Here is a 40546-nt window from a genome sequence, read left to right on the forward strand (position 1 = left end):
CGAGTTTCTTTCAGAAACATCGCAGGGTCAAGCCCGATAATGACAATAGAAATTAAATCTAAACAATTACGGAGGAAAAATGATTAGAAAAATTTTTACATTTGCAATGATTTTTATTTTAGGAGTTTCTGCTATGCCTGCGGAAAATAAAATGCAAACAAAACAAGGAACTATACTCCACTGCTGGTGCTGGTCGTTCAAGACAATTGAAGATAACATTGAAAAAATTGCAGAAGCAGGATTCACTGCAATCCAAACTTCCCCTGCGAATGAATGCTTTGAAGGGGACAACGGCGGACTTGAAATTATGAGTCAAAAAAACGGAAAGTGGTACTATCACTATCAGCCTACAGACTGGAAAATTGGAAACTATCAGCTTGGAACAAGAGACGACTTTATTCGTATGTGCGCAAAGGCAAAAAAATACGGAATCGCGGTAATTGTTGACGTTGTTCCAAACCACACGACGACACACAAAGATGAAATTTCCTTGGACTTCATAGAAGCTGTAGGCGGAATGCAAAAAATGTACCACAAGAATTCCGACCACACAATCAGAAGCATGGCAAACCGCAGAGAAGTTACAAGCGCAATGCTCGGAGGACTTCCAGATGTAAATACAGAAAATCCGCTTTTTCAAGAATACTTTATGAACTACATAAACGACCTCATTGAATGCGGTGCCGACGGATTCAGATTTGACACAGCAAAACATATTGCCCTTCCCGACGACCCTGTAGATCCTGCTTCAAAGGAAAACGACTTCTGGCCAGTCTTTACAGGAAAAAAATCAGTAAACGGAAAATCTGTAAAAAATGCAAATGAGCTTTTTATTTACGGAGAAGTTCTTCAGGAAGGAGCTTCAAGAGAAGATGCATACGGAAAACTTTTTCCAGTAACAGCGAGCAACTACGGAAAGCTTTTAAGAAGCGCGTTAAAAAATGAAAAGCTAAACGCAAAAGGAATTGTAAACTTTCAAAATGCAGCTTCTCCGGAACTTGTAACTTGGGTTGAAAGCCATGACACTTATGCAAACGAAGGAGAGTCCGCCTACCTTACAAATTTTATGATCCGAGCAGGCTGGGCAGTCATAGCTTCAAGAAAAGACGGAACTCCATTGTTCTTTAACCGCCCAAAAGGAAAAGAAGCTACACAGTTTCCAGGAGAATCCAAAATCGGCGAAACAGGAAACGATGAGTATTTCAGTCCGGAAGTTTCTGCTGTAAACAAATTCAGAACTGCAATGCAAGGTGAAAATGAAAAATTCATCAACGGAGAAAATGCGGGCGTTCTAATTATAAAGCGAGGAGAAAAAGGCTGCGTAATAATAAACTTAAACTCCAAGCCGTCTGCCGTTCAAGTTGAAATAAAACTTCCAAAAGGAACTTACATTGACAAGGCAAACAAAACAAAATTTGTCTTAAAGAATTCAGTTCTAAAAGGAAAAATAAAGCAAAAATCAATTTGCGTAGTCTATTAATTAGCTATTGGAGGCATAAAATGATTAAGAGATTTGTATTCGGAAAACCATTTGACACAGAAACTGTAAAACAAAAGCCTGAAGCCTGCAAAGAAAAAATTCCATATTTTAAAAACGCAGGAGATTCTAGCTTTTCACTTGAAATGGACTTAAGCGACATTGTTTACGGTCTTGGTGAAAATGTGCGCGGAATAAACAAGCGCGGATTCATTTACGAAAGTTTCTGCACAGACCAGCCGGAACACAACGAAAACAAAAGCTCACTTTATGCCGCCCATAATTTTTTCATTGTATCTGGAAACGAAAAAAACTTCGGAGCATTCTTTGACGCTCCAGGAAAAATTACATTCGACATTGGAGCTTCAAGCTATTCAACTCTTAAAGTCGCTGTAGAAAATCCAGAATTTGAACTCTACATAATAGAAAACCCAACGCTAGAATTAATTATAAAAGAATTCAGAACTTTAATCGGACAAAGCTACATTCCTCCAAGATGGGCATTTGGAATAGGACAGTCTCGTTGGGGCTACACTTGCGAAGAAGATGTAAGAAATGTCGTTGAAAACTACAGAAAGAACAATATTCCGCTAGACATGGTTTACCTAGACATAGACTACATGGAAAACTTTAAGGACTTTACTGTTAACAAAAAATCATTTCCAGACTTTAAAAATTTTGTTTCCGGCATGAAAAAAAATTCAGTTCGCATTGTTCCAATCATTGATGCCGGAATAAAAATGGAAGACGGATATAAACTTTACGAAGAAGGAAAGAAAAACAATTATTTTTGCAAGGGCAAAGACGGAAACGACTTTATAGTTGGCGTGTGGCCAGGAAAATGCTGTCTTCCAGATTTCTTAAATCCAGAAGCAAGAAAATGGTTTGGAATGAAATATAAATTTCTTACAGACCAAGGCATTGAAGGATTCTGGAACGACATGAACGAGCCTGCCCTCTTTTACTCTGAAAAAAATCTGGAAAAAGTTTTTGACCAGGTAAACGAAATGAAAAAGCTCAACATTGGCTTAAAAGAAAACTTCGCGCTAAAAGACACTGTCTTGAATCTTGCAAATAATATCGATGACTACAAAAGTTTTTACCATTGCAAGGACGGAAAAAAAATCCGCCATTATGACGTTCATAACCTTTACGGCTACAACATGACAAGAGCTGCATCCGAAGCATTCAAAAAGATTTCTCCAGAAAAAAGAATTCTTATGTTTTCAAGATCTTCCTGCATAGGCTCTCACAGATACGGCGGAATATGGATGGGAGACAATATGTCAAGGTGGCAGCACATTCTCTTGAACTTAAAAATGCTTCCGTCTCTTAATATGTGCGGCTTCTTATACACAGGCGCGGACTTAGGCGGATTCGGAGAAAACACAACAGAAGACCTTTTATTGCGCTGGTATGCCCTTGGAATTTTTATGCCTCTTTTAAGAAACCACTCCGCATTAGGAACACGGGAACAAGAGCCTTTTAGATTTAAAAACAGCATAGAAAAATTCAGGAACATTCTTAAACTGCGATACAGACTTCTTCCTTATATCTACAGCGAGTTTATGAAAGCCGCCTTGCAAGGAACAATGTATGCAAGCCCGCTTGGATTTATCTGGCCAAAGGATGAAGATGCAAGAAGGACAGAAGACCAGCTTATGATTGGAGAAAGCATTATGATTGCTCCGGTCTATGAACAAAACGCAATAGGACGCCACGTTTATCTTCCGGAAGAAATGAAGCTTGTAAAGTTCAAGGACAGCGAAAACTACGAGGAAAAAATAATTCCAGCCGGACATAACTTTATACACATTGCGCTAGATGAAGTTGCATTCTTTATCCGCAAAGAACACATTTTGCCGCTTGCAGACAACGCTGATTCAGTTGAAAAAATTGACTTTGAAAAACTCACAACTATAAGCTTTGCAGAAAAAGGCACAAGCTACGAACTCTACACTGACGACGGAGAATGCAGAAATCCTAGCTTGAGCGGAAATTTAAAAACTATAAGTGTATAAAATAACCTAAATTTCGAGTTTTATAGTTTAGTGTCATTACCGTGCATGACCGGATAATCTTTTAAAAATTAAAAAGATTCCCATGTCATAGCATGGGAGTGCCTTCTTAGTAACCATGTGCTTCTACATATCGGCATAAGTCTGAACAGAATCCTCAAGGTGTTCAATCTTTATGCCAGCTTCGGCAAACATTTTCATTGAGTCTTCTTCATCATGGTAATGCTTTTCGCAGACAACTCTTTTTATTCCGCAGTTTATAATAAGCATGGCGCACGTTCTGCAAGGAGTCATTTTGCAGTACACGGTCGCTCCGTCAATTGAAATTCCTCTTTTTGCAGCCTGGCAAATCGCATTCTGCTCGGCATGAACGGTTCTTACGCAGTGCTGGGTAATAGAACCGTCAGCGTGAATCATTTTTCGCATAAGGTGGCCAACTTCATCGCAATGAGCAAGCCCGGCAGGACTTCCGACATAGCCTGTAACAAGAATCTGATTATCCTTTGCAATTACACAGCCGCTTCTTCCGCGGTCGCAAGTCGCACGTTTTGCAATAGTACGCGCAACTTCCATAAAGTATTCATCCCAGGTCGGACGCACATATTTTTCTTTTTCTTCGCTCATGCAAAAAATTTACCATAATTTCCTGAAAAAAAAAAGACTTAATCCCATTATGTTTTTTTTATTCACTGGCTTTTAGGTCAAAACTTACTGACTTTTAGGTCAAAACTCACTGACTTTTGGGTCAAAACTCACTGGCTTTTGGGTCAAAACTCACTGGCTTTTGAGTGAAAACTCACTGGCTTTTGAGTCAAAACTCACTGGCTTTTGAGTGAAAACTCATTGGCTTTTGAGTCAAAACTCACTGACTTTTGAGCTCTTCGGTTAAGAAGTATAAAAATTCTGCAAAAAAAAGTGCGCCTCAAAAATTGTTTCCAACTCTTGGGGCGCACTTGGGATTGCCGTATCAAGTACGGCAATGACACAGGAATTTTTTAACTATATTGCTTTTATTGCAAGCGCAAAGATAAATACAACAGCAAGAATCCAAGTAACAACAGGAATTTCTTTTGTTTTCTTTCCGGCAACTTTTGCAATTACATAGGCAATCATTCCGAATGCGATTCCCTTTGAAATTGAATAGCCAAACGGCATTACCATAATTGTAATGAAAGCCGGGATTCCGTCTGTAATGTCAGCGAAGTTGATTTTAGAAACAGACTGCATCATGAGGAAGCCTACAAAAATCAAAGCAGGTGCTGTAGCGCAAGAAGGAACAAGAGCGAACAAAGGAGTAAAGAACAAAGCAAGAAGGAAGAAGAAAGCTGTAACAACAGAAGCAAGACCAGTGCGAGCTCCTGCTGCAACTCCAGAAGAAGACTCAACGAATGAAGTTACTGTTGAAGTTCCAAGACAAGCACCTGCTACAGTTCCAACAGCGTCGGCAAGAAGAGCGCCTTTTGCATTCTGAATGTTGCCTTTTTCATCAATAAGATTTCCCTGCTCTGCAACGCCCATCAAAGTTCCGATTGTATCAAAAATATCTGTAAACAAGAAAGTAAAGAAAACACCGAAGAATTTAAGAGAAAGAACTCCAGCCCATTCAAACTTAAAGAGGAACGGTGCGCTAGGAACAGAAACCGGCTTGAAGTTCTCTGGAACAGCTGTAACACCAAAAGGAATTCCAATAACAGTTGTAGCGGCAATGCCAATAAGAATTGCGCCAGGAACTTTAAGAATGTAAAGAACAACTGTAATGATAAGACCGATAATTGCAACAAGAGCAGTAGCATGGCTCAAGTCAATTGCGTTAAAGCCGATTATTGTTCCGTTTGCAGAAGTTACGATTCCTGCATTGTTAAGTCCAATAAGGGCAATGAAAAGTCCAATACCAACAGCAACAGCTTTTTTCATTGTGCCAGGAATTGAATTGATAATCGCCTCGCGAACTCCAAAGAATGAAAGCAAAATAAAAAGAACGCCTTCAATCAAAACAGCAGTAAGAGCGAACCAAGGAGAGCATCCCATTTGGCCGCAGACTGTGTAAGTAAAGAACGCGTTAAGCCCCATTCCAGAAGCAAGAGCAACCGGCATATTCGCAAAGAATGCCATTATAAGAGTTGCAACAGCAGCTGAAACAGCAGTCGCAGTAAACACACCGCCGAAATTCATTCCGGCAATTGAGCCAAGCATTCCCGGGTTAACGGCAAGAATGTAAGACATTGCAAGGAAAGTTGTAATACCGCCGACAACTTCACGGCTTACAGTAGACCCCTTCTCCTTGATTTTGAAAAATTTCTCCATAAGAAATTTCCTCCAAAAAATAGAATACAGATATTGTATCACGAAATAAAAAAAGATTATATAGTATGGATGTTAGTTTTTAAGTTAATATTACCATCTGTCATTATCGGGCTTGACCTGCGACGTTTGCGAAGCAAACTCGGTTGATAACCTATTGAAAATTTCCAGCAGATTCCTGACCGAGTTTACTGCGTAAACATCGCAGTGTCGCAGCACGGCAATGACAATGAATGAGTTTTGAAGAAAGCCGAAGCAGCAGAACGCTCTTTTTTGCGCACAGAAGACTGGTTTTCTGCTGAATAATTTCAAAACTGAAGGAATACTTCCTAAGAGCCGTAGCGATACTTCCTAAAAGGCTAAGGAATACTTCCTAAGCCCCTTAGGAATACTTACTCAGCCTCTTAGGAATACTCACTTCAGGTCTTAGGGATACTCACTCAGCCTCTTAGGAAGTATCCCTTCAGCTAAATGCCGAATTTGCTACGCAAACATCGCAGATCTGGTCAGAGAATGACATTAAAAACAACTTAACATTACATGATTTGCTCTAGCAATTCATGTTCTATTTTGCACGAGGGAAGCCGCTGCGGGCAAGACGGAAGCCGTTGTTTTCATAAGTACTAGTTCCAGTGTCAGAATTTCTTTGAATAACTTTCGCATGATCTGCATCATCAGAATAAGAGCCGCTTGGACGAGAACGAAAATTAGTTATAGATTCTCCCATTGGATCTGTAACAGTTTCTTTAGAAGGTCCATTATATGTAATATCCCAACACCATTCCCATACATTGCCACTCATATCATAAAGATCAAGTTTGTTAGCATTTCTCAAGCCAACTTCATGGGTTTTATTAATTGAATTATCTTTATACCAAGCAACACTATCTAAATCATCATCACTGCCAGCATAAGTATAATCCCAGTCAGCAGCACTTTGATCTCCACCACGAGCAGCAAACTCCCATTCGGCAGCAGTAGGCAGACGATAGCCGTTTTTAGTTAAATCACAAGAAACAACCCAACCTGAACAAGCTGTTTTAACTTCACTAAGGGTAAGACTGTCAGTGCCAACTAAAGTGCCACCCGCTGTGATTGTATAGCATTTATCAAATCCAATTAATGCGGAAAGCTTGTTGCAAAACACAACTGCATAATACCAGCTTATCTTCTCAACAGGACGATATTCTTGAATTTCACCATCTGCCGGGGAATCCTTAAAACTGCTTGGATTTTCTCCCATTACGGCTTCAAAAAGTTCCTGCGTTACTTCGTACTTGCCTATGCTGTATGGGCTTAAAGTTACTGTGCGTCCGTCAATAAAAACGCCTGCGCTTCCGCTTCCTGTAATTGTTGTGGCGGCATCAATTACTGTTGCAAGGGCTGTCTTTTCAAGCTTGGTCTTGTTTATAACTATGCTTCCGTCCTCGGCAACAAAGCAGTTGGAAATTATAAGGGTAAAAGGGCATTCTGTAGTTTTATCTGCTTCAACTTTTATATCTTTGCTTCCAGACGCGATAAGCTCATCATTGCTTGCGGAATCCCGAGCCTCAGCCACAACTGTATATTCTCCAGCTTCAAGTTCCGTGAACTCTATTACCCCCCCCCAACGCCGCGTCTTTTTCTATAGTCTCACTTTCGCCAATTACACGCACAACGAACTTGTCGGCATTGTTTTTATCGTAAACGTAGCGTCCTCCCGGCAAGGTAACACGGATTGAGCCGCCTTTTTCTGAGCCGCCGCTCATGTTCATGCAGGATGCCGCCACAAATAAAAACGCAAATAAAGCCGGAACAATAAATTTCTTCATAAAAGACCTCTAGTTTTTTGGATTGTCGGATCAAGTCTGACAATGACAACTTTCATTTCTCTGTCATTCCCGCACTTGTTTCATCTCTCTGTAATTGTCGTACTTGAATTTCCATGTCATTCCCACACTTGATGTGGGAATCTCTTTTATAATCAACTTTTCAAGAACCTGTCTTACATTATAATGAATAAATCGCAAAAAACAACTTTTTGGCAAAAATTTATTGATTTTTTTTGCTTCTATATACCTTTTGTGAAGTTAAGTTAAAATGCGGGAATTTTCCTTGAGTAAATACGTTATTTTCCATTGGTAAATAGCTTATTTACCTTAGGCAAACAGTCTATTTACCCAGGGTAAATAGACTGTTTGCTTGTAAAAAAATAATTGCAGAATTTAACATTTTCCTGTTGACATTTTTTTTCATAAAATATAATATACTGAACATAAGCAATGCGGCAGTCGTATAACGGCTTATTACCCCAGCCTTCCAAGCTGGAGACGAGGGTTCGACTCCCTTCTGCCGCTCTCGGACCTTAGGTTTTTCTAAGGTCTTTTTTTTTGCCTATAAAACCTTGCTTATATTTGGAGAAAAGAATGAAAATAGCAGTAGCAGGAACAGGATATGTAGGACTTTCAAATGCAATTTTACTTTCGCAGCATAATGAAGTTTTTGCAACAGATATAATTCAGGCTAAAGTTGACTTAATAAACAGCAAAAAATCTCCAATAATAGACAAGGAAATTGAAGACTATCTTGCAAACAAAAAGCTCAACCTTACAGCCACAACAGATGCAAGAGTTGCCTACAAAGACGCTGATTTTATAATTATTTCAACTCCTACAAACTACGACCCAGAAAAAAACTACTTTGACACTTCTTCTGTTGAAGCAGTTCTAAAACTTGTAAAAGAAATAAATCCAGAAGCAACAGTTGTAATAAAATCCACAATTCCAGTCGGCTACACTGAAAAAATCCGCATGAAAATGGGAATTAAAAATCTTCTGTTTTCCCCGGAATTTCTTCGTGAAGGGCACGCGCTTTATGACAATCTTTATCCATCAAGAATCGTTGTAAGTTTTCCAAAAGAGCAACCTGAATTAAAGAAAAAAGCCGAGCAATTCGCTTCATTACTTAAAGAAGGCGCAATCAAAGAAGACATCAAGACTCTTTACCCGAACTGCACAGAAGCAGAGGCAATCAAGCTTTTCGCAAACACATATCTTGCCTTGAGAGTTGCATATTTCAACGAACTGGACACCTATGCGGAAGTGCGCGGCTTAAACACAAAGTCTATTATAGAAGGAATCTGTTTAGATCCTAGAATCGGAGACTTCTACAACAATCCTTCGTTTGGCTACGGCGGCTACTGTCTTCCAAAGGACACAAAGCAGCTTCTTGCAAACTACAAGGACGTTCCGCAGAATTTGATTCATGCAATTGTAGATTCAAATTCAACACGCAAAGACTTTATCGCAGAACAGATTATCGCAAAAAAGCCAAAAGTTGTGGGAGTTTACCGCCTTACAATGAAAGCGAACAGCGATAATTTCCGCCAAAGCTCAATTCAGGGAATTATGAAACGCATAAAGGCAAAAGGAATTCCTGTGGTTGTTTACGAGCCTTCATATAAAGAAGATGAATTCTTCGGTTCAAAAGTAGCCAAAGACCTTTTGGAATTTAAGAAAACCTGCGATGTAATTATTTCAAACAGAATGTCTCCTGAACTTGCAGACGTAAAAGAAAAAGTCTACACAAGGGATTTATATTCACGCGACTAAGGCTTAAAGATGATTTTAATAAATGGAAACTTTCTTTGCAGAAACCTCACAGGAATTGAAAGATTCGCCTGGGAAACTTGCAGGCAGCTGGACTTAATAGTTTCAAAAGAAGACAATATTGCGCTTTATGCTCCTGCAAACGCAAAGTCAGTTCCAGAATACAAAAACATTAAAATCATCGTGTCAAAAAAAAGTATTAAGAGTTTTCCACTGTGGGACATGGGAACTTTTTCTTTAGCCTGTAAAAAATTAAAGGCAACCGGGCTTAACTTTTCAAACACTGCCCCGCTTGGAAAAAACTGCGGAATTTCTTTTATACACGATATTTACGCAAAGGATTTTCCTCAGGACTTTAAAACATTCAAGGACAAGCTAATAAGGCTTTACTGCCGCCTAAGCTACTGGAACATTGCAAAAAACGCAAAAAAAATCATAACGGTTTCTCAGTTCAGCAAGGAACGGATTCTAAAAGCATACAAAGTTTCGCCACAAAAAATAGAAATTGTTCCAAACGGCTGGGATCATTTTAAGTCAATAGAAGCGGACAATTCAATATTTGAAAAGTTTCCCAAGCTTGAAAAAGGCGGATTTTATTTTACACTCGGAAGCCTTTCGAAGCGAAAGAATTTAAAATGGATTGCATCTTACGCAAAAAAAAATCCGCAGGAAAAATTTGCAGTTTCCGGAAAGGCAATATCCGGACTTGTTCCAAAAGAACTTGAAGACTTGCAGAGCCTTCCAAATGTAACGCTTTTAGGCTATGTAACAGACGGACAAGTAAAATCGCTTATGGAAAACTGCAAGGCGTTTGTTTTTCCCTCTTATTACGAAGGATTTGGAATTCCGCCGCTTGAAGCTCTTTCATGCAAAGCAAAAATAATAGTTTCAAAGTCAGCAAGCCTTCCTGAAATATACGGAAATTCCGCCCATTATATTGAATGGAACAACACAGACTGCAACTTAAACGAGCTTCTAAAGAAAAAGACTGAATCCCCAAAACCAATCCTTGAAAAGTACACCTACAAAAATTCCGCGGAAATTCTAAAAAAAATCATAAAAAATTAAAAAAAAACGCTAAAGTTAAGCCTCCATTGTGCCGATGATTATATTGAAAAACCATGGCTGTTCAACTTCGTAGAAGACATCAGCCAGGCTATTCAATGTAAAAGATTGCAGATGTAGCCTTGTAATACAGATGTAGTCTTTTACAGTTTTAGACCGAAAGGATTTGGTCTTTATAATTCCATGGAGGAAAAATATGGTCATCAACCACAACATGTCCGCAATGTTTTCAAATCGTTCTTTAGGAGTAACTCAGGGTTCACTCACAAAGGACATGGAAAAACTTTCTTCTGGCCAGAAAATCAACCGCGCTGGAGACGACGCTTCAGGACTCGCAGTTTCTGAAAAAATGAGATCTCAGATCCGCGGATTGAACCAGGCTTCAAGAAACGCAGCAAACGGAATCAGCTTCATTCAGACAACTGAAGGATATTTGCAGGAAACTACAGACATCATTCAGCGCATCCGCGAACTTGCAGTTCAGGCTTCAAACGGAATTTATTCAGATGAAGACAGAATGCAGATTCAGGTTGAAGTAAGCCAGCTCGTAGCAGAAGTAGACCGCATCGCTTCTCAGGCTCAGTTCAACGGTATGAACATGCTCACAGGAAGATTTGCACAGGCTACTGGAGAAAACACTCCTACAGCTTCTATGTGGCTTCACATCGGCGCAAACATGGACCAGCGTATGTCTGTTTTCATTGGAACTATGACAGCTGCAGCTCTTGGAATGAGAGAAATTGGAACTGAAGAAGTTATGACAATTGCGGCTCCAAGTGATGCCAACCGCGCAATCGGAACTCTTGATGAAGCTCTTAAAATCATCAACAAGCAGCGCGCTGATCTGGGTGCTTACCAGAACCGCCTTGACTATGCTGTAAAGGGACTTGATATTGCCGCTGAAAACACACAGGCATCTGAATCAAGAATCCGCGATACAGATATGGCTTCTGCAATGGTAGAATTCACCAAGAACCAGGTATTGTCACAGTCTGGAATTGCAATGCTCGCTCAGGCAAACAGCCAGTCACAAAGCGTCTTGTCTTTGCTCCAATAGTGTGATATACTGAATACAAAGAGCATGGAATTTTCTATGCTCTTTGCCGTTTGCAGGTTTGATTTACACTTTAACTTTGCTTTCCATCTAAATCTTTCCCGCAAAACAGCTGTGCTTTTAGACACGGCTTTGCTTCGTTTTAGAAGCTGATCTTTGAAAGTTCTGTTTTCCATGATTGTCTGTAACAGCATAGACAGTTGCTTAAATTTTTTACAAGGGAAATAAAAGCAACGGTTCCTGCTGTACAAGGTCTAAAACTTCTGCCGGGGGCGCAAAAACCAGCAGAAAGCCTTTACAGACGGGCATTTTGCATGATGCATTATGTACGATTCATGGAGGACATTATTATGGTCATTAATCACAACATGAGCTCAATGTTTGCAAACCGCACATTGGGAGTTTCTAATTCCCAGTTGATGGGCAACATTGAAAAACTTAGCTCAGGCGAAAAAATCAACCGCGCTGGAGACGACGCTTCAGGACTTGCAGTATCTGAAAAGATGCGCAGCCAGATCCGCGGACTCAACCAGGCTAACAGAAACATTCAGAACGGAGTTTCTTTCATTCAGGCAACAGAAGGATACTTGCAGGAAACTACAGATATTCTTCAGAGAATCCGTGAGCTTTCAGTTCAGTCTGCAAACGGAATCTACAGCGATGAAGACCGCATGCAGATTCAGGTTGAAGTTTCTCAGCTTGTAGCAGAAGTAGATCGCATTGCTTCACAGGCTCAGTTCAACGGAATGAACCTTCTTACAGGACGTTTTGCAGAGAATTCTGTAACAAACAATGTAATGACATTCCAGGTTGGTGCTAACATGGATCAGAGAGTAACAGCTTTCATTGGAACAATGACAGCACAGGCTCTTGGTCTTAAGGGAACTCAGGGTACTGACGAACAGATAAGCATTTCTACTCCAGATACAGCTAACATGGCTATTGGAGCAATTGATGCAGCTCTTAAATCAGTTTCACGCCAGAGAGCAGACCTTGGCGCATACCAGAACCGCTTTGAAATGGCTTCTAACGGTATCGCTGTTGCAGCAGAAAATATGCAGGGCGCAGAATCAGGAATCCGCGACACTGACATGGCTGCTGAAATGGTTGAATACACAAAGAATTCCATTCTTGCTCAGTCAGGAACAGCAATGCTTGCTCAGGCAAACAGCCAGTCTCAGAACGTATTGGCTTTGCTTCAGTAGTATTAAAATAACGGCGCAAGCTGTAACCGTGTTTTCTGAATAAGAGAAATCTGGATGTCTTCTTTTAGACAGCAAACACGTAAGAGCGAGGAGGGGTGCGCCCCCTTCCCCTCTCTTCTTTTTTATTTTTCAGGAGGAAATGTCCATGAATACAATCAGTATGAGTGGTCAGACAATGGCAATGGATGGCCAGCAAGTCTACAACGCTTTCTCTCCGCAAAAAGGAGAAGCAAAGGTTTCTGTAAAAGGAACTTTGCCAAACTCAGCTTCGGAAGTGCTTCAAAATTTTGAGGCGAACCAGGCGGATTTGGAAGCATCTGTACAGGAACTTCAGCGGCTTTCAGACATTGTTACAGGCCACAAACTGCATTTCAATGTAAATGACGAGCTTAACAGAGTTGTTGTAACAGTTGTAGACGCATCAACAAACGAAATTATCCGGGAAATACCGTCAAAAGATATACAGAGAATTCAGGCAAGAATGAAACATGCCATCGGTGTACTTTTTGATGAAATGATTTAATGGCAGACGGACTGAACATACCAGGCGTAAGCGACAAATACAAAACAAACGATCTCGTTGAATCCTTAATGGAAGTCGAACGGATTCCTTTAAAGCGTGAGGAGTCCAATCTTGAGACGTATAAAAAACAGCAAGATGCCTGGCGTGGAGTCAACCAGAAAATGTCTTCACTGCGCGACAGTGTAAAAAGCCTCTACTCTTTTGAAAATCCATTCAGCAATAAGCTTTCATTTTCCTCGGAAGAATATGCGGTAACAGCAGATGCAGGGCGCGAAGCAGAGTTCGGATCATTTAAAATAGAAGTTCTACAGCCAGCCGCATCAGACAGATTTTTAAGCGAAGAAATAGACAGCGATATGCAAGTGGCTCCAGGAAAATACACTTATTCCGTTGGAGAAAAAAAAATCGACTTTAACTGGAAAGGCGGAAAACTCAACGACTTTGTTAATGCCTTGAACCGCCGCGGAAACGACACAATAAAAGCAAGCTTGATTGGTGTAAGCGCAAATAAAAAATCACTTCTAATTGAAAGCCTAAAGACAGGGAAAGAAAACCGCCTTGTATTTGAAAATCAGGCTCTTGACTTTGCAAAAAAAACTGGCATGGTTTCTTCTGCAAAATCGGAAACTATAACTTTAAAATATTCTTCGCTTTCTGCAAAAACACCGGAAACCAAAGATGAGATTCAGCAGGAAAAAATTCCTGAAATTTCAAAAAGCAAAGTAAAAGCAAACGGAAATGACATTACAATAGAGCCAAGAGGTGGATTTGAGCTTGAACTTCCGTCTTCAATAAGAAAAAGCAGTTCTGGAAAAATAGAATTCTCTTTCACTGAAAAAGAAGTTCAGGAAATAACAGAAGAAACAGTCCAGACTCCAAAAGAAAACCTTGAGCTTCCGCCTCCCTTGAGCGTTACTTATGAAGGAATCAGCGTATTTAACAACCCAAGCGACTCTACTCTTCCGCCTGCGCAAGAACAGCAGGAACAAAAATCCAAGCCAGTTGAAATTTCAAGCAGCCAAGTATTTTTTATAAAGGATTCGGACGGAAACGAGCAGCCTGTGGATTCAAAATATTTTTCAAAAGATTCAAGCGGAAAAACAAAAGTTTCTGTGAGCATTTCGGACTTTCCAAATGCACAGTCGCTTGTTGTAAGAAATTCAAACACAGGCAAAGAAATTTCAATGACTGCTCCGCTCTGCTTTGACGAAAAAAAATCTCTTGGATTTGAGCCCAAAAATGCAATCTCAACTGCGCAGGACGCAAAGCTAAAATACGAAGGAATCACCATAAGCCGCCCCACAAACGACATTGACGATATAGTTCCAAATGTTACCCTTCACGTCCATGAAAAAACGGAAAAGCCTGCGAACATAAAAATTGAGCCGGACACAGAATCCGCAAAGGACGCAATTATAACTTTTGTGGGCAAATACAATCAGGCGATTGCGGAAATGAATATTCTTTCTATTAACAAGCCTGAAATTGTTTCCGAACTTGACTACCTTTCTTCTGATGAGCAAGACAAAGCCTACGAGCGGCTTGGAATGTTTCAGGGGGATTTTTCTCTTACAAACGGAAAATCATCTTTGCAGCAGATTGTTTCTTCAAATTATAGATTTTCCGATGACGCATCCGTTACAATGCTTTCGCAGATTGGAGTTTCTACAAATGCGAGCGGCGGCGCAAGAGGATACAGTCCTTCCCAGATGCGCGGCTACCTTGAAGTTGATGAAAAAAAACTTGACGAGTGCTTAAAGTCAAATTTAAATCAAATAAAAAATATATTTGGCTACGATTCTGACGGAGACTTGATTATTGATGACGGAATCGGATACAAGATTGACAGGCAACTTACTTCTTGGGTTCAGTCAGGCGGAATAATTTCTTCAAAAACAAATTCACTTGAAACGCAGATAAAAAATTCAAATTCGAAAATCACGCGGCTTCAGACCCAGCTAGACAGAAAAGAGGCAGATTTAAAACGAAAATACGCAAACATGGAAGGCACGCTGAACAGCCTTGAAAGCCAGCAGTCAACAATGCAGAATTTTTCAAATCAAAATAACGGCAGAAACAGATAGGAGAAAATCATGGAACTTTTTGTAAACGGTGAAAAAATAGACATTACACTTGAAGATGAAAAAACAGTTGGCGAAGTTTTAAAGTCATTTGAAAAAGAAGCAGAAAAAAGCGATGCCACGACAATCGGCATTTTTCTAAACGGAAAAAAAGTTCTCGCAGATGATTTTGACGAGGCTTCAAAAACTCCGCTTGAAGAAAATACAAAAATCGAGCTTACCGTTTTAAGCAAGCAGGACGTAATAGATTCCCTTGAAAAATCAAAAGACAAATTTTCTTCGCTCGCGCAAAAGCTTCTAGAAGTTCCGGTCGCGCTTCAGGGCGGAAAAGATAAAGAGGCAAACACTGTAATAGCAGAACTTGCAGAAGCAATTGACGACTTTTGCCATACAGCGGCTTTGAGCGCATTGTTCCCAGAAGTATATTCAAGCATTGTAATAGACGGAAAAAGCGTTACAGAATTTTTTGAAGAGTTTGCGCCGATTGCAGCAGACTTTGAGCAGTCGCTTGAAACAAAAGACAGTGTAACTTCAGGAGACTTGTGCGAATATGAAATTGCGCCGCGTCTTGAGCTTATTGCAAAGGCTATAGAGGACGGCCTTAAAAAGTAAAAATCATGGATACAGGCTCACCTATAGAAGCGCGTCTTGCTTCAAGCGGATTTGTATATTCATTTGTCGCATGTTTTCTTGCTATAGCTATAGTTCTTGTAATTTTATATTTTATATATTTGAAATACAAATCATTAACTAAATCAAAAAAATGGATTGAAGCAAATAAGAACAGACAAACAAAGTTTTCAGATGTAAGAAGAATTGCGCATGAAGCAAATCTTGATAGCGCAGAAAAAAAACTTCTGTGGAGCATCTGCAAAACACATCATGCGCGCAATATTCAGTTTTCTTACCGCTCAGAAAATGAAATGCAAAATCTTTTTAAATCTGAATTCCAAAGAATGAAAGCGCAGTCTCCAAGGAACGAAGAAAAAATTTCAGTTTTGTTTTCATTAAGATACAAGCTCGAAAAACTTTATGACAGAAAGCATTCCATAACTTCCACAAAATACTTAAGGCCCGGGCAGCAAATAAGAGTTCTGGATGAAAACCGCAATCCGCATGATGCAACAGTTCAAAAGAATACGCCGGAAGGTTTTTACATAGAAATTTCCGCGGAACTAAAAAACTTTAAGCCAAAGCCTCTTTCAAAGTTTATGATAAATTTTTCTTCTGCCACAGGAATGCTTTACCAATGCGTTGTAATGGCAGCTCGCTACGAAGATATTCCAAACGGAAAGGAGCTTCTTCTTATAACGCATTCTTCAACTCTCAAAGTTATTCAAAAGCGAATGACAAAGAGGCAGGGAACAACCATTGAATGTCTTTTTTCCGCAGTTAAGGAAATAAAAGCCGGGCGAAAAACAAAATTTGAAGTTCAGCAAAAAAAGCACACTGGAACATTCATTGATATTTCCGCAGGCGGATGCAAAATTTCATGCAGTCTTCCGATTTCGAGCAACCAGTACATTCAGCTTTACTTTAAGCTTCCGGGAATTATTGAGCATCAGGCGCAAGGTCTTATTATAAAAACAAAAAAATCTGCGGACGAAAAAACATTTGTGCTGTACATTAAATTTACCGATATTAATATAGCTGCAAAAAATGATATTTATGCTGCGATTTATGATTATTTTTGAGCTTGGAATTTAATTACATTATGAAAGTTTTAGAAATAAATTCGATACAAAAAGAAGACGGGTACATTTACTACATTCACCACTACAAGGCAGTTGCAAAAGTAGAAGTATTGTCTTCAATTATTTCAATACCAATAAGTTTCACTGTAGAAACAAATCCGCTTGGAATAAGAACGGTTGACCTTGATCCGCTTCCGGCCAAGCTTGACTATCCAGTTATTCCTATAACAAAAGCAATCAAGGCTCTTATTGATAAAATGGCGCAGGAAGGTACACTTCCGCAAGTCTAATGGCAGCAGGTAAAAAAATGATTTTCCACACAAAGTCTTCAACTGAAACAATTTCACTAGGAGAAAAAATCGGCTCTCTTTTAAAGCCAGGCGACATTCTTGCAATGACAGGAACTCTCGCAGCAGGAAAAACAACAATAACAAAAGGAATCGCAAAATCTCTTGGAATAAAAGACAACATAACAAGCCCCACATTCTGCCTTGTAAGCGAATACGAAGGTGAAAAAATGCCTTTATATCACATGGATGTTTACAGGCTTGAAGGCGAAGAAGACTTTGCAAACCTGGGCGTTGAAGACATGCTCTACGGAAACGGAGTCTGCATAATTGAATGGAGCGAAAAAGTAAAAAAAGAACTTCCAAAAAAATCTATCCTAGTTGAAATCACACCGCAAGAAGACGGAAGCCGCCAAATAAAAATTGAAAACTGGAACAACGGAAATATTGACTGGAACGAGGAATAAAATGAAAGCTCTTGCAATAGACTGCGCAGTTACAAAACTTTCTGTAGCCGCAAAAAATGAAAGTAACACAATAAAACTTACACTTGATGTTGGAATGAAGCAATCAGAAAAACTTCTTCCTGCAATTGATTATGTAATGAAAGAAGCCGGACTTTCTGTAAAAGACCTTGACTACACAACCGTTACGCTTGGTCCTGGAAGCTTTACAGGGCTCAGGCTGGGACTTAGCGCGCTCAAGGCAATCACACTTTCAGACAATATTCCGCTCTACGGAATTCCTTCTTTGGAAGCGTACTCTTGGCCGTATAAAAAAGCAATTGAAACAGTTCTTCCTGTAATAGAAGCAAAAGAAGATGAATTTTTTTATTCATTTTATATCCGCGGAGAAAAAATAAGAAACGAAGAAGATTCAGAAATTGAAGAAATCTTAAAGCAAATTGACGCAGAAAGCTCTGTTCTTGTCTGCGGACCTGGAGCAAAAACATTTGTCGAGCGGACAAACGAAATAACACCGCTTTATTCTCTTCACTGCTTTTGCCCGGAAAATGACTGCTGCGAAAGCCTTTTTGAAATTGCAGAAAGAATGATTGCAGAAAAGAAAGAGCCATTAAAAGACTATGACGGTCCGCTGTATGTAAGAAAAAGTGAAGCTGAAATAGTTCTTGAATCAAAAAATAAAAACTAATATTTTTTCAGCAAAACAATCAGCCAAAAAGTTTTCCGAGACGTTCCATTGAAATTTGCGAAGCAGCGGCCTTGTTTTCTGACTGGATTGCTTCAAAAACTTCTTGACGGTAAACTTTTACATTGCTAGGAGCTTCCACGCCGATTTTCACTTGGTCGCCTTTTACGTCTATCAGCGTAATAACAATGTCGTCTCCGATGCGGATTTTTTGATCTATTTTTCTTGAAAGGATAAGCATTACTTTGCCTCCTTTCGTTTTAATGCTTCAAGAATATTGTGCTTTGTTGTGTACTTTGAGCCGTCGAGAATAGCCTGCATGCACTGATGATTTTTCTTGTTGATTATAAGAGGTCCTTGAAAATTTGCAGTTACCGCGCTGCCATCATCAGGAACAGTTACAATTGTAAGAACCATTACATCAGCAGGATCTTTTATGCCGATTTTTAAAAGCTCACTGTCATCAATTTCAGCTTCATAGTCATCTGTAATTAAAAACGGATCAATTAAAAGAAACGCAAGATTTTTTTCCTGCAGCGACTGAAGCCATATAAGCGGCTCATACTCACTGTCCACAAGAGCAAAATCTGTATACTCTTCAAAGCCAAAAAGACCTGAAGGTATAGAAATTAACCTATCGTTGGAAATTTCAACACAGCCTTTAGTTTTTGTTTCTACCAGCATAAAAAATCCTATGAATATTTTTAAATATTAAAATCCTAGCGCATATAATTGAGCAGTGTACTTGAATACATTTTTCCAGCATTGCTCATTGTTGCCTGGTTGACATATTCCAGCATCTTTAAATCTGTTATGGCTTCTGTCAAATCAATGTCGCCTTCTCTGCTTACAAGCTGAGTAACATTTACATTGTTTGTCTTTGAACGCTCAACGTTATTCATTGCACGCTCATAGTCGCTTCCTGACTTTGCAAGGCGAGTTGTAAGATTATTGATTCCGTAGTCAAGAGTTCCAATCACGCGGCTTCCAATTGACTCTTGATCCCCCTTGAGCATTGAATCGCGCAGGGCAATGACAGCATCAAACAAAGAGCCGCCAGAAACTTTCACAGCGGAAGTGTTTACATTGTAAGGCGGAAACTGGCTTGAGTCTTCAATCATTCCCATGTCTGCCAACGCACTGCCTGTTTTATCTTCCATCCAAACTTGATGAGAATCTGTAGTGGAAAGCGAAAGTCCTTGTGAAACAGGATCAATTGAAGCCTTTACTGCAATTCCAGAATTATTTATTTTTGCAGCAACTGCATAAATGTTGTCGCCAGATTTTATTGCAATATCCTCACCGTCAATGCTTATAACAGAATCTTCCAGCGCCTGCCAAGAAGTCAAATCTCGTTGCCCAATAAGGTGTTGAGGCTCTGCCCAAAATGTCTTTGTTCCGCTATTGTCAATTTGAAGATAAGCGTTTTCATCAACTTCAATTTTATTAGTTCCGTTGTTTCCCTTATAATTTACTTTTTCAATAAGAGCTTCATCGGAACCAGGAATGTTTCCCATTACAACATCAAAAGCCGCACCCTTTGTTCTTGTTCCAGCAAAAAGAGTATTTCCGTCTGGACCTACAGCATTTGCATTTTGAATCAGCTCCTTTAAAAGCTCGTTGACTTCAACAGCCATATTTTTTAAGTCTTCTTCTGTGTAAGTTCCATTTGCGCCAGTAATAGCAAGTTCTCTAACGCGGTGCATAATCTGCAAATTCTGATTTATATACCCTTCTCTAACATTCATCTGATCTGCAAGAGTCTGCGCATTTTTTTCAAACTGATTTACACGTCCCAGATAAGACTGATAGCGCACAAGATGTCCGGCTGCAATCGGATCATCACGAAGGCTTCCGATTCTGCTTTGAGTTCCAATCTGGCGGTTTTTTATTGCCTGATTTACTTCCTGTTTTCTAAGCTGATACTGGGTATCTGTATTATTAAACTGTGAGCTGATTCTATGCATATTCTACCTCGCTTCTAAAATAACTCAAACTCCAAGACGGTTGATCAACGTATCAAGAAGTTCATCCTGCACTGAAATAAATTTTGCAGCAACGTTATACCCATGCTGAAACTTTATTATATCAGCAAGCTCTTCATCAATGTTTACACCAGAAATGCTGTCGCGCAAATCTCTTAAGTCGCCCATTATTTTATTTTGAGTCGCAAGCTGATTTTGCGCCTGCTCTCCCTTTAACCCAACGTTGGTTACTGTATCAGCAAAATAATCATCAAATGTACGCTGACTTCCAATCATTATTTTTGTATTTCTGATTGCAGCCATTTCAACTGCTGCTCTTCCATCGCTAGGCTCTGCAAAGCCTTGGGAATTTTTAAATGCTGCGGCAACACTTGAAACATCATTTTGAATAAGTCCATTTACTTCAATATATGCAGACGGATTCAAAACAGGAGAAACCGCAAACTGAGCACCTGCAAGAACATCAACCGCATTTGCACGGTTAAAGTCATAGGCATTATCTTCTCCGCTTCCCTGCAAAATTCCTGAATACCCCGTAAGGAACATTCCAGAATCCTCAACATGGCGGATAACAAAATCAGGATTTTCCATTCCGCTAGAAGATGTTGCTTTTAAAACAAGACAACTATTTCTGTCAAGATAAGCCTTTACCTCTCCGTTGGAATCGTTGATTCTGTTGATAACATCTTCAACTGTGTCTGTTGAAAAATAAGCGACATCAATATTTCCACTTGCGCCGTTAATTGTCATTGTTCCAGAAAGACCAATCTGCTCCTGCATCTTAAGAGCATTTGTTCCTGTCATGCGGAAAATATAGGAAGTGTCTTCTACACCATCGCCGTTTCTGTCATAGTTTCCGTTTACGTTTTCTACAAAATCATGCTGAACAAAAAAGTCCAAGCCTGTAACGTTATTTTTTCCAATGGCATTTCTGTGGACATCATTCACTAAATCTGCAAAGTTAAGAGCCATTGTATTTAAAGACTGAATTTCACTGCGAATATCCTTGTCACGAAGTTCAACCAAAGCTCCGAGAGTTCCTCCATGAAACTCTGCATCAAGCTTTGTATCAGACCACATAAGTTTTCCGTAGCCGTTATTATCAAGCTGGCCGACACTTTCTATTTGGCGAGCAAGACTTCCTTGAACAATAATCTGCCCATCTGTGTGAACCATAAATTCATCAGGATCTTTTTGAGTAACAGTAACATTAATGAGAGACGAAAGCTTTTCAACAAGCAAATCGCGGCGGTCCATAAGATCATTAGGATTGTCCCCAAGACCTTTGCTTCTTACAATCTCACCATTGACAGAAGCAATCTGGCGCGAAAGATCATTTACCTGCTTTACAACTGCCTCAATGTCGCCATTTATCTGATCTCCAATTCCACGCAAACTTTTGTACTGCTGCTGAATTGAATTTGTCAAAGTCTGCCCGCGCACAACAACTGCAAGACGAGCCGCATCACTTTCAGGGTAAGTTGAAAGTTCCTGCCAGCCCTGCCAAAACTTGTCCATGTTTGTTCTTACGGAAACATCATTAGGCTCATTGTAAACGGATTCAATCATTGAATAATATTTGTCGCGTGTTTCCCAGTAAGACTCAACATTTTTCTGGTCAACAATACGGCTTTCTAAAAGTTCATCTTTTATTCTGTTTATGCTTTCAACATCGCAGCCTTGCCCTATCTGACCTGGAACCATCGCACGTTCCAAGTCCGGGCGATAAATCGGCTCAAAAGATTTTACAATGACACGCTGCCTAGAATAGCCTTCTGTATCCGCATTTGAAATATTGTGGCCGGCTGTCTGAATCTGAGTTGAATGAGCCATAAGGCTTCTTTTTCCAATTTCTATTCCTGCAAAAGAATTCGCCATAATTCCACGCTCCTTTTAAATGCTTCTGTTTACAACAATGCTCTGCGCATAGTTTTTTCTCATTGTGCCGTTCGGAGAATAAATTTCGTTTCTCTGCTGAGATGCGCACTGATCCATAACTTCTGAAATAAATTTTTTTGTTGCGCTCACATATTTTGCAAGCGCGTCATTTTCAACCTTGCTTCTTGAAAGCTTTGTCTTTACGCGGAGAAAAACATCTTTTACTTCAGGATGAAAATAAATATTTTCTGAAACAGATGCGATTTTTTCACGGAACTTGTCAACCTTGGAAAATTCACTGCCAAGCTCATTGATGTTCAAGACATATTCTTCAAGGCCTGCCCAGCTGCGCTTTACAACGCACTCATGAATTTTATTCTGCTCCATAAGCATAGAGTCAAGAATACGTTCCTGCTCATTAAGCACACTGATTAATTCAATTTCTTTTTCTTCCGCCATAAATTTTTCCTTAAAAAAGAAAGTTTCTATTTGATTTTCGGAATATAAAGATTTTTGTTTAGAGAAAAATTTATAAAAGAGTTATACAGAAAGTAAAATTATCTTTGGCCTGAAAGCTCAATGTAAATCTGGTCAGCAAGTCCCAAAGAAGCGTTTTTTGTAATCGATTCCGCCATATTGTCATACATCATGTCGTCGTACATTTTCCTAGCGTACTCGTTGTCTTTGCCGGCAAGATTTGTTTTTTGAATTGTATTGCGCATTGACGAAAGCATCATTTTGACCATGTAATTTTCCATTTCCATGGACTGCGCATAAAGTTCGGAAGTCTTGTCAATTACGGGAGTTTTTCCGCTTGAAGTTTTTGAGTTTGCGGCGAATCCCTGCGGACGGGCGGACTTATCAGAATCCGAAGTGAATGCTCCGTAGAATCCCTGAGTATAATCCCCATTCAGACGATGATTTTTGGCAATCTGGCTTGAAGAAACTCCTGACAAAGATGCTCCCTCAGAAATTCCCAATGCAGTTTTATTCTGCATTTCCTTTACGAGCGAAGAGAATTTTTTGGCCTCATTCTGAAGAACAGCAGAGTCAATTGCATTGCTTCCATTAGACAAAGTGCCTGTTATTCCAGTTCCAGAAATTCCGTTTACCGCCATGATTCCACCTTGCTTACATTTTCGGCATTTTGCATTCAAGATTTTACAAGATTTTTATAGGCAGCTGCTGGCTTTTATCCAATCATAGTATCTCCATGTTTCTTCGCAATATTCATAATAGCCGCATACAATACTATACAGTTTTTAAAATCAAGTTAATTTCACTTTGAAATTAACTTGATTTCATTTTGTTTTTAAGTTGATTTTGTTTTTATTTTAACTTAATTTCATTTTATTTTTAAGTTGATTTCGTTTTGATTTCAACTTAATTTCATTTTATTTTTAACTTAATTTTGTTTTTATTCTAACTTTATTTAATATATTCCACAACATCTCTATGAGCCATAGAAAACATAGGAAAGCGGAACAGGACTTATCCCTTTCCAGCAAAGAAATAGATAAGCCTGTGCATCGGCGCAAGAGGCCGCCGCTCATTCCAAGGCATCAAACTGCAAAAATATTAAAAAAAACAAAAAATTATTTAAAAAGCACTTGACAAGTGCATTTTTTTTTTTTCTATATTTCTTAGATATAAAGGAGCAACGCCCGCAAATGGACACAAGACCAACATGCCTTTTATATCTAGCCATCATCTCATTTTTCGATCTGCTCGAAGGGCGGATTCCAAATTCAAGCACACTCGGATTCTTTTTGCTGCTGGTTATAACAGATATTTTCACAGCTCCATCAAAACTTTTAATCAACATAGCCTGCTCTGCCTTCTTTTTCACAGTGTTCCTTATAGCCGCGGAAGCCACAAAAGGCATGGGCATAGGAGACATAAAACTTGCAGCGGTTATAGGCTACTGCTCAGGATTTTTTAAGACACTATGCACTTTTATTCTTGCGAGCCTCGCCGGAATTATTTTTTTTATGGCACTACGCCTTTTTAATAAAAAAACAAGCAAAATTCCGTTTGTGCCTTTCACAGCGGCCGGATACCTATTGTCAGAACTGATTTTCAGAGAAGCCGCATGAAAAGACTTCCTGTAAAACATCTCCATTGCATTTTCTTTCTTCTTATTCAGATTCCGCTTTGCGCGCAGGAAGCAGACTCTTCCATATACATGGACTTTAGAAACCAGAAAATTTCCGACATCATTTATGCGGTTGCAGATGTATGCGGAAAGTCAGTCATAATAGATGAGACAGTTTCTGGAAACGCAACGTTCCGATTTGAAGACAAGGACTTTGAAAGCGCGCTGGACAGATTCGCAAGGCACTGCCAACTTTATGTGGAAAAGAATGGCGGGGTTTATTCTGTTACTAAAGTAAAAATCAATTCAAACGCTAACGGAAAACTCTCTGTAAACACAGAGAATGTCCAGATTGAGCCGTTCATCAATATGATTTCCCGCTACACAAACAGGACAATTTTATTTGACAATCTTCCGAACGCAACGGTAACAATCCGAATTGCAGAGGCAAGCCTTGAAGACGTGCTGAACCTTGCGATTGTAAGGCTTCCGGGATTCGCCCTTGAGAGAATCGCAGATGGTTTTTACATTACAAAAAGCGCAGGGAATCTGAACAAGCGGAACATCGATATTTTTACAATGTCGGAAGCAGGCGGAAAATTCTCCTGCAATATCCAGAAAGCATCATTCGCAAACGTAATAGAGACACTGTTCAAAAAAGGCGGAAAGGAGTATTCCCTGCTTTCAAAGCCCAGCATAGCACTTGAAAACATGGCATACACAGACAAAAGTTTTGACGAGCTTCTTTCATTAATTCTGAGCCAGTGCAACTGCGATTTTTCTGCGGATGGCGGTATATATTACATTTATGAAATTCAAAAAAAAGATGTCATAAAAAAATTCAAGGAAACAAGAATAATCAAAGTAAAAAACATAGGCATAGAAACGCTTGCTTCAATTCTTCCAAACGAGCTGAACGCGCAGGGATTCATAAAGCAGGACAAAAGCTCCAACTCGCTTATCCTCACAGGAAGCCCTTCGGAAATAAATCCCATAGAAGAATTCATACGCAAAGTTGATGTTCCACTTAACGACAGAAACTATAAAAGCTTTTATTTTGAAAACACAAATGCCAAGGATGCAGCTTCTCTAATTCCAAAGGCTCTTCTTTTATCTGACATAATCATGCTTCCTTCTGACAACGGCTTTGCGACACAGGTAACACAGGAAAGCGAAGCAAAGCTTTCTGAATTCATAGCAATGCTTGACAGTAAAAAACAGAGCAGAGCTGTAAGGCTAAAGTACATAAAGAGCGACGAGCTTATAAAATCGCTTCCAACGCCTATAAGCAAAGAAAGCATAACAGAAACAAACGAGCCGACTTTAGTTTTCTTTAGCGGAACAGAAAAACAATTTGAGGATTTTTCAAAAAGCCTTGAGGAGATTGACCTTCCAAAGCAACAGATAAAATACCAGCTGCTTGTGGTTCAAAGGCAGAAGACAAGCGGCTTGAACTGGGGCGCGTCATTAAACATCGGCAACACAAGTGAGGGTTCGGGCTATTCCTGGAGCGGGGCAGTATCAAACATATTCAACATAAACTTTGACATAATCTCAAAGTTCGGAGTCCAGTTCGCCGGAAGCCTGAACGCAGAGCTTTCGGAGGGAAAGTCGCGCGTGCTTGCGGACACAACACTAAACGGCATAAGCGGAGAATCCTTGAGCTTTTCAAACACCAACACAACACGCTACCGCGACATAATCGTAGACACAAAAGGAGAGCTGTACACAAGCACCACAAGGGAAATATCAAGCGGACTCACACTTTCTATAAATGGCTGGGCAAGTGGCGACGGAATGGTGACAGTAAAAGTTGACGCGCAGGTTTCAAAGCAGGGAAACACAGAATCATCATCCGCCAACAGCAATGGAACAGACACTACGCCGCCTCCATCAACGTCTGAAAAAAAAGTAAGCACTAATGTAAGGACTAAAAGCGGCGAGCCTGTAGTCATAGGCGGACTTTTCCAGCAGGAAGAAGAAGTATCAGAAAAACGTGTGCCAGGCTTTGGAAACATACCGCTTTTAGGCTGGCTTTTTAAGAAGAAAGTCGTGTCGATGGTTGAAACAGAATTTGTAATATATCTTGTTCCTTTTGTTGAAAAGCAAGATGTCCAAGCTATCAGCGAAGAAGCAAACCTTGAGCGGCTCAAGAAAAAATACGGCGAGGCTGCGGTATGAAAAGTCTCAAAACAGCAAAATCCAATGAACCCGGTTTTAACATAATAGAATTTTCTCAGTACAAAAACATTGAATGCCAGTACACCTGCCAGTTCATAAAAAATTCACGATGTGTAAAAATACGCGAGTCTGAAAATGAAGTTACCGTGGCAGTCGCAAAAAGCAAGCTGGATACAATAAAGCTCCTTACCCAAGTACATGAGCCAAAGCAGATAAGGCATATAATTGTAAATGATTCGGACTTTGCCGAATTTATTGGCAATTTTGTAGACAACACGGCAGAAGACTTTTCCTGCACAAAAGAACTGGACAGCGAGTACCGTCTTGAAGACATAAGCGGAGAAGCCCCGGCAGTAAACATAATAAACGCAATATGCCTTGAAGCAATAAGGCGGAGCGCAAGCGACATCCACATACAGGGCACAAAGGATTCTGTAAACATTCGTTTAAGAATTGACGGAGTACTCCAGACAGTCCGTGCGTTTGACAAAGGCATTTTTGACACTCTTACAAGCCGTATAAAAATCATGTCGGGACTTAATGTTATGGAAAACAGGCTCTGTCAGGATGGAAGAATGAGCGTTCAGACAGGAGGAAAAAATCTTGACTTCCGTGTTTCCATAGTTCCGTCAGTCGCAGGACAAAACATAGTCCTCCGGCTTTTCAACAATCAAAACGAAAATTTATCTCTTGAAGCTCTTGGATTTTCAAAGGAAAACCTTAGCAAGATAAAAACTGTTTTAAAAAGTCCGCACGGAATGATTCTTGCAACAGGACCTACAGGAAGCGGAAAGACAACAAGCCTTCATGCACTTCTTAAAGAAATGGATGATGAGCATTTAAAGATTGTGGCAATAGAAGATCCTGTTGAAAAAGTCATAAGCGGCATTGAGCAGATACAGGTGAACGACGAAATCGGTCTTACCTTCGAAAGCGTGCTTCGCCGCATATTGCGCCATGACCCGGATGTAATCATGGTGGGAGAAATCCGCGACAAGGAGACAGCACAGCTTGCAGTTCGCGCTTCCCTTACAGGCCATCTTATCCTTTCAACACTGCACACAAACGACAGCATTTCCGCAGTATCAAGATTGCGCAACCTTGGAATAGAGCCATACCTTATCGCAGGAACTTTAAAGACAGTAATTGCCCAGCGTCTTGTTAGAAAAACTTGCGTTCCATGCAAAGGCAAAGGATGTGAAGAATGCGGCTTTACAGGCTATAGAGGAAGAACTGCCATAAGCGAAGTGTTTTTCTTGGATGATAACTTCCGTGCAATGATAGAAAAAAACAAGCCAGAAACTGAACTTAAAAAATATCTTATAAAGCAGGGATTTAAAACATTAAAAGAAGATGCGGCTCTAAAAATAAAAAGCGGAATCTCAACAAAAGAAGAAATGATACGGGAAGGACTTTTATGAAAGCGGACGTTCTTCTTTTTACACAGACCATGCATTCTCTTCTTTCATCTTTTTTGCCATTGCAAAGCGCGCTCGCAGTATGCAAAGAAGTTCTTACAGGAAAAGCCGAGAAGAAATTCACTGCTAGAATCCTAAAAAAAGTAAACGAGGGTAAAAAGTTTTCCAATGCACTTTCGGATGAAAAGCTGTTTCCTCCGCTTTATGTTTCCCTTGTTTCAATTGGAGAAGAAAGCGGCACGCTCCCGCAGGTGTTCGGACATCTTGCCGCATATTTGAACGGCAAAAGAAGTATGAAGCGGAAGATAATCCAAGCACTTCTTTATCCTGCGCTTGTTCTTGCGACGGCGATTGCTGTTGTTTTTATTCTGACTATTTTTGTCCTGCCAAGGCTTGAAGGAATATTCGAGGCTTTTACAAATTCCTCTGAAAACATCGAAACGCAGATAAGTAAACTCAAGTCAGGCTCTTTTGTATCCATGATAATTTTATTTGGCTTCATGGCAATTCTGGCAGTCTGCCTTGCGACGCGCAGATTAAATGCAAAAGCGGCTCTTGCAATCGACAGCATTATTCTAAGGATTCCGCTCATAAAAGATTTTGCAATGACAATGCAGATGCACGACTTTTCTTTTGCAATGAAGCTTCTCACTCAAACGCATTTTCCTTTGCTTAAGAGCCTTGCTTATGCAAAAAACGTATTGAGCAATATCCGTGTTCAAAAAGCTGTTGAATCCGTCTGTAAAAGCATAGCCTGCGGAAAAGGTGTCGGCAAAGCTTTTGAAGATGAAAAAATCTTCCCGGAATATCTTACAGCATGGATAAAAATAGCAGAAGAAAATGGAGAAGCGGCAGAGGCATTCAGCCAGATTTTTAATTATTACCAAAATGAAAGCGAGAGCCTGTTAACAAGCATTACACAGGCTGCAGAACCTGTTTTTATTTTGATAACAGGAGCGGTAATTATTGCAGTTATCGCCCAGTTTGTAATTCCTGTATTCAATCTTCTGGGGGCATTATGAAAAACTTAAAAAAGAAAATTTTTGAAGCCGTAAAAAATGAAGACGGCTGGACTTTTATGGAAACTCTGATAGTCATAGCAATAATACTGATTCTTTCAGCAACCGTAGGCTTTGTCGCAATAAACAGCCTTGAAAAATCCCGCATTGCCGCGGCTAAAACGCAGATAGAAAGCCTTGCTACAGCCCTTGAAGCCTACTACATAGACTGCGGAAACTATCCAACGGCAGAACAGGGGCTTGCCGCTTTAAGAAAAAAGCCTGAAACATCGCCAAGCTCCGACAGCTGGGGAGGACCGTATATTTACAAGAACGCGCCAAAAGACCCCTGGGGCTATGAGTATGAATACACCTGCCCTGCTCCAGACGGCTCGCCTTACGGAATAAGAAGCTTTGGAGCAGACGGAATTGAAGGCGGTGAAGGCAAGGACACAGACATAAAAAGCTGGGAGTAAAAAAGAATGCTTCGTGAAATTGTTGCGACAGCGGCATTTTTATTTGCCCTCTCCGGCATAATAGCCGGCATTGCCATTGCCCAAAAGTCGGCTTCAAGGCAAATGGCGGCGGCAGAAAGAACTATTGAGAGCGCAAATGAAATTGACTGAACTTTTAGTTTCCATTGCAATTTTTCTCATGGCTTCGGTGGTGCTTACAGCAAGCCTCGTCAATGCAAAGAGCAGCATTGCCAAGACAGAAGCCGCCTCAAAAAACGCCGTCTCAATGCTTGAAACAGACGCGCTTTTGAGAAAAGAAATAAGAAACTTTAACATTCCCTATTGGAAAAACTTTGACACAGAATTTGAAACAATTAAAGGAATGCTTTTGATTTTCTGCGCGGAAAAGGGAATAGAAGCCGTATCAATATCTTCTGTCTATAACGCAAGGCATAGAATGGAAGGTATAAAAATAGAATGGAAGTTCAATGGCAAAAACTATGCAAGCCAAGAGTTCATAAAACAGAGGATTTCTGATGAAAAACTATGACAGCGGCTTTTCAACTCCGCTTGCAATGGCAGCAGTATTTTCTCTTTGCATTCTGGCTTTATCATTTTGCCTACTTACAACCGCAAACGAAAGATGGATGGACTCTTACAAAAAACTGATAGAAGAGAGAAAGAAAATTGACGCTGCAATTTTTGACATGGAAGAAAAAATCCAGATGCTAAAAGATTCACAATCTGATTCTGATGAACATGAGATTTTATATTTACTTTCCTCTGCCTGTGATTTTAAACTGTCGGTCTCTGATGTTTCCACAGGCATAAATAAGAATTTTATATCAAAAGAAATTCTAAAAAACAAAGCGATAAGCGACTGCATTAAAGCAAACGGAGAAGAAATTTTTTCAGAGTACGGCTGGATTAATCCGAAAGTTTCTGACAAAGCCATTGTTGAGCAAACTTCAAAAGACTTTGAAGAAAAAAACACATTTCCACTTATAAACACATTTCCGCCTCTGAACATTTTCAATATGAGCGGCACTTTTATAAAAACAGTTCTTGAATTTTGCGGTATAAAGAATGCGGAAAAGAAAACGGAGCTTATAAAGGACAATTTAAATCCAGATACAACAGAAAAAGAGCTTGCTGAAATTCTAGGACTTGAAGAAAATCATCCTATCTTTGAATTGCTCGGAACAAAAACCGCATTCTGGAAAGTTGACTTTGAGACGGAAAAAGCAAGAGCCTGCGCAGTGTTCGCCGCCGTTCCAGAAAAAGAAAACCAAAGAAAGATAGAAAAATATATCCTCGCTGAAAAGAAAATATTATTTAAAGGGGGCGTGCTATGACATCACAGGTTATGCCTCAAAACTGCCCGAAGTTCACCCTTCACTTAAAATCCCATACCCGGCGAAAAAGAATTGCCGAGGCAAAAAGCACGCTTGCAAGTCTCTACCCTTTTGAAGTAAATGAAAAGAAACTTCTTATATTAAAGACGGACATAAAGTGGCAGTATGATGTTTATCTATTGAAGGAAGAAATAAAGCGTGAACTGAACATTAAAAAACTTTGCCTTGCAATCCTGCCCGGCATTTTTATTCTGGCAGTTTTAACTCTTGCAATTCGATATGCCGCTCTAAAAAACACAGAATCTTTAAAAGCCCAAAAAGAACTGGAAAAACAGAAACAGGATGAGGAAAGAATCCAGAAAGAAAAAGAAGAAAAACTTGCACAGCTAAAAAAGACATACAACGAAAAGAAGCACCTTGAATATGAAAAAATCTATCCATGCATTGAGCGCATTTATTCCGCAATGGCAGAAAAAACAGCGACAATAGAAAATATTTCAATTCAAAAAAATGCTTTTACAGTTGAAGCCACTGCAAAAGACGCCGTAAGCATTCTTGCAAACTTTGAAAAAAGCCGCACGTTCACTTCTGTAAAGATGAACAGAACCACCGTAAAAAACGGAGCTGAAATCGTTTCCTATAACGGAGAGTTTTCAAGACTATGGAAAGAAACAGATGAAAAATCCTCACTCGATAAAAAGATTGAATTTTATGAAACGGAACTTTTAAAGATGCAGTCGCAGGCGGAAGAAAAGCAAGGTATAACACTTTCCGAATACATAAAAAACATACGCAACATAATGCATAAAAATTCCTGCAACGAGCAGTACATACAAATTAAGGGAAAGAGCGGCAACGCAGAGATAGAATTCTTTGTCCTTTCCGGCAGCAAGGGCATTTTAAATTTCATAAGGGAAATTCAGGAAGGAGATGAAAATCTTATAGACATAAAAAGCTTTGCTCTGCGAAACAGCGAAAACCGAAGCAGAATACAGACAACAGTCTGCTTTGATACAGGAATAAAATTTAAGCAGAACGACGCTTTGCTTTCTGAATATACCGACAAAAAAATTGACCTATCTGAAATTGACAGAATTTTTTATAAAGCTCCGTCTGCAAAAACCACAATAAAAACTGAGTCGGCAAAAAACAGAACAACTGCGGCAAAGTCAAATGAACAAAACAGTCCAGCTGGGATCAAAAAGCTTACATACATAGGACGGACAAAACTTAATGGAAAAGATTTTGTGATTGCAAAGGATGACGGCATGGGAAGCATTTATAAAATTTCCCTTGCAAAAACAGAATCTGTCGGAGATTTTTGCATTCAAACTGGATACGGCTATAGGGCAAAGCTCCGCGGAGAATATTACGAGGTAAAAAAATGAAACGGCGCAAAATCTTTTTGAAAATTTTAACAGCCTTATTTTCTTTATGCCTGCTCTCATGCGCAAGCACGCCGGAAAAGAAAATAGACTCAATGTATGTGATGGTCTATGACTACGCCAGCAGCGAACTTATGAATGCTTCAGTCTTTATAGACGGAAAAGAAATCGGAAAAACTGACATTTACGGAAGGCTTATGTATCCATGTGAAAAAGAAACCACAATCTGCGTAAGAAAGGACGGCTATGAAACCGTGGAAACAAAAGCCGCCATAAAGCCAGGAACAGTCCTGTATTTTAAAATGGGAAACGGCTCATACTATGCGGAACAGGCAGAAAAACTTCTGGACGGAAAAGACTTTTCGGGCGCGCTTAAGATGATAGACAAAGCACTGGGAATTGAAGAGAGAAAAGACTGGCAGTATCTGCGGAAAATAATTATTAGGGAAAGAAAAAATGATGAATAAAAAAATCAGTGCAATATTTTTAATAGTTATGTCCTCATCACTGCTTTCAGTTTCTCACATATTATTAATAAACAGAATTCAAAAATTGAGCAAAGAAATTTCTGACCTTGATAAAGCTGTGAAAACTGTTGAATTAAAAACTGATTGTTTTGAAAAAAGTCTTGCAGTCAGCATAGAAAATACTGATGTAAACTTTCAAAAACTTAATGAGTCCGTTCAAGCCTTAAATCAAAAATCCGATGCACAGTTTTCGAAGACTGTAGGAATGGGAAGGACTTATGATGCAATTCTTGAAGAACAGAAGAAGAAAACAGTCGATACGGCAGGAAAAGACAAATCGTATCTAGAAGCAAAAAATAATGCTATTGCCTCATATAATAAAGAAAGTTATACAGCTTCTTATGATGAGTTCAGAAAACTTACGCAGACCTTTACTGATGATATGGAATGCCGTCTTTACAAGGCGAAAAGCCTTTACTATAAAAACCGTGCCGACAGCTCCTCCTATGCACAAATCTTGGAAGATATAAGAATACTTAAACAAAACGGAGCTTCCGACACCGAGCTGCTTGAAATAGAAAAATCAATCCTTGCTGAAAAGGAGGGATTTGATGAATAAAAGAACTGTTTGTTTTACAGCCCTGCTGTTTTCAATATTCATAGCCTCTGCATCAGAAATTAAAATCGCTCCCCTTGCAGTTTATGACGGCAACGGAAACAAAACATCGGCTCCTTATAATCCTTCAAAGGCAATACACGATGAGCTTGAAAAGCACTGGTTTAGCGGCCTTATAAATTTTTCTCACATTGCAGAAAGCAAATACGGAATCCCGGTTACCATAATAGACGCTCATAAAATCTGCGTGTCTGAAAACTCTGATTATCTGATATACGGATATCTAAAGAAAAATGAATCAAGCTGGCTTTGCGAGGTAAAGCTCTTTGATGCAAAGGCAAAGAAAATTGCAAAAGGATTCTTTGCAGGTGACAGCATAGATCATTACGACAGGCTTATTTCTGTTTTGTGCCAGAATATTCTTTTTGGAATTGAGGAAATTACAGGCATCAATAAGGATGAACTTAAACAGGAAAAAACGCGTCCAATGGAATTAAGGATACCGGCTTCTCTTTTTTACTGGAGTCCTGTTGATAGTGACTGGGGAGACAAAATTTTAGGAATTGGGGGAGTTAATACAGGTATTGAGTTTTATCCACCTCAGCCTGTGATTGTATCAAACGGTAAACTTATAGATTTTTCTGCAAGATTGAATCTTTCATGGGATATCGGAATAAATAAAAAAAACACCTACCCTCTTGTAATCAACACCATAGCAATAAGTCTTCCTGTATTGCTGCACGTTCATTTTAATAAAAGGCATTCTTTATACGGCGGGTTCGGTCTTGCATATAACATTGAGCTTATGAGCATAAAGCCAAAGTATGAGGACGAAACATTTTTATACCAGAATGCCTTTTCTTTTGAAACCATTGCAGGGTACGAGTTTGACATTAATGACAAAGTACATCTTTTTGCAGAAATAGACTTTGACTTTCACATGATGGGAGCCGGTTTTGTTTCTGTAAAGCCGTGTCTTGGAGCGTCATTCAATGTTTTTAAGGAGCGAAGATGAGTCGAACTAAAAAAGCCATGTTTTTGATATTTACATCATTATGGTTTTTCTCGTGCTATAACAATGCATTCAATGAAATTTTATTCAGGACTGCGGACGACCCGTTTGATGATGTGCCGGCAACTGATTCTCTTACGACAGAACACACGGTATATCTTTCATGGAAGGAAGATGACGCTGCTGATAATTTCTATTTGATGAGATCCTTTGACGCCATTTCATTGGACTGGATATGTGTTTATGAAGGAAAATCAACAAGCTACACAGATACTAACCTTATAGATAATGAAAAATATATTTACAGGCTTGATAAAACACGTGGCTCAAAATGCTTTGAGGGAAAGAAATATGGCTACGGATGGTCATCAGGGACTATCAGAGATTACTGCGAATCAAATGATGTGCCGGAAGATGCAGCGTTTTTAGAGTACGACAGAATATGCAATCTGCCATGCGTTGGTTTTGTAACAGACCATAAGGAAATTCTTGACGAGGACTGGTTTTATGTAACAGTTCCTCCAATGCGCCAGGCGGACATAATAGTAGGACAGCATAACCTTACGAACACTACTTTAGGAGCGGAGACAAACCTCAGGATACAGCTTTCAGGACTTGAAAGCCAGAGTGCAAGACATCAGGTCGCCTACCAGATTCAGAACTCCAGTTATGAGACAAAAAACTTTTATTTTAAGGTTTTTCCGGAACGGACTTCATTATCATCAGGCAACAGTTTCTGCACGGTTATTGAATATACCGTTTCTTTAAATCAGATAACTAAATACTAATAAGAGGAGAAAATGATGAAACCAGAAAAACTAATTATTCGGCTTATTTCTTTAGCTGTATTGGCATCCTGTGAACTCACTCCTTTTGAAGAAGATGAAAAAAGTATAGTTAAACCGGAGCAGACGACAGTTCAGGAAACAAGCAGTCTGTTTGTACAGTACGAAGACAATAAAGTTTTTACTTTTGAAACAAATGATACAAGTTATCTGGGAGCAAATGGTTATACTCTTTGGACAGTTCCAAATGCAAATACAAGTGAAAGTTTTAATCCTATTGTTGTAGAAGCGGTTAAGGAAAGCGGACGGACGGAAGCGGGGTTCGGACTTGTCTTCTGCGAGCAGGAAACCGGCGGCAGGCCATTCATGCTAGCAGTCCTAATAAACGCCAACGGGTACTACACAGTCGGCAAGGTTTGCGACGGTGTTTTCGGTCATATTAATGACGGATGGAAAAATTCAAACTACATAAACAAGGGGCACGGAATAAAAAATACCATAGCTGTCGCTTATGATGCCGGCACTAAAAATTTTCTATTAAAAATCAACGGCTATGAAATAACGTCATTTACAGTATCAGAACAGATTGCATTTAAAGACAGCAGGTCGGGGTTCGCTGTTGTAATTGCAGATAATGAGAATTTTCCTGGCAAGCCTGTAAGGGTTACTTTTGAGAATAAATAATGTGCAGGAGAAAAGCATGAGCAGGCGTTCAAAAAAAACAGTTGAAGCAAGTTTTACTAAAAGAATTGCAGCCGTAATAATGACGGCTGCATACATTTCTGTCATAAGCCCGATATCATTGCTTGCTGAAACTGCAATAAATAATGCAGATATTAAGGGAAGGATTTCTGTAAAAGAGGAGAAGTCCGAGGTCCTTATCTCCGCGGAAAAAGGCGGAACAGTAGTCCTTGGGGACGCCTCCATAGAGATTCCCGCCGGCGCGCTAAAGGAGGACACAGCCATAAGCATAACGCGCATTCATAAGGTAGAGGACACAGGAGAATCCCTCTGCAACGCGACTCCATATTCAGGCGGCTACAGGTTCCTGCCCGCCGGAACGAAGTTTGAAAAGGACGTGACAATAACACTGCCCTACAGAGGTGAACTCAATGCGAAACCGCAGGCTCTTTCCGGGCTTTACACATACTTCTACGACACGCGGAAGGAAAGCTGGATAAAACTTGAACGTCTTGAAATAGACAAAGAAAATCACAAGGTCCGCTCTCTTTCCACCCACTTCACGGACATGATAAACGCGACCCTCGCCCTTCCCGAAAGCGCGGGCCCCGCCGACGTGAACCTGAACTCAATCAAAAACCTCGAGGCGGCAAGGCCGGACGGACACCTGATAAAATTCAATCCGCCAGAGGCAGGCAACATGGGAGACGCCTCGTTCAGCTTTGAGCTTGCAGTTCCCGCAGGACGCAAAGGAATGCAGCCGCGGATCTCAGCAAGCTACTCGTCCGGCGGCGGAAACGGAATTATGGGCAGGGGCTTTGATGTGGGCTACGGAAGCTCCATTACGACAGACACAAGGCTCGGACTCCCGGACTACGACACCCGCGACACCTATATGCTTGACGGAACACTGCTTGAGGAAAAATCCCGCAAAGGAAACGAGATAGCCTACAGGCCGCTAAAAGAAACCTCGTTCAGCCGAATAAAGCGTTACATGGATGACAACCATTGGGAAGTTACGGATAAAAGCGGAACAAAACGAATTTACGCACAGAATAAAGATTCCTGTGTCGGAAGCGGAGCGGAAACCTTCACATGGAATCTTACAAGGACGGAGGATGCCAATGGAAACTCGGTTGTTTATGAATATGAAAAAGACAGCGGTTATGTCTACCCTGCTTTTATTCATTACACAGGTTTCAACGGAAAGAAAGGAAACTACAAAGTCCAGTTCCACTACGATAATAACGGAACGGAAATCAGAAAGGATGTGCGCATGGACGCGAGGTCAAGGGAAATCATATCATGCAGGAAGCTTCTGACCAGCATCACGACCCACTATAAGGACGGCGGGCATATACGCAGGTATAACTTTAATTATACAGAGGGACTTGCTAAAGAAAAAATGCTTTCCTCTATCTCCGCAGGCAACAACGCGGGCGAATCCTATGAATATACATTTGATTATAGCCTTCCTGAAAAAAACAATGATGGGAATATAATCTATTTTGCAGAAGCAAAAGAATGGAATAACGGACAGCCATTACAAGTTGGGAATTCTACGAATATTGGAGCAAATTTCAATGGTGCGGCTGGACTTGGATATGGAACAAGAGTTATTGATGTTCGTGCAACGGCAGGTGGAAGCGGCTCTGTCAGTTCGGGGGAAAGTTATACAGAAGATTCGATGTTAGACATAAATGGTGATGGAAGACCTGATGCCATAAGTCAGAAGGGAGAAACTGTATATGCTGCACTAAATAACGGAGCTGGCTTTGATGAAAAGCAAGCTATAAATATAAAGTCAGGAACATTGTCAGAAGACTTAGAGCATGAAAAAAATTCCAGCTCATCCGTAGGATGGAATATTTATGGTGGCGCAGGCTCTAGCAGTGGTTCCTTATCTCTTGGAGTTGGTTATTCAGAGGTAAAGCAAAAATCTTCCTCTAAATCTTTGTGTTCTTTCATTGATATGGATAGGGATGGTCTTCCTGATATCGTAGAAACTGGAAAATCTACATATCTTAAGAATTTAGGAAATCTTGAATTTGAACAACGTAATATATATTCAAGCATTGCGGTAACAGAAGTTACACAGAAAGTAAAACCGGAATTAGCAGAGGAATACAGAAAAACATATTTTGTTCAAACTCCTTTCAGAATGTGGGAAGCTCCTTATGAGGGAATTATTACAATAACGGAATCTGCGTATGGTGTATCTGAAAACTTTGATAAAGGCAAACAAGTCATAGCAAAAACATATAAAAATGATGATGAAAGCGATGATACGACATTACGAATTAATATAACTGCTCCAAATATAACTAAAACATCTAGAAATACTATGGATGTTGTTAAAGCAAGCGATTATTACTTCATATCGGATAATGGGAAAGAACCTGAAAAGACAGATATTGATTGGGATATAAATATTGAATATTCAGATATAAAAACCTTTAAGAAAGGATTAAAGCATCCTCTCTTAAACTTGAAAAAATATGAAGAATTAAAACCGGCTCAAAAGACATATTCGAATAATGGTAATAAAGCAAAAGAAGACTATAAGAATTTTATTGTGTCGGAATATCTTGATAATCAAACAGTATTATTAAAGCTCTTTAGCATTACCGTTCAGGAAGTTCATTCAAATGACAATAACTCTTATGAATATTTACTGAACGCACAGTATGATTCAGACTGGACGAAAAAAACAAACATCGAAGAACAGAAGGCAATTATATCGACCTTAATGGAGAATCAATGCCTGATTCCTTCTGTGTTCACCGAATCTCAGTTTACAGAATACTATGAAAGTGTAAAAACAAATGCCTCCAAATCATCAGATATTATAAAGTATTATTCTGACTTCGCAATGCAATTTGAGCATGACGTTACAGATAATCTTTATCTTTTTAGAGACTTCACCAAGGAATATACTATTTCAGACTTCCTTGAAACTTATCCAATTCCAGAGGGAGTTCAAACAGCAGCCCTGTTAAATTACAAGCAAAATGGAATCACAGCCAGTTTCAGTGTGGGTGATATTTTTTATGGATGCCATTCCGAAAAAGAATTCAACGGTGAGCGTGATATAAGAAATGAAGGAACTGTTACAAACAAAGTTTTGAATGCCGGAACTTATAATTCATCAGATTTATTCATTGACCTAGTGGATAATAAACTGAAATTCAGAGGCGATAAGGAAAATTTTGTTCCGCTAGAAATTTCATCTGATGTTATAAATACAACAGTTACAGAAAATTCCGTTTCAATTCAATACGGTATTAACAAAGATAAATATGGAAATTATGAAAGCATAATAACCGTAACGCTTGACGGCCTTTCATACCGTGCCTTGAATCTTTCCAATGAAGAATTCCAAAAGATAGTAGATGACATAGATGTCGCTTACTCTGACGTACATGACAATCATTGGAAATTAGAAGATACAGAAGATGAAACGAAACGAATAAAAACTTCTGATATTGATGTTTTGTTTAAGGAAATTCCTCTGACAGATTCTCAAAAAGAGGAATTCATTTCTGATTTATATGAAAAGAAAGATGTATATACAAAAATAGAAATAAATAATCCAGATGGAAGCTCTATTAATAACGAAGAACCGAAATATAAAGAGGAACTGGTTTATAGTTATTATATACTTAAAGAAAATGCTGATTATACCAAAGCTCAAAAAATTCTTGATGAATACAAAAAAGAAATCGTGTATAAAGAAAAATACCCATTTTATACCATCTCAAACGGGAACTATATTCTTAAAAATGAATGGAAGGTTTTTAAGGAAAAAGAAACCGCACGCTCTGAATGGATTTCTGAAATTGAAGCAGAAATCCTAAATGCAGAACCTGAATTGAAACAAGATAATCCAACAGAGTTTTCAAATAGAGTTGAAACCATTTTTGAAGAAAAGTATGCGGAATATTTAAACCTTGACGGACTGCTTTTGGCAGAGTGTAAAAAGTTCACTTTTGGAAAATTTTCATCAATTCAAACTTTCCAAGAGTTCAATATTGAACATTTGTATAACATAAGCAGCAATTCTTATTCACTGCTTGTTGCCGAAAATGGGTTTAATCTTGATGAAGTAACATACACACTTCCTAAGGTAAATTGGAATTCTGGACGAGATTATTCAACAGCGAATATAAACTGTGAAAAAATTATTTATTCATATAGTGAAACAATAACACAGGATGGAGTAACGGATACAGCAGTCGAAGAAATAAAGATTCAGAATGATGAAATTTTATATGGAGGTAAAGGCAACTGGTTCTATGGGATTTGGAAAGGCAGCTTATCTGATATTCCTTTCTCAAAGGAGACTCTACAGGAATATAAAAAATCAATAGAAGGCATTAATTCAACCGCTGATTTTAATTCCAAAAAAAATTCTGTTCCTACAGAAATTTCTGATAAACAAAAAAAAGAAAAAACAGCAGACAATATACATTTCTATTTACCTCAGAAAAAAGATGAATGCGAGTTTTCAAGAAACAACAGCGAATTTAGAAATGCCGCAATTCCTTATAATGTAGATTACTCAAAGTCACTTTTAGGAACTGTCGCTATGTATTCCGAAGTAAGAAAAACAGCCGAAGGACGAAAAACTGTTACTGATTATTATATGCCTTTTATTTTTGGAAATATAATTCATACAGATAGAGCAGGTGGTATTTCTTATTATAAAGTTGAGGGATTGAATGAGAATCCTAAGAACACAACAGCACAATTAACAGGAGGCTCTTTGCTTTCGATGCCAACAATAAGAAAGTC

General features: G+C 39.4%; 38 protein-coding genes and 1 tRNA gene. 29 read left to right on the forward strand and 10 right to left on the reverse strand.

What is annotated here, in order from left to right:
• Positions 1-79: 79 nt before the first annotated feature.
• Positions 80-1480: an alpha-amylase family glycosyl hydrolase gene (locus tag B3209_RS08720; protein WP_296091223.1), complete on the forward strand. Its 1401-nt coding sequence runs from the start codon at positions 80-82 to the stop codon at positions 1478-1480.
• Positions 1465-3498 carry a TIM-barrel domain-containing protein gene (locus B3209_RS08725; protein WP_349675602.1) on the forward strand — a complete coding sequence of 678 codons (2034 nt, stop codon included), beginning with the start codon at positions 1465-1467 and terminating at the stop codon, positions 3496-3498. Before B3209_RS08720 ends, B3209_RS08725 begins: the two co-directional genes overlap by 16 nt.
• Before the next feature lie 123 nt (positions 3499-3621).
• On the opposite strand, the gene B3209_RS08730 is transcribed toward B3209_RS08725, so the two are convergent.
• The 4 genes from B3209_RS08730 to B3209_RS08745 all read right to left on the reverse strand — a co-directional run bounded on the left by B3209_RS08730 (position 3622) and on the right by B3209_RS08745 (position 7607).
• A complete protein-coding gene (locus B3209_RS08730; protein WP_295800533.1) occupies positions 3622-4119 on the reverse strand; it encodes a deoxycytidylate deaminase in 498 nt (165 codons plus the stop codon).
• Positions 4120-4494: 375 nt separating this feature from the next.
• Entirely contained in the window at positions 4495-5799 is a 1305-nt protein-coding gene (locus B3209_RS08735) for an NCS2 family permease (protein ID WP_296665017.1), read from the reverse strand.
• A gap of 562 nt (positions 5800-6361) precedes the next feature.
• Complete coding sequence (locus tag B3209_RS08740) at positions 6362-7354, reverse strand: formylglycine-generating enzyme family protein (RefSeq protein ID WP_296663047.1); 993 nt, start codon at positions 7352-7354, stop codon at positions 6362-6364.
• A 19-nt stretch (positions 7355-7373) separates the two neighbouring features.
• On the reverse strand, positions 7374-7607 hold the full coding sequence (locus B3209_RS08745) for a hypothetical protein (RefSeq protein WP_296690482.1): 234 nt from the start codon (positions 7605-7607) through the stop codon (positions 7374-7376).
• Positions 7608-8059: 452 nt separating this feature from the next.
• On the opposite strand from B3209_RS08745, the gene B3209_RS08750 reads away from it, so the two are divergent.
• The 12 genes from B3209_RS08750 (at position 8060) to tsaB (ending at position 18444) form a co-directional block, all read left to right on the forward strand.
• Positions 8060-8132 (forward strand) — tRNA-Gly (locus B3209_RS08750).
• A 69-nt stretch (positions 8133-8201) separates the two neighbouring features.
• Complete coding sequence (locus B3209_RS08755) at positions 8202-9386, forward strand: nucleotide sugar dehydrogenase (RefSeq protein WP_296663052.1); 1185 nt, start codon at positions 8202-8204, stop codon at positions 9384-9386.
• 9 nt (positions 9387-9395) lie between these two features.
• The gene (locus tag B3209_RS08760) at positions 9396-10451 is read left to right on the forward strand and encodes a glycosyltransferase family 4 protein (protein ID WP_296663056.1); all 1056 of its coding nucleotides are present in this window, start codon (positions 9396-9398) and stop codon (positions 10449-10451) included.
• A gap of 193 nt (positions 10452-10644) precedes the next feature.
• Positions 10645-11505 carry a flagellin gene (locus tag B3209_RS08765; RefSeq protein WP_296028987.1) on the forward strand — a complete coding sequence of 287 codons (861 nt, stop codon included), beginning with the start codon at positions 10645-10647 and terminating at the stop codon, positions 11503-11505.
• A 347-nt stretch (positions 11506-11852) separates the two neighbouring features.
• Positions 11853-12707 carry a flagellin gene (locus B3209_RS08770; protein WP_013701576.1) on the forward strand — a complete coding sequence of 285 codons (855 nt, stop codon included), beginning with the start codon at positions 11853-11855 and terminating at the stop codon, positions 12705-12707.
• A gap of 145 nt (positions 12708-12852) precedes the next feature.
• Complete coding sequence (locus tag B3209_RS08775) at positions 12853-13230, forward strand: flagellar protein FlaG (RefSeq protein ID WP_296663060.1); 378 nt, start codon at positions 12853-12855, stop codon at positions 13228-13230.
• Complete coding sequence (fliD, locus tag B3209_RS08780; RefSeq protein WP_296663062.1) at positions 13230-15314, forward strand: flagellar filament capping protein FliD; 2085 nt, start codon at positions 13230-13232, stop codon at positions 15312-15314. The genes B3209_RS08775 and fliD overlap by 1 nt, the downstream gene beginning before the upstream one ends.
• 9 nt (positions 15315-15323) lie before the next feature.
• Complete coding sequence (locus B3209_RS08785; protein WP_296690484.1) at positions 15324-15923, forward strand: hypothetical protein; 600 nt, start codon at positions 15324-15326, stop codon at positions 15921-15923.
• Between the two features lie 5 nt (positions 15924-15928).
• Positions 15929-17005: a PilZ domain-containing protein gene (locus B3209_RS08790; RefSeq protein WP_296663065.1), complete on the forward strand. Its 1077-nt coding sequence runs from the start codon at positions 15929-15931 to the stop codon at positions 17003-17005.
• Positions 17006-17025: 20 nt separating this feature from the next.
• Positions 17026-17295 (forward strand): hypothetical protein, encoded by a 270-nt coding sequence (locus B3209_RS08795; protein WP_295796831.1) that lies wholly within the window; start codon positions 17026-17028, stop codon positions 17293-17295.
• Positions 17296-17312: 17 nt separating this feature from the next.
• Positions 17313-17759, forward strand: a complete 447-nt coding sequence (gene tsaE, locus B3209_RS08800; RefSeq protein WP_296663069.1) for a tRNA (adenosine(37)-N6)-threonylcarbamoyltransferase complex ATPase subunit type 1 TsaE — start codon at positions 17313-17315, stop codon at positions 17757-17759.
• Position 17760: 1 nt separating this feature from the next.
• Positions 17761-18444, forward strand: coding sequence for a tRNA (adenosine(37)-N6)-threonylcarbamoyltransferase complex dimerization subunit type 1 TsaB (gene tsaB, locus B3209_RS08805; protein WP_296690486.1), 684 nt, complete (start codon positions 17761-17763; stop codon positions 18442-18444).
• A 19-nt stretch (positions 18445-18463) separates the two neighbouring features.
• Here the strand turns inward: tsaB and csrA are convergent, their stop codons facing one another.
• The 6 genes from csrA to B3209_RS08835 form a co-directional block, all read right to left on the reverse strand.
• Positions 18464-18682 carry a carbon storage regulator CsrA gene (csrA, locus tag B3209_RS08810; protein WP_013701584.1) on the reverse strand — a complete coding sequence of 73 codons (219 nt, stop codon included), beginning with the start codon at positions 18680-18682 and terminating at the stop codon, positions 18464-18466.
• Positions 18682-19125: a flagellar assembly protein FliW gene (gene fliW / locus B3209_RS08815; RefSeq protein WP_295796840.1), complete on the reverse strand. Its 444-nt coding sequence runs from the start codon at positions 19123-19125 to the stop codon at positions 18682-18684. The genes csrA and fliW overlap by 1 nt, the downstream gene beginning before the upstream one ends.
• A gap of 35 nt (positions 19126-19160) precedes the next feature.
• A complete protein-coding gene (locus tag B3209_RS08820; protein WP_296663077.1) occupies positions 19161-20408 on the reverse strand; it encodes a flagellar hook-associated protein 3 in 1248 nt (415 codons plus the stop codon).
• 24 nt (positions 20409-20432) lie between these two features.
• Positions 20433-22304, reverse strand: coding sequence for a flagellar hook-associated protein FlgK (gene flgK / locus B3209_RS08825; protein ID WP_296663079.1), 1872 nt, complete (start codon positions 22302-22304; stop codon positions 20433-20435).
• 15 nt (positions 22305-22319) lie between these two features.
• On the reverse strand, positions 22320-22763 hold the full coding sequence (locus B3209_RS08830) for a hypothetical protein (RefSeq protein ID WP_013701588.1): 444 nt from the start codon (positions 22761-22763) through the stop codon (positions 22320-22322).
• A 98-nt stretch (positions 22764-22861) separates the two neighbouring features.
• A complete protein-coding gene (locus B3209_RS08835) occupies positions 22862-23422 on the reverse strand; it encodes a rod-binding protein (protein WP_296663081.1) in 561 nt (186 codons plus the stop codon).
• A 552-nt stretch (positions 23423-23974) separates the two neighbouring features.
• On the opposite strand from B3209_RS08835, the gene B3209_RS08840 reads away from it, so the two are divergent.
• The 15 genes from B3209_RS08840 to B3209_RS08910 all read left to right on the forward strand — a co-directional run.
• Positions 23975-24400, forward strand: a complete 426-nt coding sequence (locus B3209_RS08840; RefSeq protein WP_296690488.1) for a prepilin peptidase — start codon at positions 23975-23977, stop codon at positions 24398-24400.
• Entirely contained in the window at positions 24397-26580 is a 2184-nt protein-coding gene (locus B3209_RS08845; RefSeq protein ID WP_296663086.1) for a secretin N-terminal domain-containing protein, read from the forward strand. The genes B3209_RS08840 and B3209_RS08845 overlap by 4 nt, the downstream gene beginning before the upstream one ends.
• Positions 26577-28001: a GspE/PulE family protein gene (locus tag B3209_RS08850; RefSeq protein WP_296663088.1), complete on the forward strand. Its 1425-nt coding sequence runs from the start codon at positions 26577-26579 to the stop codon at positions 27999-28001. The genes B3209_RS08845 and B3209_RS08850 overlap by 4 nt, the downstream gene beginning before the upstream one ends.
• Entirely contained in the window at positions 27998-29020 is a 1023-nt protein-coding gene (locus tag B3209_RS08855; protein WP_296663091.1) for a type II secretion system F family protein, read from the forward strand. The genes B3209_RS08850 and B3209_RS08855 overlap by 4 nt, the downstream gene beginning before the upstream one ends.
• Complete coding sequence (gene gspG / locus B3209_RS08860; RefSeq protein WP_296663094.1) at positions 29017-29472, forward strand: type II secretion system major pseudopilin GspG; 456 nt, start codon at positions 29017-29019, stop codon at positions 29470-29472. The genes B3209_RS08855 and gspG overlap by 4 nt, the downstream gene beginning before the upstream one ends.
• Before the next feature lie 6 nt (positions 29473-29478).
• Positions 29479-29622 (forward strand): hypothetical protein, encoded by a 144-nt coding sequence (locus B3209_RS08865; RefSeq protein WP_296663096.1) that lies wholly within the window; start codon positions 29479-29481, stop codon positions 29620-29622.
• Positions 29609-30001, forward strand: a complete 393-nt coding sequence (locus tag B3209_RS08870; protein ID WP_296663099.1) for a hypothetical protein — start codon at positions 29609-29611, stop codon at positions 29999-30001. Before B3209_RS08865 ends, B3209_RS08870 begins: the two co-directional genes overlap by 14 nt.
• Complete coding sequence (locus B3209_RS08875; protein WP_296663102.1) at positions 29988-30806, forward strand: hypothetical protein; 819 nt, start codon at positions 29988-29990, stop codon at positions 30804-30806. Before B3209_RS08870 ends, B3209_RS08875 begins: the two co-directional genes overlap by 14 nt.
• The gene (locus B3209_RS08880) at positions 30803-32194 is read left to right on the forward strand and encodes a hypothetical protein (RefSeq protein ID WP_296663105.1); all 1392 of its coding nucleotides are present in this window, start codon (positions 30803-30805) and stop codon (positions 32192-32194) included. Before B3209_RS08875 ends, B3209_RS08880 begins: the two co-directional genes overlap by 4 nt.
• Positions 32191-32658: a PEGA domain-containing protein gene (locus tag B3209_RS08885; protein WP_296663106.1), complete on the forward strand. Its 468-nt coding sequence runs from the start codon at positions 32191-32193 to the stop codon at positions 32656-32658. Before B3209_RS08880 ends, B3209_RS08885 begins: the two co-directional genes overlap by 4 nt.
• An 85-nt stretch (positions 32659-32743) precedes the next feature.
• Positions 32744-33277 (forward strand): hypothetical protein, encoded by a 534-nt coding sequence (locus B3209_RS08890; protein WP_296690490.1) that lies wholly within the window; start codon positions 32744-32746, stop codon positions 33275-33277.
• Positions 33270-34289: a hypothetical protein gene (locus B3209_RS08895; protein WP_296663111.1), complete on the forward strand. Its 1020-nt coding sequence runs from the start codon at positions 33270-33272 to the stop codon at positions 34287-34289. Before B3209_RS08890 ends, B3209_RS08895 begins: the two co-directional genes overlap by 8 nt.
• Positions 34286-35074, forward strand: coding sequence for a hypothetical protein (locus B3209_RS08900; RefSeq protein WP_296028298.1), 789 nt, complete (start codon positions 34286-34288; stop codon positions 35072-35074). Before B3209_RS08895 ends, B3209_RS08900 begins: the two co-directional genes overlap by 4 nt.
• A gap of 12 nt (positions 35075-35086) precedes the next feature.
• Entirely contained in the window at positions 35087-35755 is a 669-nt protein-coding gene (locus B3209_RS08905) for a hypothetical protein (protein WP_296663114.1), read from the forward strand.
• 16 nt (positions 35756-35771) lie between these two features.
• Positions 35772-40546: SpvB/TcaC N-terminal domain-containing protein (locus B3209_RS08910; RefSeq protein WP_296690493.1), on the forward strand; the 4775-nt coding region annotated here is incomplete at its 3' end.

The sequence above is a fragment of the Treponema sp. UBA6852 genome, assembly GCA_002449305.1.
GTDB lineage: Bacteria > Spirochaetota > Spirochaetia > Treponematales > Treponemataceae > Treponema_D.

Coding starts and splice junctions, on each gene's coding strand:
- B3209_RS08720 (WP_296091223.1), top strand. CDS start 80: ATGATTAGAAAAATTTTTACATTTGCAATGATTTTTATTTTAGGAGTT.
- B3209_RS08730 (WP_295800533.1), bottom strand. CDS start 4,119: ATGAGCGAAGAAAAAGAAAAATATGTGCGTCCGACCTGGGATGAATAC.
- B3209_RS08735 (WP_296665017.1), bottom strand. CDS start 5,799: ATGGAGAAATTTTTCAAAATCAAGGAGAAGGGGTCTACTGTAAGCCGT.
- B3209_RS08745 (WP_296690482.1), bottom strand. CDS start 7,607: ATGAAGAAATTTATTGTTCCGGCTTTATTTGCGTTTTTATTTGTGGCG.
- B3209_RS08755 (WP_296663052.1), top strand. CDS start 8,202: ATGAAAATAGCAGTAGCAGGAACAGGATATGTAGGACTTTCAAATGCA.
- B3209_RS08760 (WP_296663056.1), top strand. CDS start 9,396: ATGATTTTAATAAATGGAAACTTTCTTTGCAGAAACCTCACAGGAATT.
- B3209_RS08765 (WP_296028987.1), top strand. CDS start 10,645: ATGGTCATCAACCACAACATGTCCGCAATGTTTTCAAATCGTTCTTTA.
- B3209_RS08770 (WP_013701576.1), top strand. CDS start 11,853: ATGGTCATTAATCACAACATGAGCTCAATGTTTGCAAACCGCACATTG.
- B3209_RS08775 (WP_296663060.1), top strand. CDS start 12,853: ATGAATACAATCAGTATGAGTGGTCAGACAATGGCAATGGATGGCCAG.
- fliD (WP_296663062.1), top strand. CDS start 13,230: ATGGCAGACGGACTGAACATACCAGGCGTAAGCGACAAATACAAAACA.
- B3209_RS08785 (WP_296690484.1), top strand. CDS start 15,324: ATGGAACTTTTTGTAAACGGTGAAAAAATAGACATTACACTTGAAGAT.
- B3209_RS08790 (WP_296663065.1), top strand. CDS start 15,929: ATGGATACAGGCTCACCTATAGAAGCGCGTCTTGCTTCAAGCGGATTT.
- B3209_RS08795 (WP_295796831.1), top strand. CDS start 17,026: ATGAAAGTTTTAGAAATAAATTCGATACAAAAAGAAGACGGGTACATT.
- tsaE (WP_296663069.1), top strand. CDS start 17,313: ATGATTTTCCACACAAAGTCTTCAACTGAAACAATTTCACTAGGAGAA.
- tsaB (WP_296690486.1), top strand. CDS start 17,761: ATGAAAGCTCTTGCAATAGACTGCGCAGTTACAAAACTTTCTGTAGCC.
- csrA (WP_013701584.1), bottom strand. CDS start 18,682: ATGCTTATCCTTTCAAGAAAAATAGATCAAAAAATCCGCATCGGAGAC.
- fliW (WP_295796840.1), bottom strand. CDS start 19,125: ATGCTGGTAGAAACAAAAACTAAAGGCTGTGTTGAAATTTCCAACGAT.
- B3209_RS08820 (WP_296663077.1), bottom strand. CDS start 20,408: ATGCATAGAATCAGCTCACAGTTTAATAATACAGATACCCAGTATCAG.
- flgK (WP_296663079.1), bottom strand. CDS start 22,304: ATGGCGAATTCTTTTGCAGGAATAGAAATTGGAAAAAGAAGCCTTATG.
- B3209_RS08830 (WP_013701588.1), bottom strand. CDS start 22,763: ATGGCGGAAGAAAAAGAAATTGAATTAATCAGTGTGCTTAATGAGCAG.
- B3209_RS08835 (WP_296663081.1), bottom strand. CDS start 23,422: ATGGCGGTAAACGGAATTTCTGGAACTGGAATAACAGGCACTTTGTCT.
- B3209_RS08840 (WP_296690488.1), top strand. CDS start 23,975: ATGGACACAAGACCAACATGCCTTTTATATCTAGCCATCATCTCATTT.
- B3209_RS08845 (WP_296663086.1), top strand. CDS start 24,397: ATGAAAAGACTTCCTGTAAAACATCTCCATTGCATTTTCTTTCTTCTT.
- B3209_RS08850 (WP_296663088.1), top strand. CDS start 26,577: ATGAAAAGTCTCAAAACAGCAAAATCCAATGAACCCGGTTTTAACATA.
- B3209_RS08855 (WP_296663091.1), top strand. CDS start 27,998: ATGAAAGCGGACGTTCTTCTTTTTACACAGACCATGCATTCTCTTCTT.
- gspG (WP_296663094.1), top strand. CDS start 29,017: ATGAAAAACTTAAAAAAGAAAATTTTTGAAGCCGTAAAAAATGAAGAC.
- B3209_RS08865 (WP_296663096.1), top strand. CDS start 29,479: ATGCTTCGTGAAATTGTTGCGACAGCGGCATTTTTATTTGCCCTCTCC.
- B3209_RS08870 (WP_296663099.1), top strand. CDS start 29,609: ATGAAATTGACTGAACTTTTAGTTTCCATTGCAATTTTTCTCATGGCT.
- B3209_RS08875 (WP_296663102.1), top strand. CDS start 29,988: ATGAAAAACTATGACAGCGGCTTTTCAACTCCGCTTGCAATGGCAGCA.
- B3209_RS08880 (WP_296663105.1), top strand. CDS start 30,803: ATGACATCACAGGTTATGCCTCAAAACTGCCCGAAGTTCACCCTTCAC.
- B3209_RS08885 (WP_296663106.1), top strand. CDS start 32,191: ATGAAACGGCGCAAAATCTTTTTGAAAATTTTAACAGCCTTATTTTCT.
- B3209_RS08895 (WP_296663111.1), top strand. CDS start 33,270: ATGAATAAAAGAACTGTTTGTTTTACAGCCCTGCTGTTTTCAATATTC.
- B3209_RS08900 (WP_296028298.1), top strand. CDS start 34,286: ATGAGTCGAACTAAAAAAGCCATGTTTTTGATATTTACATCATTATGG.
- B3209_RS08905 (WP_296663114.1), top strand. CDS start 35,087: ATGATGAAACCAGAAAAACTAATTATTCGGCTTATTTCTTTAGCTGTA.